We start from the raw sequence: 57,242 nt of genomic DNA on the forward strand, positions 1-57,242 counted from the left end.
CATCGGCGTTATGCAGCGTGACACGGCCGTCATCTCCCCAGGCATACCGCGTATCCATCTGGGAAAAACTGGCCCAATGCCGGACACATCGCGCAGCCTTGCCCGGCCGTTCCCATTCCCAAAAGAAACTCGCCCCACCGGCCAGTCCACGTTCAAGAATGACGTGCTGATCGTCGTAGCGATAAACCTCGCTTTCACCTACCGCATTGGTCGCCGAGACCAGTCGGCCAGCGTCGTCGTAGGCGTAGGAAACGACGTTCTGCTCCGTCACCCATTCGTAAGGCTCATACCCCTTGGCCCGCTGAACCTGATAATCCACAGCCACGATGCGACCGGACGAGTAACGCAAAAACAGCGCACCCCCCGCACCGTTATCCAGCCGCTCAATCCGCCCCAAATAATCCCGAGAAATCCGCAGCCGGTTGTCGTACGCGTCGCTGATCGAGACCAGCACACCGTCGCGAAAGTGATAAAATCGCGACGCCTGGGCCAACACCAACTCATCCGGTGACGTACCTAAATAGATCGCGGCTTCCGCGAGGCTATTGGTGATGGCGGGTCGAGCAACAGTCGGCAGTGGAAACCCAATCGAGCGATTCTCATGGTCCGTCCACACCACCGAATCGCCCGACACCGCAAGCCGATGCGCCAGCGAATGACTCCAGCCAAACCCCAACCCGACATCCACTTCCACCGCACTGGTGCGATATAACCGTGTCCACTCGAACGGCAAAATCCCATCCAACGTGCCATCGGTGAGGGTGAGCAATTCCTCGCCGGTCACCATCGACACCGGGCAGCCGTTGGTGACGGTCTTATCCGAAGATGCCGTCGCATCCCCGTTCGGATNGGCGCAACCGGTACAGCCTTGATCGCTGTCGCGGGGCCACCGAGCAGCAAAGGCTTCAGCGCTTCGGCATGCGGCTCCAACCCCGGCTTTACAAGCTGCTTGGCCAGCAACTCCAACAACTCCCGCGCGCGCTTGGATTTGATAGCGCTCAGCACTTGAGCCCCCAGCCGCGCCACCACCCCCATCGCACCCAATACACGAATCAACAGCAGATTGATCAGGACCTCGCCAGTGATCTCACCCCACAGTTCAGTCATCTGCGGCGGTGGCAGCAGGCGCATCCAACTGACCATCGCCGACAGGTAGATAAACAACAGCGGCTCATCGCTGAGCACCAGCAAACCATTGGCAATCGTGTCGTTGCCGAGCTTCAGCAGTTCATCAAGTTCGGCCTGGGAGAGGTAGGCCAACAGCTTTTCGCTGTTGGGCTTGAGATCCGCCAGCAGGTCATACAGCTGCGTAACGTTGTCCCACAAATTGAAGAGGGCTTTTCCAAGGCCGCTGAAAAACGCTGCTTCCAGCATTCGGCGCCGATCAAGGGGCTTGGCTTCGGCATAGTCTTTCCACTGATCCTGGAAAGTGCGGGTCCACTCTTCACGCAGGCGAGCCTCCAACCCCGCGATCACCGACTGATAAGACCCATACAGCGCCTTGACGTGATCCCTGGAAACGTTGGGGTAGAAACTGATTCGGTACGGCTGGTTGCGATCACACTCGGTGATTTCGAGGAGGCCGCTGGGGCCGATGGTCTTGTGGATCGGCTCGCCCAAGGGGCCGCCATTGGGATCGACGCGCTGCAGCATCACCGGCGTGTCGCCGATGGGCACGAAGCGCGTGCTTTGGAACATATGCACCAGCGTCAGGGTGCCATTGGCCGGGCACGTGGCGACGGTGCTGCTGGGGATGATTGAGCGATTGATCGGCGCAACCAGCGCCACCTCATCGCCGACCTTGAAGACCTGCTCGACCTCCAGCGCCGAGAAGCGCCAGAAGCTTTGCGCCCAGTCATCGAACGTATTCAGGCATTCGCGAAAGTCACGGAAGACGCTTTCAACGTCGACCGTCTTCACATCCATCGGGGCCAGGGCCAGCCTGCCGATGGCCGGGTTCAAGAGGCAGCCCCTTCAACCAGGGCTTTAACGAAAACCACCATCTGCAATCCCTCGCACTGTGTATTCAGGCGAGGGACTTTGCAGCGGTTTTCAGGCTGGGGCTGTAGAGCTTATCTTGCCGTTACGTGGGAGCTTTCAGCGGCTATCGTCCCTTTTGGGCGACGTATCAAAAAGCCTTCAGCGCTGCGCGAACGCCAGGTTCAACCCCAGCCCTGCAAACGCCGCCGCAAAACTGCGGCGCAGCCAGTTCTGCACCCGTGGCGACTCGATTACCGCGCGGCGAAACCCGTTGGCCAGCAGGCCGTAGATCACAAACACCGCAAATGTCATTGCCATGAACACCGCGCTCAGCACCAGCATTTGCACGGCGGCTGCCGTGCTGCCGGGCGTGATGAACTGTGGCAGGAAGGCCAGGAAGAAAATGGTCAGTTTGGGGTTGAGAATATTCAGCAGGAAACCGCGCAGCATCAAACTGCACGCGGTGGCGACTGCCGGTGCGTCATTCATGGCGAAGGCCGAGCGATCACGCCAGGTGGCGTATGCCAGATACAGTAGATAGGCGACGCCAGCGTATTTCAGGACTTCGAAAGCCAGCGCGCTGGTATGCAGCAGTGCGGAAAGGCCGAGCACGGATGCCAGCAAGTGCGGGAGGATACCGGCCGTACAACCCAGCGCGGCGAACACACTGGCGCGCTTGCCAGCGGTGAGGCCTGTGGACACGGTAAAGATCACGCCGGTGCCGGGGATCAGTACGACAATCAGGCAGGTGACGAGGAAGTTCAGGCTGAGCATGGCATTCAAACTCCGTGTACGAATGTGGAATGACAGATCCTGTCACGTTCGGCCGCGGCTGGCGAGAAGGCGAATCGTCGAACCCGCGTTAGACTTACCGGTCCATATCCGCAACGCCTGGCCCATCGTCCTCAAGGAAGCCCCATGTCCCCACGCTGCCTGATCCTCTGCCTCACCTCATTGGTGGTGCTGGCCGGCTGTTCCACGTCACGCGGTCCGCAGCAACCAGCGCGCAGCGAAGCCGAGGTGAAGGCCGAGATCGTGCGTTTGCTCCCGGCGAAGGTTCCAGACCGCAACGGCTGGGCCCAGGACATCTACACCGCCTTTGACACTCAAAAGATCTACCCCAGTACCGAGAATATCTGTGCCGTATTGGCGGTGACCGAGCAGGAATCCACCTATCAGGTCGACCCGCCCGTGCCCAACATGGGCAAGATCGCCCAGGATGAAATCCTGCGCCGTGCCGCCAAGGTGCATGTGCCCGCTTTTGTGGTGCGCAGCGCCCTGCAGCTGCGCTCGCCCACCGGCAAGTCCTATGCCGACCGTTTGAGTGCCGCGCGCACGGAGAAGGACCTGAGTGGCATCTTCGATGACTTCATCAGCGTGGTGCCCCTGGGCAACACCCTGTTTGGCGGTTTCAATCCGGTGCACACCGCCGGTCCCATGCAGGTCAGTATCGACTTCGCCCAGAAACAGGCGCGGGGTTATCCCTACACGTTGGATGGCACGATTCGTCGGGAAGTCTTCACCCGGCGCGGCGGCATGTACTTCGGTATCGCCCATTTGCTCGGCTATCCGGTGAGCTATGACCAGCCGTTGTATCGCTTTGCCGACTTCAATGCGGGTTGGTACGCCAGCCGGAATGCGGCGTTCCAGGCGGCGGTCAGCCGCGCGTCGGGCACTGAGTTGGCGCTGGACGGGGATTTGATTCGCTACGGCTCATTGCTGCCAGGCACCACCGAACTGGCGGTGCGCTCATTGGGCGCGAAGCTGGACATGCGCAATCCCAGCATTCGCAGCCAGCTGGAACAGGGCGAACAGTTGGATTTTGAAGACACCACCCTCTACAAGCGCGTGTTTGCCCTGGCCGACCAGGCTGCCGGCAAGCCGATGCCCCGTGCGATCCTGCCGGGCATCGTGCTCAAAAGCCCGAAGATCACCCGCAACCTGACCACGGCGTGGTTTGCCAAGCGCGTGGATGAGCGGTACCAGCGCTGCATGAAGCGCTGATCAGCTGCGGCGCCGGACAAATTTGCGCCACAGCCACACCCACAACCACACCACCGGAAACGCCAGGATCACGAACGGCAGCACATAGCTGGCGCGTTCCAGGGCGTCTGCGGTGCCGTCCACCAGGTTAGTGCCCAGGTTGCTGAACATCCGGCTGAAGCGTGACGGTTGGTTCGCGCCGTCGGCAGAGCGGAAGTTGAGGGTGACGCGGTTGGTATCCAGGCGACGTTGCTGGCCGGCGGCAACCTGGGCGAGTTCCTGCAGTTCGTTTTCAATGCCCGCCTGCTCCTTGCTCAGGGCAATCAGGTCGCTGACGCTGATGTCCTTGCGCTTGGCCAGTTCATCGAGGCGCTGTTGCTGGGCTTGCAGGCGATCCTGGCGGCGACGTATATCGGCGACCGCGTCGGCCAGGTCTTCGGCGGTGGTGATGCGCTGGCCGAGTTTGCCGCCCTCAGCGGCCAGGGTGACCATCGGTTCGACGCCGCTAGGTGCGATCCGCAGGATGATCTCGCCGCCGTTGCTGTCTTCGGTGATGCCAAGGATATTGCACGCGCCAAACCGCGCCGATTCACAGGCCTCACGGGTGGCCTGCATGCGCGGCGCGAGCAGGGCGCCGGGCAGGGCCAGGGTCAGTTCGTGCTCATAGGCCAGTTGCGCACCGGCCCGACCTTGTTCGCCATTGATCACCGTGGCGCGGGAGTGGTCCTTGGGTGAACAGCCGACCAGGGCCAGGCCGGCCAACAGGATCAACAGGGGCGCGCGAAGCGATTGAAGGGGGCCGTCCGGATGGCGCATTGCAGTTCCTTGAGATGTGGGGGGGACATTGGCGGCGATTAAAGCGGGTCCGGCGAATTAACGCAAAGTATCGTGCAGGATTTGCAAGGCTGATGGTGGTCGCGGAGTGGATTACCGTGCGCCTAAAGAAGAACGCGGTGTATCAGACACTCTGTAGAGGCTGGTTTTGGGGCTGCTTCGCAGCCCAACGCGGGACAAGCCCGCTCGCCACAACAGCCCTTTCTACCGGGGGAGGCAGCGTTTAGACAAAGTTGTGTAGATACCTATGCTCATCGGGGGCAAGCCCCCACACATTTGGACTGTGTTTGTTCAGGGAAACCGCATAAAGAAAAGGCCTGGCTTTTCGTGGAGCCGGGCCTTTTCCGTGTTGCTCGTTTATCAGTTGCGTTCGAGGGCCAGGGCTACGCCCTGGCCGCCACCGATGCACAGGGTCGCCAGACCTTTCCTGGCATCGCGCCTGATCATTTCGTGCAGCAGGGTGACCAGCACGCGGCAGCCTGAAGCGCCGATGGGGTGGCCGATGGCGATGGCGCCGCCGTTGACGTTGACCTTGTCCGCATCCCACTCCAGCTCTTTGCCTACCGCCAGGGATTGCGCGGCAAAGGCTTCGTTGGCTTCGATCAGGTCCAGGTCGCCCAAGCTCCAACCGGCTTTGTCCAGGCAGCGGCGGGTGGCCGAGACCGGGCCGATGCCCATGATCGCCGGGTCGACGCCCGCGTTGGCGTAACTGGCGATACGGGCCAATACCGGCAAGCCGAGGGCCTTGGCCTTGTCGGCACTCATCAGCAGCACCGCAGCGGCGCCGTCATTCAGGCTGGAAGCATTACCGGCGGTGACGCTGCCGTCTTTCTTGAACGCCGGCTTGAGCTTGGCCAGGGATTCGGCGGTGGTGCCGGCGCGAGGTTGCTCATCGACGGCGAAGGCAATCGGGTCGCCCTTGCGCTGGGGAATCAGGATCGGCGTGATCTCATCGACAAAACGCCCGGCCTCGATGGCGGCGGTGGCTTTCTGCTGGGACGCGGCGGCGAAAGCATCCTGGGCTTCACGGCTGATGCCGTATTTGTCCACGAGGTTCTCGGCGGTGATGCCCATGTGATAGTCGTTGAACGCATCCCAGAGGCCGTCGGTGATCATGCTGTCGATCATCTTGGCGTGGCCCATGCGCAAGCCCGTGCGCGCAGCAGGCAGTACGTAGGGTGCCAGGCTCATGTTCTCCATGCCGCCGGCGATGATGACCTCGGCGTCACCGCAACGGATGGCCTGGGCGCCCAGGTGCAGGGCCTTCAGGCCTGAGCCGCAGACCTTGTTCAGGGTCAGGCTCGGCACGGCGTGGGGCAGGCCGGCGAGGATCGAGGCCTGGCGTGCGGGGTTCTGGCCGGAACCCGCGGTGAGTACCTGGCCGAGGATGACTTCATCCACTTCGGCCGGGTCCAGGCCGGTCTGCTCCAGCAGGCGACGGATCACGGCGGCGCCCAGCTCCGGTGCCGGAATGGTGGCCAGCGAACCTTGAAAGCTGCCCACGGCGGTGCGGGTGGCAGCAACAATCACGACGTCTTGCATGGAATCTGTCCTCACTGGAAGTGCATTTCTGGAACGTGGTCCGGGACGATCAGTTTACCGGCGGTCTTGCTCACAATCTCTTCAACGCTGACGCCAGGTGCGCGTTCCTTGAGGACAAAAGCGCCATTTTCGATTTCCAGGTACGCCAGGTCCGTCAGTACGCGCTTGATGCAGTTGGCGCCGGTCAGCGGCAGGCTGCATTGGCTGAGCAACTTGGACTCACCGTCCTTGGAGGCGTGGGTCATGATCACGATGATGTTTTCCGCACCGGCCACCAGGTCCATGGCGCCGCCCATGCCCTTGACCAGTTTGCCGGGGATCATCCACGAGGCGATGTTGCCGTGTACGTCCACTTCAAAGGCGCCGAGCACGGTGAGGTCGACGTGGCCGCCGCGAATCATCGCGAAGGATTCGGCGGAGGAGAAGATCGAGGCGCCGATGCGCGCCGTCACGGTCTGTTTGCCGGCGTTGATCATGTCGGCATCGATGGTGTCTTCGGTAGGAAACGGACCCATGCCGAGCAGGCCGTTTTCCGACTGCAGCATGACTTCCATGCCTTCGGGGATGTAGTTGGCCACCAGGGTCGGAATGCCGATGCCCAGGTTGACGTAGAAACCGTCCTGCATTTCGCGGGCGACGCGTTGAGCCATTTGTTCGCGGGTAAGAGCCATTTTTATGAGTCCTTATTGTTCGGGCTGGAGGCGGATTATTTGCGCACGGTGCGCTGTTCGATGCGCTTCTCGAACGTGCCGCAGATGATCCGGTCGACGTAGATGCCAGGGGTGTGGATCTGCGCCGGGTCCAGCTCGCCCGGTTCGACGATTTCCTCGACTTCGACCACGGTGATCTTGCCAGCGGTGGCGGCCAGCGGGTTGAAGTTCTGGGCGGTGTGGCGATAGATGACGTTGCCGAAGTGGTCGGCTTTCCAGCCTTTGACGATGGCGAAGTCGCCGGTGATGGATTCTTCCATCAGGTACGGGCGACCGTTGAATTCGCGGGTTTCCTTGCCTTCGGCCACCGGAGTACCGACGCCGGTGGCGGTGAAGAAGGCGGGGATACCGGCGCCGCCTGCGCGCATTTTTTCCGCCAGGGTGCCTTGGGGGGTGAGGACCACTTCGATTTCGCCGCTGAGCAACTGCTTCTCGAACAGGGCGTTCTCACCGACGTAGGAAGCGATCACCTTGCTGATCTGCTTTTCTTCCAGCAGCACGCCCAGGCCAAAGCCGTCGACGCCGCAGTTATTGGAAACCACGGTGAGGTCACGGGTGCCTTTGCGCTTGATCTCATTGATGAGGTTTTCCGGAATGCCGCACAGACCGAAACCACCGGAGAGCACGGTCATGCCGTCTTCCAGGCCTGCCAGTGCTTCCTCGTAGGACGCCACGCGTTTATCGAAACCTGCCATATGCACCTCTTTTATTGTTTGTGGGCCAGCCAATGAATCGAGTGTTGCGCCGACGGATTGATTTGTTAAGTTGTTTTTTAAGGTTGATTGATTTAGAAAACAGCATAGTCAACCCGCCGCCCGGAGTAGCGTCATGACCGTTAAACAGATGCGTGCCTTTCTGGCCGTGGCCCAAAGCCTGAGTTTTGCCGCCGCCTGCGAGCGCCTGCACCTTTCTCAATCGGCGTTGAGCCTGACCATCAAGGGCTTGGAGGAAGGGCTGGGCGGGCGCTTGTTCAGCCGCAATACGCGCAACGTGGCCCTCACGCCCGAGGGCGAATCCCTGCTGCCCCTGGCCCGTCGGCTGATGGCCGATTGGGACAATGCCGAAGACGAACTACGTCAGCTGTTCACCCTGCAACGCGGGCGGGTGACCGTGGCGGCGATGCCGTCGTTTGCCGGCAACCTGCTGCCGCCGATCCTGAAGATATTCCGCGCCCGTTACCCTCAGGTGAACGTGACGGTGCATGACTTGATCAATGAGCAAGTGCTGGAGATGGTTCGCGACCGCCATGTGGAACTGGGCGTCGCGTTTGAACCCTCGGAAGGCTCGTCGCTGGCCTTTACGCCGTTGTACCTGGACCGCTTCATTGCGGTGGTGCCCGGTGATTCACTGCTGGCACAGTGTGCCGAGGTCGACTGGAAAACCTTGCTGGAGCACCCGTTCATCACGTTGCAGCGGCCTTCCACGGTGCGGGTGATGCTGGAGGAGCACCTGGGGGCCTTGAAGATGAAGCTGCCGGTGGCCTTGGAAAGCCATCAATTGGCAACCGTGGGCAAGATGGTCGCCAGCGGCCTGGGTGTCAGCGCCGTACCGGCCTTGTGTGCGCAGCAGATGCAGGAGGCGGGCGCGCATTGCATCACCTTGACCGATCCGGTGATCGAGCGGCCGATTGGCGTGCTGACCAAGCCTGGGCATGAACTGTCGGCGGCGGCGCAGGTGTTGTTTGATATTTTTCGCGATGAGGCGGGGAAGGGCAGGTTTCCGGCGGTGTTATAAAACAGCTATTAAAAAGCCCGCTCGAATAAACCAGCGGGCTTAAATTTAAAGTGGCACTGTTATCAGCAGTATCTATCAATCACTTTAACGTGCGATTGGCCTTTGAGGTTCTGCCATTCGGTATTAAGTGTGTGGAATACTTGCTCGATAAAGTTGCGATCGGCCGCGGCCTTCTTGCCGACATAACCCTGGCCACGGCGGTACATCTTCAGGCGCGCCGCCAGTTCACGGTTATTGCGGTCGAACTCGGCTTCTTCGGTGTGGGGCGCCAGGCAGTCGATTTGCACTTCGCCCGATTTGCCAATCCACAGGATATGGTCGTCGAGTGTGTCTTTCTGCGCTGCGAACATCTCAGCCAATTCATCGATAGTTGGTTGGTTGTTCAGATTCATGTGTAAGCCCCTTGACCAGTTGGCGATCTATCAGTTGATTCCGTTAAAACTGCTTAGTTGTCTCCGGCTTGGAAAACCGGGCGTCAGTGACGGTCTGCCGAATACGGGCAGGGTCTTGAACCTGATGCATGTAGTCTTGCTGATGAACTGCTACGCAATGGTTTCATAACGAAGACAAGCCGCATTTGAGCGCCTTGTACCGATCCTTTCGGGTCGGTCAGCTTCATCAATCTGCCTTGTGGGCAGTGCACATCCGGAAAAAACAGCTCGGCGGTCAGACGAGCTTGTTCAAAACGCTTGCTACCAACGCTCCCGATCCGGGAGACGTCTAGATCATGCAAGGACAAAAAGGTTACGTCAACGGTTATGTAGTGATTATTTTTGATCACTACATAATTCGTCGTGGCTATGGGGAGATACGGCAAATGCGTGACTCGAGCGTCATTTTTTGCGCTGGACGGTCGCTATGGCTGAGGAGGGGTTGACTGCAGGCGGTCTGCCAACAAGGGCAGAAGCTGTTCGCACGAGGTTTCGATCTTTACCTGCAACAACTCATCACCCCGGGTCTTGCCCAGGTTGATGGCGATCACCGGTTTGCCCTGTTCGACCATTGCCTTGCACAGGCGAAATGCGGAGTAAGCCATCAGCGATGAACCTACCACCAGCAGCCCCTCGGCATGGGCTACCGCCGCCATCGCCCTGGCTGCCGTCGCCGGTGCGACGTTCTCGCCAAAAAACACCACGTCCGGTTTCAGTCGCTCACCCTGGCAATGGGGGCAGCGGGGGACCTGGAAGCGCTCTTCAAACGCGGGATCAAGCAGGGTGTCACCATCAGGCGCCTGTACCGCATGGACTTGCGCCAGGTACGGGTTATCGATTTCCATCTGGCGCTGGATCAGGTCGCGCGTGCTGTGCAACTGGCAATCCAGGCACAGCACCCGGTGCAGGCTGCCGTGCAATTCAATCACGTCATGGCTACCGGCCTGGTCATGCAAAGTGTCGACGTTTTGCGTGATCAGGCCGCTGATGTGCTGGCGTTGTTGCAAGGTCGCCAGTGCCCGGTGAGCGTTGTTCGGCTGGGCGATACGTACCCTCGGCCACCCCAGCATCGCCCGTGCCCAATAGCGCCGCCGCGCCTGGGCAGTGGCGAGGAACTCCTGGTACATCATCGGCGCCTTGCCCCGGCGCACGCCTTCGCTGTCGCGGTAGTCGGGGATTCCCGACGACGTGCTGATGCCCGCACCGGTCAATACCAGGAAGCGCCGTTCGGCCATGGCGCGGTGCAGGGTGTCGAGGTGGTCCTGTTGATGTTCCAGGGTATCGAGCATGGGGTCCCCTATTCGCCGCGGATGTACTGCTCCAACTGCTTGATCAGGTCTGCCTGTTCGGCGATGGCTTCCTTGACCAGGTCACCGATGGAGAGCAGGCCCAGCAGTTTGCCGTCTTCGACCACCGGCAGGTGGCGCAGGTGACTGTCGGTCATGATGTTCATGCACGCTTCGACACTTTTATGGGTATCGACGGTTATCACCGGCGAGCTCATGACCTCATGGACCTTTGTAGTGACTGACGATAGGCCCTTGAGCATTATTTTGCGTGCGTAATCGCGTTCGCTGATGATCCCCACCACCGTGCCTTCCTTGACCACCGGCAAGGCGCCGACGTTTTTCTCCGACATCCGCACCAGCGCCTCAAACACAGTGTGGTCCCATTGGATGGTGTGGACGTCCTGGTTTTTCTGGTCCTTGGCTTTGAGCAATTGTGCGACGGTTTTCATGGCGGCCACTCCGGTGTTGTTGTTATCCCCTACAGAATCCTAGACGGCACTCGCCGGGGCAAGGTCCAATGCGGCGTTAAACCCGTCGAAAAACGTCATTCGCCGGTTTTTTTCGCCTTTCACCCGGTTTTTTTCGGTTTCCTGGCGCGCTCTGGGCCAGTGGCGGTCTTGCGAGGGGCCGCCTTGCGCTTCTTTTTCCACGGCGCAGCACCTCGGCCCTGCGGGCTGGCCGGCCCGCTGATGGTCATGCGCATGCCGTTGCAACGCGCCACTTGCTTGCTCATCCACGCCGCCTGCTTGGCGACGAATTCTTCCAGGCTCATCTCACCGCTTTGCACCATGTCCAGCGCCTGCTCCCAGATCGCGGTGGTGCCGGGGTCGGCAATGGCGCGGGGTACCGCGTCGATCAGGCTGAAGGCTGCCGGGGTGGCCGACAGCGCCTTGCCGTTCTTCACCAGGTAACCCCGGTCGAGCAACCCCTGGATAATCCCCGCGCGAGTGGCTTCGGTGCCGATGCCGGTGGTGTCCTTGAGCTTTTGCTTGAGCAGCGGGTCTTCCACCAGCTTGGCGACGTTTTTCATCGCCTTGATCAGGTCACCTTCGGTAAAGGGCTTGGGTGGTTGGGTCCACAGGTCCTTGAGGTTGACCTTGGCTACCGCGTAATCCTGACCCTGCACCAGTGTCGGCAAGGCCTGGGGGGCCGGTGCTTCACGGCCCTTTGCCGGTGCCAGGGCTTCGGGCAAGGCACGTTTCCAGCCCGGTTCGATCACCACTTTGCCCACCGCACGCAACGCCTGGCCCGCACAGTCGAAATCCGCCTGGGTGCGATCGTATTCATGGTTGGGCAGGAACTGCGCCAGGTAGCGCGCGCGAATCAAGGTGTAGACCGCACGGTGCTTGCCGGTGAGTTGGCCGACGTCCTTGCCGGCGCCGGTGGGAATGATGCCGTGGTGCGCACTGACCTTGGCATCGTTCCACGCCCGTGAGCGGCGCTGGGGATCGATATGCGGCATCAGCTCATTGACTGCTGCATCCGCACGGCCCAATGCGGCGAGAATCTTCGGCGCCTCGCTGTGCTGGCTCAATGGTAGGTAACCACAGTCACTGCGGGGGTAGGTGATGACCTTGTGGGTTTCGTAGAGGGATTGGGCGATATCCAGGGTTTCCTGGGCACCGAGGCCGAGCTTCTTCGAGCAAATTTCCTGCAGGGTGCCGAGGTCGAAGGGCAGGGGGGCCACCTCGCGCATGCGTTCGGTGCGCAGCTTGATCAGGCGTGCGCTGGCGGCGTTGCTCATGGCGTCGGCAGCGTCCCGGGCCAACTGCGGGTCAAGGCAGCGGCCCTGGTCGTCACAGGCATCCTCGGTCGCGCGCCATTGTGCGGTAAACGTGATGGATTGGTGGCGCAGGTCCACATCAATGGCCCAGTACGCCACGGGCACGAAGTCGGCGATGCTGCGGTCGCGGTCCACCACCAGGCGCAAGGTCGGTGTTTGCACCCGGCCCACCGGCAGCACGCCCTGATAGCCGGACTGACGCCCCAGCAGGGTAAACAGGCGACTCATGTTCATGCCGATCAGCCAGTCGGCGCGGGAGCGGCCCAGGGCCGAGTGGTACAGGCTGAAGGTTTCGGCGCCGGGCTTGAGCGCCGCCAGGGCCTTGCGGATGGAGGCATCGTCCAGTGCCGACAGCCATAACCGCTGGATCGGCCCGCGATAGCGGCAATGCTCGACCAGTTCGCGGGCGATCATCTCGCCTTCACGGTCGGCGTCGGTGGCGATCACCAGTTCCTGGGCTTCCCCCAGCAGGCGCTTGACGGCCTTGAACTGGCTGGCGGTCTTGGGCTTGACCAGCATCTTCCATTTTTCCGGGACGATCGGCAGGTCGGCCAGCACCCAGCGTTTGTATTTGGCGTCGTAGGCGTCGGGCGGGGCGGTTTCCAGCAGGTGGCCGATGCACCAGGTGACGGTGACCCCATTGCCCAACCAGCAACCGTCGCCACGGCGACTGGCGCCGAGCACGGCCGCGATGTCCTTGGCCTGGGAGGGTTTTTCACAGAGGTACAGCCGCATGGTCATCACATCAGATCGGGTTGATGCTTTGCAGGATGCTCAGTCAGAGGAATTTGAGCAACTATTATCTGTATGGATGTACAGCAATTCGTGTAAGCGTTGCGGAAATAAATGTGGGAGGGGGCTTGCTCCCGATAGCGCCATATCAGTCAACGCAACTGTGACTGAACCACCGCTATCGGGAGCAAGCCCCCTCCCACAAGGGATCTCCTGTGTTCAGGCGATCGGTTTAATTGTTGTCGAGATCCACATGCCGCGTTTCTTTAAGGCAAAACAATCCGACAATTAGGCTCACCCCCGTCACCACCACCGGGTACCACAAGCCATAGAAGATATCCCCGGTGTACACCACCAGCGCAAACGACACGGTCGGCAGGAAGCCGCCAAACCAGCCGTTACCGATGTGGTAGGGCAGGGACATCGAGGTGTAGCGGATACGTGTCGGAAACAGCTCCACCATCAGCGCCGCCAGCGGGCCGTAGCACATGGCGGCGATCAGGATCAGCACCACGATCAGCACCACCACCATCACCTTGTTGACCTGCGCCACATCCGCAGAAGTCGGGTAGCCGGCCAGGGCCACTGCACCGCGCAGCGCTGCCTCGTCGAAGCCGTCGATGCGCACTTCACCCACGCTGACCTGCACCGGGCTGCCGGCCGGGGCGGCGGCACTGCTGTACGGCAGGCCTTGTTTGACCAGGAAGGTCTTGACCTTGTCGCACGGGCTGTCAAATTTCGCCTTGCCTACCGGATCGAACTGGAAGGTACAGGTGGCCGGGTCGGCCAGCACGGTGATCGGTGCCTGGCGGCTGGCCTGGTCCATCGCCGGGTTGGTGTAGTGCGCCAGGCCCTTGAAGATCGGGAAGTACAGCGCGGTGGCCAGCAGCAGGCCGAGCATCAGCACCGGCTTGCGCCCGACCTTGTCCGACAGCCAGCCAAAGAAGACGAAGAACGGCGCGCCAATCACCACGCTGATGATCAGCAGCATATTGGCCAGGGCCGGGTCCATCTTCAGGAACTGCGTGAGGAAAAACAGCACATAGAACTGCGACGCGTAGAACGTTACCGCTTGCCCACCGTTGATGCTGAACAGCGCGATCAGCACCACCTTGAGGTTTTCCCATTTACCGAAGGACTCACGGATCGGCGCCTTGCTGGCCTTGCCTTCCTCTTTCATTTTCAGGAATGCCGGCGACTCGTGCAGGCTCATGCGGATCCAGGTGGAAATACCCAGCAGCACAATGGAAAACAGGAACGGAATACGCCAGCCCCAGACTTCGAACTGATCGCCGGTGAAGTACCGGCATGCCAGCACCACCAGCAACGACAGCAGCAAACCGAGGGTCGCGGTGGATTGAATCCAGCTGGTGTTGAGGCCGCGTTTGCCGGCCGGCGCATGCTCGGCCACATAGGTGGCCGCACCGCCGTACTCGCCGCCCAATGCCAGGCCTTGCAGCATGCGCAGCACGATCAGGATGATCGGCGCCGCGATGCCGATGCTGGCGTAGGTTGGCAGCAGGCCGACGCAGAAGGTCGCCATGCCCATCAGGATGATGGTCACCAGGAACGTGTACTTGCGCCCGATCATGTCGCCCAGGCGGCCGAACACCAGCGCGCCGAACGGGCGCACCACAAAGCCGGCCGCGAAGGCCATCAAGGCAAAGATAAACGCCGTGGTGTCGTTGACCCCGGCAAAGAACTGCTTGCTGATCACCGCCGCCAGGGCGCCGTAGAGGAAAAAGTCATACCACTCGAACACCGTCCCCAGGGACGAGGCGAAGATGACTTTTCTTGATTCGTTACCGGTGCTCGCGTTGGTGGCCGAGCCCAGGGTTTGAGCATGTTCTGACATCGGGAAGCCCTCACAGTGATTATTTATTGTTGTTCCACTGTCGGCGCCAGGCTCAGCGCCGCTATTTCTCAGTTCCTTGCAGGAGCGAGCTTGCTCGCGAACGTTGTCAACAATTACGCGGGAAACCCGGAGGGCAGCGGCGCTTTTGCGTTTTTCGCGAGCAAGCTCGCTCCTACAGTGTTCGGCGAAAGGATCAGCTGCGCGGCTTTTTCCGCGATCATCAGCGTCGGTGAACAGGTATTGCCGGAGGTAATGCGCGGCATGACCGAGGCATCGGCGATACGCAGGCCGGGCACACCATGTACGCGCAACTGGGCGTCGACCACCGCGTCTTTATCGCTGCCCATGCGACAGGTGCCGACTGGATGGAAGATCGTCGTGCCGATACGCGCGGCCGCTTCGTGCAGTTGCTCTTCGGTTTGCAGCGCGTCGCCGGGCAGGTATTCCACCGGCTTGAACTGGCTCAGGGCCGGTGCGGCGACGATGCGTCGGGTCAGGCGAATCGCGTCGGCGGCCACCCGCAGGTCCTCCGGGTGGCTGAGGTAGTTGGGCCGGATCAGCGGCGCATCCGCCGGGTTGGCCGAGCGGATATCGATGCGGCCACGGCTTTGCGGGCGCAGGTCGCAGACCGAGGCGGTAAACGCCGGGAACCCATGCAGCGGTTCGCCAAAGCGCTCCAGGGACAGCGGCTGTACGTGGTATTCAAGGTTGGCCGAGGTCTGTTCCGGGCCCGAGCGGGCAAACGCGCCGAGCTGGCTGGGCGCCATCGACAGCGGGCCGCTGCGGTCATACAGGTAGCGCAGGCCCATGCCCATCTTGCCCCATACGGTACCGGCGATCTGGTTCAGGGTGCGGGCGTTTTCCAGCTTGTAGATCAGCCGCAGCTGCAGGTGATCCTGCAGGTTGCCGCCGACGCCCGGCAGTTCATGCCGCACATCGATGCCCAGCGGCTTGAGCACGCTGGACGGGCCGATCCCCGAGCGTTGCAGGATGCCCGGCGAGCCCACGGAGCCGGCGCACAGCACGATTTCCTTGCGGGCCTTCCAGCTCACTGGCTGGCCGTTTTGACGCCCGATCACCGCCGAGGCACGGCCGTTTTCCAGGACCACGCGGTCTACCTCGACCTCGGTCAGCACGGTGAGATTGGGCCGCTGGCGGATCGGCTTGAGAAACGCCTTGGCCGCGTTCCAGCGTACCCCGGCCTTCTGGTTGACCTGGAAGTAGCCGCAGCCTTCGTTATCGCCCTGGTTGAAGTCGCTGATCGTGGCAATGCCGCTTTGCGCCGCGGCGTCCCGAAAGGCGTCCAGGATCGGCCAATGCAGCCGCTGCTGTTCGACTCGCCACTCGCCGCCGTCACTGTGGAATTCCGAGCTGCCGGCAAAATGGTTTTCGCTCTGCTTGAACAGTGGCAGCACGTCTTTCCAGGCCCAGCCGTCGTTGCCTGCCGCCGCCCAGCCGTCGTAGTCCTGGGCCTGGCCGCGCATGTAGATCATGCCGTTGATGGACGAGCAGCCGCCGAGCACCTTGCCCCGTGGGTAGCTCAGCGCACGGCCTTGCAGGCCTTCCTGTGCTTCGGTCTTGAAGCACCAGTCGGTGCGCGGGTTACCGATGCAGAACAGGTAGCCGACGGGGATATGGATCCAGGGGTAGTTGTCGCGGCCACCGGCTTCAAGCAGCAGCACGCGGTGGGCGGGGTTGGCGGACAGTCGATTGGCGAGCAGGCAGCCTGCGGGGCCGGCACCTACTACCACATAATCGTATTGCGCAGCTGCAATGGGCATCTGAGGTCTCGCTTGTTTTTCTTATTGGCTCCATCCTAGTTGTTAGTTTTCGTCTTAAAAATGTTAGTTTTTACCCAGCTGCTGTGCGTTTTTAAACAGCGCTATCCAGGCCATGCAATGGAGGCGACATGTTCGACTGGAATGACCTGCGGTATTTTCTGGAGTTGCAGCGCAGCGGCCGCCTGCTCACCGCCGCGCAGCGCCTGAAAACCACGCACGCCACGGTGGCCCGGCATATCGAGGCCATCGAGAAGAGCCTCGGCACCGCGCTGTTCGTGCAGCACGCCCAGGGCTACGAACTGACCCCCGCCGGCGAAGCCCTGCTCAAACACGCCGAAGCCATGGAAAACGTCGCGCTGTTGGCCGAGGACGAATTGACCCACTCCGCTGCGCCCCTGGGCAAGATCCGCCTCGGGGTGGCCGAAGGGTTGGGGGTGATGTTCCTCGCCGGCCGCATGGGCGGGCTGTTCGAACGTTATCCCGGCCTGGAAGTGGAACTGCTCGCCGTGCCGCGTTTCGTCAGCATCCTCAACCGCGAGGCGGAAATCAGCATCCACCTCGAACGCCCCAGCGTCGATCAATTGGTCACACGCAAACTCACCGATTACCGCCTGGCGCTCTATGCCAGCCGCGCCTACCTGTCGCGCACCCCACCGATTGAAAAGCGCGAAGACCTCGCTGCCCATTCATGGATCGATTACGTCGACGACCTGCTGTTCAGCCAGGAATTGAAGTTCCTCAGCAGCTTCTGCCGCAATCCCAAGGTAGTGTTCCACAGCACCAGCGTCATCGCCCAACACCAGGCCGCACGCTCCGGTTTGGGGATTGCGGTGCTGCCGTGCTTCATGGCGTCGGGCGACCCGGAACTGGTGCCGTTGCTGCCGGGGGAGGGGATCCAGCGCAGCTACTGGATCAGCTCGCGGCGGGAACTGCACAAGTCGGTGCGGCTGCGGGTGTTGTGGGACTACGTGGTGGAATTGTGCGCGCGGGAGCAGCCACTGTTGCTCGGCGAATCCAGCTGAAGAAACCCTCCCGCATTGATCTGTGGTGTTGGTTGAATCGGATTAATCCCTCAATTCGAATTCGGCACTGCCCAATCGCTCTCCATTCACCAGCACATGCACCGCATGCCTGCCGGGATAGTGCTTGCGCGTGGTCAACGCGCGAATATGCTGCTCGCGGCGGATGCTCTGCCGCTCACCCGCGCCCAGCGTAAACGCCTTGAGCTTGAACACCTTGGTCGCGCTGTGCCCGGCGCTTTTGACGTAGTCGATGGCATAGTCCACCACCAGTTTCTGTGCAGTGGCAGCGGTGGATTCCAGGCTGAATGACAGGTTGATCCGCTCGCCCAGGGTGATCACCGCCGGCGTCACGCTCAGGTGATGGAGCTTCACTTCGGCCTTGGCGCCTGCGCCCATGATCGTCAGCGCGCGGGTGTTGCCCTGCTTGATCAGGCTGCGCAGCGCATGGCGGGCGATCCAGGCGGTGTGCGGGTTATCCAGGTTCCAGCCTTCGATCAGGCTGAGCACCCAATCCGGGTGGTCCTTGGTGATGTCGTTGAGGTGGTTGGCCACGGATTTGCGTACGTAGAGGCTGTTGTCGGCCTTGAGGTTATCGAGGATCGGCGCGCACAGCTCGGGGTTGGCCTGCACCTTGGCCAGGCGAAACGACCACGGCAGGCGCGGGCGCGAGCCTTCGCTGGCGAGGCGGCGCACGTGATCGTTGTCATCCCGCGACCAGGTTTGCATGACCGCCAAGGTGCGTTCGAAGTCGTGGAGCAAGAAGGGTCTTATGGCGAACTCAGCCGAGCCAAAGGGGGTGAAGTATTTGAGCGCGGCCATGGAGCGTTTGAAGTCATCCAGGCCGTAGCTCGCCACGTAGTGCGGCAGGCACAGGCTGACAAACCCGCTGTTCAGGCGCGGGGCCAGGGCGTAGAGCAGCTTGAGGGTCTGGGCATAGTCCAGCGGGATCACCGCGTGCAGGCTTTCGCTGACCCGCGCCATACGCTGCATCACCGATAACTCGGCGAGCCCGGCCTTGGCATGCTTGAGAAACCCCTTGGCGTCGAACGCCGGGTACACCGCGGTCATCTCGCTGGCGATGTGTTGCAGGCGTTCGAGGTTGAAGATTTCCTTGAGGGCCGGGGCGCTTTGGTCGGTCATCGGTTATTCCGTCGTTAGAGAAACCAGCGGTATTCCCGCGCATGGATTTCTTGTTGAAAGGCCAGGTGATCCTGGCGTTTGTTCTCGCAGTACACGTCGACAAATTCGGCGCCCAGCTTATCGCGCAATACCGGCTGATGCTGCATGGCGCGCACGGCATCGAGCATTTCCACGGGGAAGTCGGTGCCGCTGCTGCGGTCCTCGTTCAGTGGCGCGATAGGTTCTCGCCCGGCTGCAAGGCCATGTTCAAGGCCGACCAGGATCGCCGCCAGCACCAGGTACGGGTTGGCGTCGGCACTGGCCAGGCGATGTTCGATCCTCAGGTTGCGCGGGTCGGAGTCGGGGATGCGCACGCACGCATCGCGGTCTTCAAACCCCCAGCAGGCGCGGGTGGCCGCGTTGACCGTACCGCCCAGGCGGCGGAAGGCATTGTGGTTGGGCGAGAAGATCGGCATGCAGTGGGGCAGCAATTCCAGGCAACCGGCCACGGCATGGCGCAGGGGTTGCTGCTGGTGCGTCGCGAGCACATTGTTGCCCGCACCGTCGTACAGGCTGACATGCACATGCATGCCGCTGCCGGGAAATTGCAGGTAAGGCTTGGCCATGAAACTGGCGCGGTAGCCGTGTTTCAGCGCCACGCCGCGGGTGCTGCGACAGAACAGGGCTGCCCAGTCGGCGGCGCGCAGGCCGTCGTCGAGGTGGCCGAAATTGATCTCGAACTGGCCGGGGCCGAGTTCGGCGGTGATCACCGTGATGTCGATGCCCTGGTCCTTGGCGGTCTGCGCCATGTCGTCCAGCACCTCGCTGAAGCGCGACAGCCGTTCGATATGCAGGTTGGGCTGGTCGTCGGTGTCATCGCTGAGCGGGTCGCGGGCGAATTGCGGCAGGCCGTTGTCGAGTTTTTTGTCGAACAGGTAGAACTCCAGTTCGAAGGCCACCACCGGGTGAATGCCTTTGTGGTGCAGGCGCTCCAGCACCTTGGCCAGGACTTCGCGAGGTTCGAATTCGATCGGCGCCTCGGTTCCGTCCGAGGTTATCAACATCTGTCCCAGCGGCTGCGACTCCCAGCTCACCGGCTTGAGCGTGCCCGGTACCAGGCGGCGGTTGGCGTCCGGGTCGCCATCGTGGAAGCAGTAGTCGCCGATCTTGAACAGCCCGCCCTGAACCCCCAGCAGCACGGCGTTCTGCGGCAGCTTCAAGGGGCTGCCGGCGGCGACCTTTTCCAGCATCTCGATGGGGTAGCGCTTGCCGTAGAAATGCCCGGGGATGTCCAGGGCGATCAGGTCGACATAGCGCACGTCGGGATGGTTCTGGCGAAAGGTCCGTACTTCGGCCAGTAACGTGGAGGCTTGGCTTTTCACGGGTGTTGCTCCTAGTTGTAAACCCACAGCACGCGGGCGGGCAGGTCGGTGAGGTTGGCGTAGCGGCAGTGGGCGAAACTGGCCAGGTGGAAGCTGTCACCGGGGCCGAGGGTGACCGAATCGGCCTCGCCCTCTACCCACAGCGTCAATTCGCCTTCCAGTACAAATCCGGCCTGCTCGGCGCGGTCGCTCATGGTCTGTTCACCGCTGTTGGCGCCGGGTGCCAGCAGGCTGTCGAGCATCGAGAAGGCGCCATTCATGCTGGGGGACACCAGGATGTCGGTGATGCCGTTGGCGTAGTACACCGTACGACGTTCGTTGGGGCGGGTGACCCAGCTCACGGCCTTGGGTTTGGACAGGCTGTAGAAATAGGTGGTGGGCACGTCGAGGGCATGGCTGATGGCGGTGAGATCCGCCACGGTCGGACGCGACAAACCCCGTTCCACCTGGGACAGGAAGCCCACCGAACGCTCGATCTTCTGTGCGAGTTGGGCGAGGGTAAGCTTCTTGTACTTGCGCAGGTCGTGGATCAGGATCGCCAGGGCGTCGAGTTCTTCTTGCTGGTTCATGAAATTTATATCTAATAATTTCATGAAAAATTACAGGATTAATTTCATAAGGGCAATGGGGGCACGCGTAAGCCCGCTCACCACAGGGAGATTTGTCAGGGTCTGAAAAGTTGTGTAGATACCTATGCTCATCACAGGGGATCAAGGTTCAACAGGCTGAATGATTTCATGCGCCTGCGGTCGGAACCTGGGTACGCATCATTCATTGAAGGAGCACCCATGAAGTCCAAAACCCTCGCTGCCTGTGCCCTGGTCGCCGCCAGCCTGTCCACCGCCAGCTTTGTCGTGCAGGCCGGCGACACTCCCCAGGAAACCGTGCAGCCTTCGAACATCAATACCCGTGATTTGAAAGAAGGCGACCGTGCCCCGGACATCCTGATGCGCAAGGAGTCGGCGGTCAGCGACTGGAAGAAACGCGGTCTCAAGCAGCCTGAAGCCGACAGCCAGTGGGCCCGTGTGGGCGACAGGTTCGTGCTGCTCAAAACCACCAACGGCACCATCCTGGAGATCACGCCCGTCAAGAAATGACCCGCGTTTTTTCCTCGCTCTTGCGTTAAGGTAACCGGCCATCAAGACCGCGTTACCTTAGACGAAAGAGAGCAGGATGCTTGCCACAATAAGAAACTACCCCCGCGCCGTGAACCTGCTGTTGTCCGCCACGTTGCTGCTGACGCTGGCCAAGGCGATTACCTTTCCCTACCTGGTGATCTACCTCACCCGCCAATTTGCCCTCGATATCACCCAGGTTGGGCTGGTGATCGGCAGCTCGTTGATCCTTGGCTCGCTGCTCAGCGTATATGGCGGTTTTCTGGTCGACCGCATCAACAGTTATCGACTGTTGCTGGGGTTGAGCGTGCTGTTTGGGCTGGGTTTTATCGGTACGGTGCTGGCGCAGAACATCTGGGCGTTCTACAGCTGCCTGATCCTGATCAACCTGGCCTACGCGGTCATCGATATTGCGGTAAAGGCCGGTTTTGCCAGCTTGTTGCCGGAAGATGCGCGCAGCGAAGTGTTTTCCATCAAGTACACGCTGACCAATATCGGCTATGCCGCGGGGCCGTTCTTTGGGGCGATGGTGGCCAAGCTGGACATCAGCCTGCCGTTCATCCTGTCGGCGTTGTTGGGGGCGGGTTTTTTCCTGCTGTACTGGCGCTGGGGCGATCGCACCCTGGCGACCATCGATGTGACGCAAAAGCCGGTGCCGTTCCTGGCCGTCGGCCGCGTGCTGCTGCGTGACCATCGCCTGGTGTGCTTCACCCTTGGGGGTGTGCTCAGCGCCGTGGTGTTCGGCCAGTTCACCGCCTACCTCTCGCAGTACCTGGTCACCACCACCAGTGCTGAATACACCTACACCGTCATCAGTGCCGTGCTCACCACCAACGCCGTGCTGGTGATCGCCTTGCAGTACGTGATTGGTCGACGTATTTCCCACCGTTACCTCAGCCAATGGCTGATCGCCGGCCTGGGCATGTTCATGCTGGGCTTGATTGGTTTTGCGCTGTCCACCAGCGTGCTGTGGTGGGTGCTGGCGATGGCAGTATTTACCGTGGGGGAAATCATCGTGTTCCCGGCCGAATACATGTTTATCGACCGGATCGCCCCGGACCACCTGCGGGGCATGTACTACGGCGCACAGAACCTGTCCAACCTGGGGGCGGCGCTGGGGCCGGTGTTGTGCGGGCTGGTGCTGGCCAGCCTGCCGGCCCACTACATGTTCTACATGCTGGGGGCATTCATCGTCGCGGGCGGGGTGTTCTATTTCATTGGTTCGTCGTTGAAGGCGCGTCTTCCAGCGTGACCTTGCCCATGTTGTTGCTTTGCAGTTCGTAGCGCAGTTCTTCCACCATCTTTTCCACGTCTTGCGGGGTCTGCAGCCGGTTGGTGCTGATCCCCGTCACCACCAGGTCCACCCGGCCGGTGTCGGCGTCGTAGACTTTGAGGGTCAGCGACGCATCCCGGCACAGGGTGAACTCGCATGTCAGCGGCGCGAGGCCTTCTTCGATGCAATTTCGCAGTTGAGAGAGCGTAAACATGTGGGTTCCTTCAGGGTGTCGTTTTACGACGGCACAGGTTGAAAGCCCTGTACTCACACCCTGAAGGTTAGGGATTGGGACTGCGCGGGATAAGGCGAATTCGCACTAGCCGCACTAGTGCATTTGCACTTTTATCGGGTTTTCTTGACCCGCAGTTCACCGGCAAACAGCCCGCGTTCACGGGCCCAGACAATCGCTGCACTACGGCTATGCACCCCCAGTTTCGAGTACACCGTGGCCACATGGTTACGCACCGTGTTGGGCGCCAATTTCAGGCGTGAGGCGATCTCCTTGTCGGCCAGGCCCTCGCAGATCAGGCCGAGTACATCGCGCTCGCGGGCGGTCAGGTCGGTAAAGGCCACGTTCGGCAGGTTGGGGCTGTTGACGCTCTTGGCATTGGCCAGTTTCTCGATCAGGGTCTGGCTGAACCAGGACGCGTCCTGCATCACTTCCTCGATGGCCGCCACCAACTCCAGTTCCGAGCGCTTGCGTTCGGTGATGTTCATCATCACCAGCAGGTAGCAGGGGACATCCTGAATGGTCACCGTGTCCGCCGAGACCACGCAGTCGATGACCTCGTTGCCTTTCTTGCGCACCTTGAGGTCCTGGCCATCGAGGTTGCCGGCTTTCTCCAGGGTGGCGAACAACTGGGCGGCTGCCTCCTGGCTGTCGATGAAGTTGATGTCTTCGATGGATTTACCGATCAGCTCTTCGCTGGTGTACCCGGTAATGGTCATGAACGCTTCGTTGACATCCACCACCTGCCGGTTGGCGGCGTTGCACACCAAGGTGGGCACCGGCGTCAGGCGAAACGACTTGGCGAAGCGCTCTTCACTCTGGCGCAGGGCGATCTCGGCCTTGCGGCGTGGCTCCAGGTCGGTGAAGGAAAACAGCATGCAGTCTTCCTCGTTCATGTCCAGCGGCTGGCCGGCGACGATCACCAGTTTGCTGCCGCCTCCGGGCAGTTTCAGCTCGGCCTGCATCTGCGGGATGGTCGCGCCTTCCCCCAGGCGCTGAACGGCCAGCTCCCTGCGTTCGGCATGCTCCAGCACGTCCAGTTCATACACTGAGCGGCCGATCACCTGGTCGCGGGTGTAGCCGGTCATCTCCAGGAAGCCCTGGTTCACTTTGATATAGCGCAGGTCGCTGAGGCGGCAGATCACCGCCGGCGCCGGGTTGGCGTTGAAGGTTTTTTCGAAGCGCTGTTCGGCGCTGGCCCATTCGGTGGCGTCGCTGAGGATCAGCACCAGCAATTCAGGCGTGCCATGGGAATCGCTGATGACCAGGCTGCGCAGGCGGTGCACCCAGGTTTTTTCTTCGTCGGCGGTGGGCATGACCTCCACTACCACGTCACTGAATTCATCGCCTGCCGCCGCGCGGGCGAGGGGGTAGTTCTCCAGGGGCAAGGGATGATTATTGCGATAGCGCAGGGCGAAGCGTTCGGCGTATTCCCGGGCATTGCTGCCCAGTGCCGCGACGTCATCCACCCCGTGCATGGTCAGCGCGGCTTCATTGGCCCAGAGGATGGTCTGGTCCACCTCTACAAGGATGATCCCATCGGACAGCCCGGAGATGATCTGCTGCAGCTGGCGGCGGTTGGTTTCTTTGGCGAGGACATCCTGGGTCATGGTTTCTCCGGGTTTTAGACGCATGAAAGTACGACAGCCCGGTGTCAGGATAGTGCAGGGCAATTGCGCGGCGTGGGGTGCGAATGCACCAGGTGGCCTGGTGCCTTTGCGCGAGGATGAGCAGTTGAAGCAACAGGCCGAGCAGAAAAACCGTGAAGTGACGCCCAAGCAGCTGTCCCGTGCGGCGTTGAGTTTCTTTGTGGGGCGAATGGCGCAGACGATGCGTCGGATACCGTTGGCTTGATTGATTGTTGTGTTCAAAGGTGGTTAGGGGGTTCCCCTAACCACACCTTTCAAGTTGCCAGCCAACCTACGATCGGCACAATCATCAACGTACTCAAGGCCATTGAAACTACATTGCCAATGTACGGATGAAAATGGGCAGGCAGTCTCGCCGCAATTGCACAGGCCAACGGCGGTGCGATCAGTGCGCCCAGCAATGCACTTGAAGTCACCACCATCCAACTGCCACCGTGGGTCAACACTGCTGCCGGCACCACTGATACCAACGGTACATAGGTGGGATACCAACCCCGCTTTATCCATTGATGGCGCCAGATCACTACGCCAAAAGCCGACGTCAGTGCCTGCGCTCCCACCATGTGCAAAAGCAGGCCAGAGCCATAAGCCGGGCTCATGGGGTTGAGGGCATAGGCAAGCAACACGCCTGCCAACAGTCCGAGACTGGCGAGCTCATTTCCAAAAAAGGGTGCTTCGGAAAAGTCCGCCAGCACTCGGCGCAGGCTCCAGAACACTCCGTAACTGGGCGGGGTAACAGGTATCGGTCGGTCTGGAGCGATAGAGTCCGAACGCACCAGCGAGGGCACCCGACGACACAGTGCAAATGCGATGACGCTTCCGATAGCCATGCCCAGCACATTACCGACCACGGCTGGTAAACCCAGTGGCACACACCCCAGATTGACGATCAACAAGCACAGTGGAGTAACCAGTAAAGCTCCCAGCACTGCACCATTGAGGGCGACCTTCCAACCGCTGCCAAACATAAGCACCATCGCTGCTGGCAATGAAACAAACGCCGCAAACGTAGGCTGCCAGGTTTCGGCGGTAACGCTCCAACCCCACAGCAGGTTGCTCAGCAACAGCCCGATCAACGAACTGGTCACCACCCAAGGCCACAATCCGGTGCCATAGCAAATGGAAAAACCCTGCCAGGCTTTGCCACGTTTGTTTGCCCACCATGCCAGATAGGCACCACTCAATAGGCCCAATGACGCGAGTTCATGCTTGTAAAAGGCAACTTCGCTTATATCCCCCACTACCCACCGTAACCACGCTACGGGTTGGGGGAGGGCCGTCACCATCTCGTTGTATCCTGGCCATGAACCTTGATGACTGGATACAACCCATACCGCGAGCAAGGTAGCGACGAGTCCCAGTACAACAACTGTGATATCCGCTCGTGAGCGGGTTGGTGTTTTCCTGGCAAACAACGGTTCCATAGGTTGCCCTCCTCTCAGCGAGGCAGGGCAGGGTGCTGGGAATACCCGAGCATCTGATCATAAAGATCATTGCGACGGTCCCGTTGCAGATCATTGAGGCTGTTCCAGATCGGCGCGCTGCGGGCGCTGGTGATGTCAATGTCGGCGAACAGGATCTCCTGGCGATTGGCCGAAGCCACGGCGCCGATTGGCCAGCCATTTGTCCCTGCAATCAAGGAGCATCCGAGATAGCGGGCATCCCGCTCTTCACCAATGCGGCTTGCGGCCGCGATAAATACGTTGTTCACATGTGCAGCGGTCATCGTCAGGTACGACGCCATGCACTTTCCTGCCTCATCGAACAACGGTGGGGGTGTCCACACCCAATTGTTCAAGCTGCAAATGATATCGGCGCCTTGCTGGCTCAAAATGCGCGGTACCTCCGGAAACCAGATGTCCCAGCAGATCAGCAGGCCGATACGACCGATCGGCGTTTCAAACACTGGAAAGCCAGAATTCCCCGGGGTGAACCAAAGCTTTTCCAGGTTCCATAAATGGGCTTTGCGGTATTTGCCTATGAACCCGTCGGGCCCCAGCAATACGGCTGTGTTGAACAGCTGCATACCATCGATTTCGCTAAGACCGGCGACCAGATACACCTGGTGCTTGCAGGCAAAATCGATCCATTCCCGCACACTCGGTCCGTTCGGCACTGCCTCTGCATGATCAAACGCGTCCTGGCGGCTGCTGAAGAAATAGCCGCAGTTGGAAAGCTCCGGCAGCACGATCAGATTGGCGCCGCCGTTTACTGCTTCAGTCGCCAGTAGAAGACTTTGACGCAGGTTGTCGCTTTGGTTGGCTATACCGACCTGTGGGTTGAACTGAATGACGGCGACGCGGGCAGGGCTTGTTGGTTCGTTCATGGGGGTGACCTCTTATTGTTATGCAACCAGGGTTGGTTGGGTGTTTATAAGAGGTGACGAAATGTTCGAGGAGAAGTCGGACGGTTCCTGCTGCGTTGTAGTTAAATTCTCTAACGCTGCTTTAGCTGTTTGTGCTGAAACACCATGCCGAGCAGTGAGGCCCTAAGGTTAGAGAGGTCGTTGCTAAGCAATGGGCTGCTGCGCAGCCCAACGGGAGCAAGCTCCCTCGCCACAGAAACCGACTATGCGTTTAGTGCGGCCGCACGCACTCCAGTGCCCGGTCCACCATCACACTGGCCATGTCCACCAAGTGCATGACCGAAAGCACCAGCGTGCGCGAAGGACCGTCCAGTTGATCACCTGCCGTCTGTGCGGCAACGGCGGCGCAACGCAGCACACTGCTGGCGTGGGCCAGGGCGTCTTCGAAGCTGAGGTCTGGGGTGGTGGTGAAGAGTTGCAGTTCTGGGGCGGGTGGGGCGGGGACGAGTTTGTCCATGGGTTCAACTCCTAATCTAAATTGGAATGTCACCACCATCGCTACCAAACGATTCTTAGGGTGGTGACCGTACGCAGATTGGTAGACCGGTGATTAGGACCCGGTGCACCCGAAGGTGCCCTGCGCACGGCCACCATAACGCAGGGCCGAAAAAAAGCGCCTTGCAGAAGGGGGCGCTTAGCGCCTAATCACTCGTGGTCTACCAAACCCCGAGTCACTGAATTGGCAGTGACCGCCGAAGACTAGCCACGTGATTTGAGCGACGCAAGCGCTTGGGATTCTCTCGGAAACGTCCTGCAAGTTAAAGGGAAATGTCACGGCTGCGACTGTTCCTGCACTTGCCAAACCCCACCGATTCTGGGAAAACCCCAGCCTTTACGCCTTCAACGAGAACCCCATGAGCCCCGACGAACTCCAGATCACCGACACCCGACCAGGCACCGGCAAAGCCGTGGTCAAGGGCGCACTGATCACCACCCAGTACACCGGCACCCTGGAAGACGGTACGGTCTTCGATTCGTCCTGGGAGCGGGGCAAGCCGTTCCAGTGTGTGATCGGCACCGGGCGGGTGATCAAGGGCTGGGACCAGGGTTTGATGGGCATGCAGGTCGGCGGGGTGCGCAGGTTGTTTGTGCCGGCGCACCTTGCCTATGGCGAACGGTCGATGGGCGCGCATATCAAGCCCAACAGCAATCTGCGCTTTGAGATTGAGTTGTTGGAAGTGCTGACGCGGGACGATTAATTTCGCAAAAACCTGGTCCACCACCTCGTACGTAGCAGCTGCCGAGCGCAAGCGAGGCTGCGTTCGCGGTGTGTCAGACGAACCGCTGACGCAGCCTCGCTTGCGCTCGGCAGCTGCTACGGGATCTGGCGAACCTGCCACCTCACATTCAAGCATCGGCGGCTTCAGGATGGGTGTTCCTGAACCCTCCCTGAAGAATCCTCTTATTCACCATATGGAAACTTTCCTACGGTTTACTCTCCTTAAATCGGGGCGTAAGCTTCGCGCGTTTTCATCAATAGCGGAGACCCTCAGTGGGTACTTGTTCGAGTGACAGTTGTCGGCCGGTCTCGGTAACCGGCACATACTTGGCAAGATAACGCGCATTTTTTCGATGCCGTTGTCTCGCCACCTAGCGAGAAGCGGCATCCCGACAGCGGCCAGTCCTGGCCCCTGTGCGATCCCTCTCATCGACGCTGACCAGCACCCGGTTAACCTCGGGATGCTACGGACGCGCCTGCCTTTTACGGCAGGCGGGCCGGGCTGACTGTGCCTATGAAGCGGGCGCGGTGGGACAGGCAGTACCTGCACGAAGGTTTTTTCCTCGCGCAGGAGTAACACACCATGAACCTCACTCTGTTGAAAGAGTTCTTCGCCGGCTTCCTGCGGACCCGGCATATCGCCCGGCATTTCCGCCGCCTGGCGATGCTCGAAACCGTCACCGATGCCAGCGTCAGCCGCGAAGTGCCGCCCACCCTGGCGCAAACCCTGGTGGTCGCGGCCAACAGCAGTGCCGTGCAATTGCTCGGTACGTTGGGCAGCCATGCCGAGGGCTTGAGCAGCCTGGAAGCCGACGCCCTGCGCGTGCAATACGGCCTCAATGAAGTCGAGCACGAGCAGCCGCTGCCGTGGTGGGTGCACCTGTGGCATTGCTACAAGAACCCGTTCAACCTGCTGCTGACCTTGCTGGCGGTGATCTCCTGGCTGACCGAAGACATGAAGGCCGCCACGGTGATTTTCTCCATGGTGGTGCTCTCGACGCTGCTGCGGTTCTGGCAGGAGGCCAAGTCCAACAAGGCAGCCGATGCGTTGAAAGCCATGGTGAGCAACACCGCCACGGTGCTGCGCCGGGATGATGCCAAGCGCATTGAATTGCCCATCAAGCAGTTGGTGCCAGGCGATCTGATCGTGCTCTCGGCCGGGGACATGATCCCCGCCGACTGCCGCGTGCTCAACGCCAAGGATCTGTTCGTCAGCCAGGCGGCGATGACCGGTGAATCGATGCCGGTGGAGAAGTTCGCCCAGCAGCACGACACCAACACCCGCAACCCGCTGGACCTGGAGAACATCCTGTTCATGGGCACCAACGTGGTGTCCGGCGCCGCGACGGCGGTGATTCTGACCACCGGCAACAGCACCTATTTCGGTGCGCTGGCCCAACGCGTGACCGCCACCGACCGTGCGACCACCTCGTTTCAGCACGGCGTTAACAAGGTCAGCTGGCTGTTGATCCGCTTTATGTTCGTGATGGCGCCGCTGGTGTTGTTCATCAACGGTTTCACCAAGGGTGACTGGACCGAAGCGCTGCTGTTCGCGCTGTCGATTGCCGTGGGCCTGACCCCGGAAATGCTGCCGATGATCGTCACGTCCACCCTGGCCAAGGGCGCGGTGTTCCTGTCGCGCAAGAAGGTCATCGTCAAGCGCCTGGATGCGATCCAGAACTTTGGCGCGATGGATGTGCTGTGCACCGATAAGACCGGCACCCTGACCCAGGACCGGATTTTCCTGGCGCGTCATGTGGACGTGTGGGGCGAGGAGTCCGACGACGTGCTGGAGATGGCTTACCTCAACAGCTACTACCAGACCGGCCTGAAAAACCTGCTGGACGTGGCGGTGCTCGAGCACGTGGAGGTGCATCGCGAACTGAAGGTCGGCACCGCGTTCCAGAAGGTGGATGAAATCCCGTTCGACTTCAACCGCCGCCGCATGTCGGTGGTGGTGGCCGAACAGGGCCGGCCGCATCTGCTGATCTGCAAAGGTGCGGTGGAGGAGATCCTCTCGGTGTGCAACAGCGTGCGCCATGGCGAGGTCAACGAAGCGCTGACCGACGACCTGCTGGCGCGCATTCGCCAGGTCACTGCCGCGTTCAACGAAGAGGGCCTGCGGGTGGTGGCCGTGGCTGCGCAACCGATGGCCCCGGGGCGCGACACTTACAGCCTGGCGGATGAAAACAACCTCACGCTGATCGGCTACGTCGCATTTCTCGACCCGCCCAAGGAAAGCACTGCGCCCGCTCTCAAGGCGCTGAAAGCCCATGGTGTGGCGGTCAAAGTGCTGACCGGCGATAACGAGCTGGTCACCGCCAAGATCTGCCGTGAAGTGGGCCTGGAGCAACAAGGCCTGTTGATGGGCAACGACATCGAGGACATGACCGACGCCCAGTTGGCCAAGGCCGTGGAAACCACCAATGTGTTCGCCCGCCTGACGCCCAGCCACAAGGAACGCATCGTGCGCCTGCTCAAGGCCAACGGGCATGTGGTGGGCTTTATGGGCGACGGCATCAACGATGCACCGGCGCTGCGTACAGCAGACATTGGTATCTCTGTGGACAGCGCGGTGGATATCGCCAAGGAAGCCGCCGACATCATCCTGCTGGAAAAGAGCCTGATGATCCTGGAGGAGGGCGTGCTGGAGGGTCGGCGCACCTTCGCCAATATGCTCAAGTACATCAAGATGACCGCCAGCTCCAACTTCGGCAACGTGTTCTCGGTGCTGGTGGCCAGTGCGTTTATCCCGTTCCTGCCGATGCTGCCGATGCACCTGCTGGTGCAAAACCTGCTGTATGACATCTCGCAGATCGCGATCCCGTTCGATAACGTCGACGAGGACATGCTCGCCAAACCACAACGCTGGCAGCCGGGGGACGTGGGGCGGTTCATGCTGTTTTTCGGGCCGATCAGTTCGATTTTCGACATCACCACGTTCGCACTCATGTGGTATGTGTTCGATGCCAACACCCCTGACCACCAGACGCTGTTCCAGTCCGGCTGGTTCGTGGTGGGGCTGCTGACCCAGACGCTGATCGTGCACATGATCCGCACCCCGAAAATCCCGTTCCTGCAAAGCCGCGCGGCGATGCCGTTGATGGTGATGACCGCGGTGATCATGGCCGTGGGGATCTTCCTGCCGATGGGGCCGCTGGCGCATTACTTCAAATTGCAGGCGCTGCCGTCGCTGTACTTTGTGTTCCTGCCGGTGATCCTGCTGGCGTATATGGCGCTGACCCAGGCGGTGAAGGGCTACTACATCCGTAAGTTTGGCTGGCAGTGAACAGGGACGGTTTCCCATGCAAGCAATCGACAACATCAACCTCAACTCCCTGGTCGATACCCTGGTCAGCCTCACCGCCGCGTTTATCCTCGGTGGCCTGATCGGCTTCGAGCGCCAGTACCGCCAACGCACGGCGGGCCTGCGCACCAACGTACTGGTGGCGGTGGGTGCGGCGATTTTCGTCGACATGGCCAACCGTCTCGGCGGTGCGGAAGGCGCCGTGCGGGTGGTGGCGTATGTGGTGTCGGGCATCGGCTTTCTGGGGGCCGGCGTGATCATGCGCGAAGAAGGCAATGTGCGCGGTCTCAACACCGCCGCCACGCTCTGGGCGTCGGCAGCGGTGGGGGCGTGCGCCGGTGCCGACCTGGTCCTCGAAGCGTTGTTAGGCACGCTGTTTGTGCTGGCGGCCAATACGCTGCTGCGGCCCATCGTCAATAACATCAACCGCCAACCGCTGGATGTGGTGTCGGCGGAGGTCACCAACATCCTCTATGTGATTGCCCGGCGCACCCAGCAAACCGCGGTATTGGCGTTGCTGGAAGCCGAACTGGCGCGCTGTAACTACCCGGCCAGCGATGTCGATGTGCGGCCGTTCGGCACTGAGGAAGTTGAAATCGAAGCCACACTGGCGGTGACCTCGGTAGACGGTGACGAGTTGGACGCCCTGGTGGCGCGAATTTCCAGGTCGACCCTGGTGGTGCAGGCCTTCTGGAGCCCCAGCACCACCGAGTAGCTTTGGAGAGTTCTGAGGAAAAGTCCTACATTTAGTCGAGATTATCCCTTCATTGGCAAAAACACGCGGTTGCTAAGGTTGCGCGCTTGCGCCTGTTCAGGAATCAAGGCGTGGCTTCACATGTTTACTGTGTTTTTCAAAAGGAGGGGCCTGTACTGCCTGAGGTGTTTGACTGAGTAATCAGTGCCGCTTGTCGGAACTGTTACTTTTCACAGGTAGTGGGGTCTCGCGTGATATGTAAGCGTACTGATCTTCCCAGGGGAGTCTTATGAGCAACAAAGCTTTAATCGTGGATGATCACCCTTTTATACGCGCTACCGTGAAGTATCTGTTGAGGCAGGAAGGTTTCGATACTATCTACGAAGCGGGTAATGGCGCTGATGCCATGCAGATTGCTCGCGAAGAACGTCCGGACCTGGTCATTCTCGACCTGGCGATGCCCAAGCTCGGTGGGTTGGAGGTGATCAGCCGGATCAAGGCGCTGGAGTTGCCCTGCCGGATCCTGGTGCTGACCTCGTATCTGGCGGTGTTTTTTTCCACTCGCTGCATGCGCGCCGGAGCGATGGGTTTTGTTGCCAAGACCGGTGAACTGGATGAGCTGCAAAAGGCGATCAGGGCGATCAGGTCCGGCTACAGTTGCTTCCCCAGCCTGCCCACCAGTTCGGTGCGTCGCGACGACCTGCAATCGACCGAGCAGGAGTTGGTGGAGGCGTTATCCGATCGCGAATTGACCGTGCTGCAGAAGCTGGCCCTGGGCCTGGGCAACAAGGATATTGCCGAGGATATGCTGTTGAGCCACAAGACTATCAGTACGTACAAGACGCGGCTCAAGGAGAAGTTGCGTATGTCGTCGGTGGTGCATCTGTCCAAGTTCGCCCAGCGCAATCATCTGATCTGAAATGCTCACCTCCCGGCGGGTGAAACGCGCGGCCATCCTGCTGATGGGGCTGTTGCCCTGGGCGGTGATGGCCTTGGAGGAATCCCACGATCTGAAACTGCTGGGTCACTCCACTCTTGAAAATCCCTCGGTGGTGTTGGACGAAGCCGACTGGCGCTGGCTACGCGAGCGCCGCACGCTCCTGATGGGGGTGTCGGCCCCCGACTACGCGCCCTTTGACTTGAGCAACAATGACGAGCTCGAGGGCATCACGGCCGATTTTGCGGCACTGGTTGCCCAGGCGCTGAATATCACCATCGACGTGAAGCGCTACGACACCCGTGATGAGGTGATCGAAGCCCTGAAGACCGGGGCCGTGGATTTTGTGGGATCGGCCAACGGGTTCGAGGCGGCCGACCCGGAGCTGGTGCTGTCCCGATCCTACGCCAATGACCAACCCGCGCTGGTGACGCGTGCGGGAGAAAACCAGGCGCTGAAGGCTGACCTTGCCGGCAAGCGCCTGGCGATGCTCTACCATTACATGCAGCCCGAGGCCGTCCAGGCCTTTTACCCCGATGCGCGATTGCTCTTGTTTGCCTCGACCTTCGAAGCCATTGGCGCCGTTGCGTTCGGCCAGGCGGATGTGTACCTGGGTGACGCCATCAGCACCCGCTACCTGATCAACAAGAACCACCTTAATAACGTGCGCATGGCGGATTTCTCCGCATTGGAGGTCAACCCTTTCGGGTTCGCATTCGCCAAGGACAATACCCGCCTGTTGGGCATCATCAATAGCGCACTGGCCGCCGTTCCGGCCAACCAGCAGATGGAAATCCTGCGCCGTTGGAGTGCCGGCGGCAGCGGGTTCCTGGAGGCGGAGCAACTGCGCTTGAGCGCAAGTGAACAGCGCTGGCTGGAGAAGCACCCGCGGGTGAAAGTGGCGGTGCTCGATAAATTCGTGCCGTTGTCTTTTTTCAACGAACAAGAGCAATTCGAGGGATTGAGCTCCGAGGTCCTCTCGCGTATCAGTCTGCGTACAGGCTTGAGGTTTGATGTGGAACGGGGCAGTTCGCTGCCGCGGCAAATTGAACAGGCCAGTGCCGGTCGCGTGGACATGCTGGCGGTCGTCACCCCCAGTGTCGAGCGGTCCGAAAAGATCCGCTTTACTCGCCCTTATCTGTCCAGTCCCTATGTATTGGTGGTGCGCACCCACGACGAGCATCTGGTGACCCTGGAAGATATGCCTGGCAAACGCATGGCGCTTATTCGCGGCAACAGCCTGGCCGGGCAAATCAGCCGGGACTACCCAGGCATCGGGTTTGTCGACGTGGAGAACCCGGAGCAGGCCATGGAATTGGTGGTCAACGGCAGTGTCGATGCGACTGCGGTTTCACTGATGAGCGCGCGCTACATGATCGCCCGCAATTACCGCAAGCGGCTGCGCATCACCAGCACTGTCGGGAGTGAGCCTGCACGCATTGCCTTTGGGGTCAACCGCAGCCAACTGGAGCTGTACTCGATCCTCGACAAGGCGTTATTGAGCATTACTCCAGAAGAAATGGACGAGCTGACCAACCATTGGCGCAGCGAGATCATCATCGAAGACAACTACTGGATACGTCACCGCAACATCATCCTCCAGGGGTTTGGCTTGGCCGCGCTGCTGCTGCTGGTCACCCTGGGATGGGTGTTCTACCTGCGCAGCCTGATTCGCAAGCGCACCCAGGCCGAGCGTGCGTTGAGCGACCAGATGCGGTTCATGAGTGTGTTAATCGACGGCACGCCGCACCCGATCTATGTGCGCGATCGCCTGGGGCGCCTGATGGCCTGCAACAATGCCTACCTCGATGTGTTCGGCTTCAAGTTGGAAGACGTCATCGGTAAGACCGTGGTGGAAACCGACACGGGGAACCCGCCCCAGGCCCAGTCGTTCCATGCCGACTATTTGCGTTTGATGGCGTTGGGCGAGCCGCAGGTTCATGACCGCGTGCTCAAGGTGCCCGGCGGCGAGGTGTTGACCATCTACCAATGGATGCTCCCGTACCGTGACAGCAATGGCAGCGTGGTGGGCATGATCGCCGGTTGGGTGGATGTCAGCGAGCGCCAGCGCTTGCTGGGGCAGTTGCAGGAAGCCAAGGAGGAGGCCGACGCCGCAAACCGTGCCAAGACCACCTTCCTGGCGACCATGAGCCATGAGATCCGTACCCCTATGAATGCCGTGATCGGCATGATCGAACTGGCCCTGAAAAACGCCGAGCAGGGCGTGGCTGACCGCGATGCGCTGGAGGTTGCGTCGGTGGCGTCCCGGAGCATGCTGGAGTTGATCGGCGATATTCTCGACATTGCGCGAATCGAATCCGGCCACCTGTCCCTGAGCCTGGAACCGGACAATCTGCACGAACTGCTGGCCTCAGTGGCGCGGGTGTTCGAGGGGCTGGCGCGGGACAAGGGCCTGGTGCTGCAGGTGGAACTCGACCCGTTGATCGACCGGCCGGTGCTGGTTGACCCGCTGCGCTTCAAGCAGGTGGTGTCCAATGTGTTGGGTAACGCGATCAAGTTCACCGCCTCCGGCCAGGTGCGCCTGGGCGCCCAGGGTGCACCGGTATTGACCGACGACCAGTTGCACCTGCGGTTGTGGGTGGAGGACACGGGTATTGGCATCAGTGCCGAAGATCAGCAGCGCTTGTTCAACCCCTTTATCCAGGGCAGCAACAACGAACAGCCGGCGCGAAGCGGATCGGGCCTGGGGTTGGTGATCAGTCGCAACCTGTGCGAGATGATGGGCGGTCAATTGCACTTGAGCAGTGTGCTGGGCAAGGGCACGCGGGTGGATGTGACGTTGACGCTGGCGCTGACCTCGGCCGTGCCTGCCAATGTACCGGTCCCCCACGTTCCGCCAGCGCGCGGGTTGAATATCCTGGTGGTGGATGACTACCCGGCCAACCGCTTGTTGCTGGCTCGACAGCTGAGTTTCCTGGGGCATCGCATCACCTTGGCCGAGGACGGCGCCCAAGGATTTTCACTGTGGCAGGCCGGGCATTTTGACGGCGTGATCACCGATTGCAATATGCCCTTCAAGGACGGTTACGCGTTGGCGCGTGATATTCGTGCACAGGAACGCCAGCGTGGGCTGGCGCCGTGCCTGATCCTCGGGTTCACCGCCAATGCCTTGCCGCAGGAAGCCGAACGCTGCCGGCAAGCAGGCATGGACGGTTGCCTGTTCAAGCCGACCGGGCTTGAGGACTTGCGCCTGGCCTTGGCATCACGGACCGCTGGCGCGCTAACGGATGAAGTGGAAGTGGCGTTTGATTTAAGTTCACTGATCATGCTGACGCAGGGTGATAAGGATGCTCTCAACGAGCTGCTGACGCCGTTGCTCAATAGCCTCGAGGAGGACCGTGCGCTGTTGCCGTCCCTGAAATCGCCGGCTGATTTCGCCAAGCTCCATGACTTGGCTCACCGCGTTAAAGGGGGCGCGCGCATGGTCAAGGCTCAGGTGTTGATCACGTGCTGCGAGACATTGGAGAGCGTGTGTGAGCGGCATGACAACGATGCATCGGACGCTGCGGTAGAGGCGGTAGCTTCGGCCATCGAACAGTTGCATCACAGCTTGAGCCGGTATGGCAATCAGGCTTGACTGCGGGAGCTGGCCATTCGGTTGATTTGGGAGAACTCCTACAAGAAGGGGGAACATGCCTGATTTTGTCTTCGGGATATGTCTGGAAAATGGGCCTCGCTCACTGACGAGCGCTGCCTGCCCAGGGGTTTGCCATGCCGAACAAAGCACTGACCATCCTGATTGCCGATGAACAACACCTGCAACGGTTGTACATCGAAAAAATGCTCAATCAGTTGGGGTACCACCGGATCGTGCCGGTACAAACCTTCGAGGAAGTCCAGATACTCACGGCCATCCCGGCCGAACCCTTCGACGTGCTGATCATCAATGCGGGGCTGACGGCCCAGGCCTGTGGGCCCCAGCCCCAGGTGCGCCATGTATTGGTCTACGATCACCTGGATGTGGGGGCACACCCCGGCGTAACGCCGGCGGTGCTGGTGCGGCTGCCCGGCGTGCCGGACAACGTCAATCTCGAACACTTCATGGACATCATCGACCCACCCGAGGCCACTGCCGGCCTGCGGGTGTTGCCATGGCTGCGCGAGTTATCCCGCACACCGGTGGCCGGGGTTTAGTCCCACTTCGGCGCGATGCCCTTGGGGCTGGTCAAGCGCTGGCCCCGTTCCAGCCCGTCAATGTGCGCCATGTCAGCAGCGCTCAAGGTCAGTTGCAGAGCCTTGAGGTTGCTTTGCAGGTTGGCACGCTTGGTTGAGGACGGGATGACCGCATAACCTGATTGCATGGCCCAGGCCAGGGTCACCTGCGCCGCTGTGGCCTGATGGCGCTCGGCAATCTGCTGGATCACCGGATCCTTGAGTACTTCACCGTAGGCCAGGGTCATGTACGAGGTGATCTGGATACCGTTGGCGGTTGCGAAATCCACAACCTGCCGGTTTTGCAGATAAGGGTGCAATTCGATCTGGTTGGTGGCGATGTGCTCGGCACCCACGGCTGCGATGGCCTGCTTCATCAGGGCGATGGTGAAGTTGGAAATGCCGATCTGGCGCGTCAGGCCCAGGCGTTTGGCTTCCAGCAACTGCCCCATGAATTCGGTGACGGGCACCTGGTTCTCTGGCGATGGCCAGTGGATCAGGGTCAGGTCCAGGTAATCGGTCTTGAGCTTGCGCAGGCTTTCCTTGAGGCTTGGGATCAATTGGCCTTCAGCGAAGTTGGCGATCCAGATCTTGCTGGTGATAAACAGCTCGTCCCGCGGGATGCCGCTGTCGGCGATGGCTCGGCCAACGTCCGCTTCATTCTCGTAGATCTGCGCGGTGTCGATGACACGGTAGCCCAGTTCCAGGCCGGTGCTGACGGAATCGATCACCACCTGGCCTTGCAGGCGAAAGGTGCCGAGGCCGAAGGCAGGGACTTTTGGCGTGAGGGTAGACATCGGTAACTCCAATAGGGCCGTAGGCAATGGCGTTGAGTATCCCCTCGTCGTTGCGTCGGAAACACCGTCGACGCCGAAAAGGACTCTTGCCTGCACGTCACGAATGGCCTGTGTGCCGCAGGTTCTCATGAGGCGCTGTACCTGCGGCAGCAGCGCCTCGATCCATCAGCCTTAAGCGCGCAGGCGCTCGGCAGCCGCACGCAGCAACTGCTCGGTGGCGGTCCAGCCCAGGCAGCCATCGGTCACCGAGACCCCGTATTTCATCGGCGGGCTCAATGGTTGGCAGCCTTCGAACAAATGGCTTTCGAGCATCATGCCGATCAGCGAGGTATCACCCTGCAAGCGCTGCTCCAACACATCGTTGAACACGGCCGGTTGGCGCAGCGGGTCCTTGTTGCTGTTGGCATGGCTGCAATCGACCATGATCCGCGGGGTGACCTTGGACTTGGCCAGGTCGTGTCTTACCCGCGCCACGCTCTGCACATCGTAGTTCGGCCCGTGATGCCCGCCGCGCAGCACCAGGTGGGTGTCGGGGTTGCCCGGGGTCTGGATGATCGCCGGATGGCCTTGGCTGTCGACGCCGAAGTGGCGGTGCGGGTGAGACGCCGAGCGCATGGCGTCACAGGCAATCGCGACGCCGCCATCGGTGCCGTTCTTGAAGCCCACGGGCATGCCCAGGCCGCTGGCCATCTCGCGGTGGATCTGCGACTCGGTGGTACGCGCGCCAATCGCCACCCAACTGAGCAGGTCATCGAAGTAACCGGCAGCCATGGGTTGCAGCAACTCGGTGGCGACCGGCAGGCCCAGGCGCAGCATTTCGCGCATCAGCTCGCGGGACAGGGTCAGGCCGGCGGCCATGTCATCGCTGCCATCCAGGCGAGGGTCGTAGGCCAGGCCTTTCCAGCCGATCGTCGTGCGGGGTTTTTCGACGTAGGCGCGGATCACCAGCAGCATCTGGTCGCCGACGTCGAGGGCCAGCTTCTTCAGGTTGCGGGCGTATTCCATCGCCGATTCCGGGTCATGGATCGAGCACGGACCGACGATGACCAGCAAGCGTGAATCTTCGCCATTGAGGATGGCGCGCACGGCTTGGCGGTGGGCGTGGATCTGTTCGTTGAGGAACGGGCTGAGGGGCAACTGGTGCTTGAGCTCAAGCGAGCTGGGCAGGCGCTGGGTCAGGGCTTCATTGGCACTGTTCAAGGCAGAGAGGGGCAGAGCGGCGACGGAGGAGTTCATATTCAAGGCTTCCTGGGCAAGCGGCGGGCTATTCCCGCGCGCTCGGCCTACTGGGGTGTTCGACAATTCGCCGTATCGGCGACGTGTGTTGGTTTGCCACCGATAGGTGACCGATCGGAGGCGGCAGGCTGTCCCGAGCGGAGCTGGCTAAATCGCCATGCAGTGCACATGTCGTAGCGGTAATAGGTGGCGTAGTTCATGTCGGGATTCCTTTAAGTGTTCTTGATCAAGTTGAAAAGTTTATGGGGACCTGAAAAAACAAAACCCCCGGTCGGGGAGCCGACCGGGGGTTAGATTTCTCTGGTAGGCGACCCCTTGGTGAGTGGGCGCCGATTTCAGGTATCAGGCGCGCCAGTGGCTAAACCAATACCCAAAATAAAAGCTGACCAGTGCACTCGAACCGTTCACACGGGTAGCCGACACCGAGCGCTGGGCGCTGGCAGCAGGGCAAACCTGAGTGTGGGTGAGTTGCAACATGGTGTGTCTCCAAATGTATGGGGGAGCTTACTCGAGGCACGCAGGCAGATTCAATCAGTAATTTCTATTGCAGTGGGGGACTTACGGCTATGGGGGGAGTGCCGATATGCTGTTTGCACTTTGATACTGATTGCTTGGACGCGACCATGACTGCCTTCACTCTTGCTGCTGCTCAATCCATTTCCATCGCGGGCGATGTCCCGGCCAATATTGAACGGCACCTCGCATTTATGCGCGCGGCGGCGGAACAGGGTGTGCAATTACTGGTGTTCCCAGAGTTGTCGTTGACGGGGTATGAGCCGTCGCTGGCCGCTGAATTGGCGATTGCGCCGGGGGATAAGGTGCTGGCGCCCCTGCGCGAGATGGCGCGTGAGCTGCGACTGACGGCGGTGGTGGGGATGCCGATCCGACTGACGCCAGAGGCGGGCGTGCTGATCGGTGCGTTGGTGCTGGGAGCGGATGGCTCCCTGGCGGTCTACACCAAGCAGCATCTGCATGCCGGCGAAGAGGCTGTGTTTGTCCCAGGGCAGGGCGGTGCGGTACTTGAGCGAGGGAATGAGCGGATTGCGCTGGCGGTGTGCGCAGATTTTTCCCATGCCAGCCATCCCCGTACCGCCGCGCGAGCGGGCGCCACGGTGTATGCCGCCGGGGTGTTGATCAGTGAGGGCGGCTACGCCACGGACAGTGCGCTGCTCCAAGGCTATGCCGCTGAACATGGCCTGCTGGTGTTGATGGCCAATCATGGCGGCCCGTCGGGTGGCTGGGCCTGCGCCGGTCGCAGTGCGATCTGGGCCGCCAATGGCCGTTTGCTTGCTGCTGTACCTGGCGTGGGGGATGCGTTGCTGATTGCCCGTCGCGATGGCGGGGGGTGGGTCAGCCACGTGATGGCTCTCTAATGGCTTTTCACCTGCGCGCTGCAACGGACCAGGACCTTCCCTTTGCGCGGAAGTTGACCCACGAGGCCATGGCCCGCTACTACGTGCAGTACGGATTGTGGTGGTCCAACGAAGGCTTTGATACTGCCTGGGCCGGTCGGGAAAACTGGCTGATTTGCCGGGACGACAGGGTCTTGGGTTTTATCAGCCTGAGCCGCGACAGCCGGGCCCTCTATATTCGCGAGTTGCATCTGCTCGAGGCGTATCGCGGGTTGGGCGCGGGTGGCTGGGTGTTGGAGCAGATGGCGCTCAAGGCGCAAACGTTGGGACTGTTGCGTTTGACCGTATTCAAGACCAACCCGGCCAGGAGGCTCTATCAGCGCATGGGGCTCAGCATCGTAGGTGAAGAAGACTGCTTCTGGCGTATGGAGCGTGTTTGTCGCTCAAGCTAAAACGTGCACCCACTCCTTATAAGCGCATACTGGCCTCAGGCGCCGACTTCCTGATCGTTGTTCAGGTCTCCCGTCTCAGCAAGGATGATCCCTTCTTTCATACCCAAAAGGACCGCTACCTTATGGGCTTCCCCACGCCGTCCCTTTTTGCGCCCAGCGAGCACTTGATAGGTGGTTGCCGGATCTACGCCATGTTCACGGGCGAACGCTTGAACTGACTTTCCTTGATGTTCCAGCCAGGCCTTGGCTTGTGCAGCGGTACGGATTCCGGGCATAGTTCAAAACCGTTCAAGTTTGTTTAATAAGAGATGAATGTGTCACCTCTTGGGGTGTGCCAAATAGGATCATACATCCAAATGAGTGGAATCGGTTCGCGTTTACGGCAAGAAAGGGAGCGGCTTGGCCTGTCGCAAAAAGTGTTTGGTGAAATCGGCGGCGTTGAAGCCAACGCACAAGGTAAATATGAAAGTGGAGGGCGTGCGCCTAAAGCGGATTACCTGTCTCGTGTCGCCCAAAGAGGCGTGGATGTACTTTACGTGTTGACCGGTGCAGCCACGCCGATTCAATTGGAGAATCTGAGCCAGATTGAAGAGAAAGTCCTCGGGGACTATCGCGCAATGTTCAAGGAAGACCAGGCTGCGATCCGTCGCCTGACCTCGACGTTGGCCGAGCATTCGATTGCGATGAATGGAAAACCCAAGCCCCAGCCCCAGGATTCCTGACCCTTCGCCCAGCAAATTGAGCCATCCGCCGCCCGGCGGATGGCTGTCGCCCAATCAATCTCTCTCTATATGACGCGTGCTATTAGGTCTGTGCCTTGGTTTTTTGCTAAGGTGTTCAGCAACCTATAAGACCATTTCGCGAGGTGTCTGCTTGATTAGGGTGCTAGTAGTCGATGACCATGATCTCGTTCGTACAGGCATTACACGAATGCTGGCTGACATCGATGGCCTGCAAGTAGTCGGTCAGGCCGAGTCAGGCGAGGAATCCCTGATCAAGGCCCGGGAGTTGAAACCCGATGTGGTGTTGATGGACGTCAAGATGCCTGGCATCGGCGGTCTTGGCGCGACGACCAAATTGCTGCGCAGCCATCCGGACATCAAGGTCGTGGTGGTGACTGTGTGCGAGGAAGACCCGTTTCCGACACGCCTGCTGCAGGCTGGCGCTGCCGGCTACCTCACCAAAGGTGCGGGCCTGGCGGAAATGGTCCAGGCCATTCGCCTGGTGTTTGCCGGCCAGCGCTATATCAGCCCGCAGATCGCCCAGCAATTGGCTATCAAGTCCTTCCAGCCCACCAGCGACTCGCCGTTTGATGCGCTGTCGGAGCGGGAAATCCAGATTGCCCTTATGATCGTCGGTTGCCAGAAGGTACAGACGATCTCCGACAAGCTGTGCCTGTCGCCCAAGACCGTCAACACCTACCGCTATCGCATCTTCGAGAAGCTCGCCATCAGCAGTGATGTTGAATTGACCCTGCTCGCGGTGCGCCACGGCATGGTGGACGCCAGCGCCTGACATGACCACACCGTTTGATCCGAGTGCCTTTCTCTCAACCTGCAGTGGCCGCCCTGGCGTGTACCGCATGTTCGACAGCGAGGCGCGCCTGCTGTATGTCGGCAAAGCCAAAAACCTCAAGAATCGTCTGGCGAGCTACTTTCGCAAGACCGGTCTCGCGCCGAAAACCGCGGCCCTCGTGGCGCGTATCGCCCAGGTCGAAACCACCATCACCGCCAACGAAACCGAAGCGCTGCTGCTTGAGCAGACGCTGATCAAGGAATGGCGGCCGCCCTACAACATTCTGCTGCGTGACGATAAATCCTATCCCTATGTGTTTTTATCCGATGGCAACTTCCCACGCCTGAGCATTCACCGTGGGGCGAAGAGGGCGAAGGGCAAGTACTTCGGGCCTTATCCCAGCGCCGGGGCCATTCGGGAAAGCCTGAGCCTGCTGCAAAAAACCTTTTTTGTACGCCAGTGCGAAGACAGCTTCTATAAGAACCGCACCCGGCCCTGTCTCCAGTACCAGATCAAGCGCTGCAAGGCGCCCTGTGTGGGGTTGGTTGAGCCGGCCGAATACGCCGAGGATGTGCGCCATTCGGTGATGTTCCTCGAAGGGCGCAGCAATGCCCTCACCGATGAGCTTTCCACCGCCATGGAGCAGGCGGCCAGCACCCTGGATTTCGAACGGGCCGCCGAGCTGCGCGACCAGATTTCGCTGCTGCGCCGTGTCCAGGACCAGCAAAGCATGGAAGGTGGCACCGGCGACGTCGACGTGATCGCGGCCTTCGTCAATCCGGGCGGTGCCTGTGTGCACCTGATCAGCGTGCGCGGTGGGCGAGTGCTGGGCAGCAAGAACTTCTTTCCGCAGACCGGTATTGATGAGGAGGTCGCCGAAGTCATGGCCGCTTTCCTGGGCCAATACTACGTGAGCAGCCCCGAGCGCGACCTGCCGTCGGAGTTGATCGTCAATGTGGTGCACGAAGACTTCCCCGCGTTGATCGAAGCCATCCACGAACTGCGCGGCCGCGAGCTGGACATCAGCCACCGCGTGCGTGGCACCCGCGCACGCTGGCAGCAACTGGCGGTGACTAACGCCGAGCAAGCCCTGAGCGCGCGCCTGGCCAACCGACAGCACGTCGCCGCACGCTTTGACGCCCTGGCTGAAGTCCTTAACCTGGAAGAGCCGCCCCAGCGCCTGGAGTGCTACGACATCAGCCACTCCAGTGGCGAGGCCACGGTGGCATCCTGCGTGGTGTTCGGGCCGGAAGGGCCGATCAAGTCCGATTACCGGCGCTACAACATCGAAGGCGTCACTGCCGGCGATGACTACGCCGCCATGCACCAGGCCCTCACGCGCCGCTTCAGTAAGTTGAAGGATGGCGAGGGCAAGTTGCCGGATATCCTCCTGGTCGACGGCGGCAAGGGCCAGCTGTCCATGGCCCGCGACGTGCTCAATGAGCTGGCGGTGCCTGACCTGATCCTGTTGGGCGTGGCCAAGGGAACGACGCGCAAGGCGGGTTTCGAGACGTTGTACTTGAATGATGCCGCCCATGAGTTCACTTTGAAGGGCGACTCACCCGCGTTGCATTTGATTCAACAGATTCGCGACGAAGCCCACCGTTTCGCCATTACCGGCCACCGCGCCCGCCGTGGCAAAACCCGGCGAACCTCAACCCTGGAAGGGGTGGCAGGGGTTGGCCCGACGCGGCGTCGCGACTTGCTTAAACATTTTGGTGGCTTGCAGGAGCTGTCCCGTGCCAGCATTGACGAGATAGCCAAAGCACCCGGTATCAGTAAAAAGCTCGCTGAGCTGATTTATGCGAATCTGCATAGCGAATAGAATGCCTTTCCACCTCGTAGCCAGTTGTGCCGATGAATATCCCTAATCTGATCACCGTTCTACGCGTCCTGCTCATCCCAATTTTCATTTTGTTGTTCTATTTGCCGTACGAATGGAGTTATCTGGCTTCCAGTTCAGTGTTTGCCTTTGCCGCCGCCACCGACTGGCTCGACGGCTACCTGGCGCGTCGCCTGGAACAGAGCACGCCCTTCGGCGCGTTCCTCGACCCGGTGGCCGACAAGCTCATGGTGGCCGTCGCTTTGGTCCTGCTGGTGCAGGAACACGGCAACCTGTGGCTGACCCTGCCGGCAGCGGTCATCATCGGCCGCGAAATCGTCGTCTCGGCCCTGCGCGAATGGATGGCTGAAATCGGCGCCCGCGCCCACGTGGCCGTGTCCAACATGGGCAAATGGAAAACCGCCGCGCAAATGCTCGCGCTGGTTATCCTGCTGGCCAACCCGTCGGACTTCTCGTTCTGGGTCCTCACGGGTTATGCCTTGCTGCTGATCGCAGCGGGCCTGACCCTGTGGTCGATGCTCCAATATCTGCGCGCCGCCTGGCCGCATCTGCGCACCACCGTTGAAAAGAAATAAAACTTTTTTGAATCAAGGGGTTGACGGGTGCTGAGGATTCTATAGAATGCGCATCACCAAGCGGGAATAGCTCAGTTGGTAGAGCACGACCTTGCCAAGGTCGGGGTCGCGAGTTCGAGTCTCGTTTCCCGCTCCAAGATTCAGAAAAAGCCACTCAAATGAGTGGCTTTTTTTGTGCCTGAGAAATACCCGCACTCATTTCGATAGGATGCTTTTGGCCAAAAACGGACCCTGTCTTGGACGTTCAGTTTCCAAGAAGGACACCCTCAAGCGCTGGAGTTCGATTGAGGTCAAGGCGCCTGTAGTTAGCGGTTCATTTATGAAGTGTCTTTTGCTGAGCAGTAATTGTTTCTACGCTCGGCTCGGAAATATTCGTTTCTTTAAGTGGGACTTCGCCTACCGAAAGCGCACGCTCGATGAGTAACTCGCTGCCTTTGTCTTTCAATAAGTCCTGCAGTCGCTGGAATTCGCCGCACCAGATGGTTTCAATGTCGCGATCCCGTGTCCTATCGCGATCGCTGCTGAGGGCTACAGAGCGAACCTGCAGGCGGCCATTGTCGGCTTTTCCACCCACTTCCACTCCATAACCGGGGGTAGCGGCTTTGCGCAGTACGACCTTGCCGGTTTCTGCCCAGGCAGTCGCCATGCCTTCGCGCACTTCGTAGCCGAGGCTGGCCAAGCCGCTGAGCACGGCTTCGCGGCGGGCGAGGGCGGCCTGGTCCTGTAAGTGGGAAGCGATAAGCGCTTTACACTGCTCGATCAATCCGGTGGTTATCGAAAGCTCGGTGTCGGTTGTAAAAGCGCCAATATGATCGAGCAGGGTCGCGTGTTCGATGCCTGTGTAGGTTTTGACTTCGCTGGCCAGATCCTGAAGTTGTTCGAGACACTCGCGTTGGCGTCGGAAGTTTCGGGTGGACGCGGCGAGGTCGAGTACTAGGCTGTCAAGCAGCAGGTTGCGTCGCTTAGCATCGGTTTGCGTTTCAGCTCTTTCCAGTGCCAAGAGGAACGTCGCGGCACATTCAGCGCCTTGCAACAGTTGCAGCTCCACGATGTGGCGGTCAATGCGTAGCAGCCGTGCGTCGCGCGTTGCATCCGGTTCCCGGGCCGCAATCCATTCGCGCAGGGAAACCTCGGGTTCGTCGACCTTGAGTTGCTGCGCCAGGGCGCGTTGGGTATCGCTCAGAGTTGGCTCCTCGCTTGCCTTGCTCAAGTGGGCGAAACCCTCGGCTAGCAGACGTTCGGCATCTTCCCGACTGGCACCGCTGGCCAGTCGTAAGAGAGACTCCAGCAAGGCCTTATCGACGTTTTCGGGGTTGGCTTGCAAAGCGTCAAGCAGGGTTTTTGCGTTTTCCTGGACGCGTCGGTCGCGTTGGCGTCGCTCGGCGGCACGAATTATCGCGCGTTCTTCGCGGTCCTCCAGGTCACGGCGCAGGTGCTCGATTTCCACTGGTACGGCCTTCTGCAGTTCCGCCAATCGGTCTTCTGCCAGCAGAGTGCGAAGGCGAGTGTGTCGCTCCAGGAAGGCGGAGCGCTCCTGTTCACTAAGTTCGCCAAGCCTTGTGGCCTGTATCTGCCAGCGGTCCACGGCGCGTTCCAGGCGTTGCATGTGGCCCTCACAAATGGCGATGATTTCTTCGCGGGTAACAATGCGAACGACCTTGGGACCACTCATTGGCAGATTTCCGTATCAACTGAAGTAGGGCTGGGTTGCAGCGGCTGCTCGACTTGCATGGCGTGTTCGATTGCTTCACGCAGTCGTGAGCGTTCGCTGTCGCCGCTGTGATACCAGGCTTGCGACGACACACGATGGATGTGCGGGATGGCGCGGTGCAGCACGGACGGGCGCCAAATTTCCCGGGCGCGGGCACGTTCCAGCAGGTTGTGGCAAGGCGCATCGCACTCGATGCCTATTGCGTACAGGCCCGTGCCTGGATTCTCGATGGCGAAATCGAGACCGAAAGCGTCGCCTTCACTGGCGGGAGCGGCCCGCCATCCCAAGGAGAGAATGAACTCACCGACCAGCCTGACAAACCCATCACTTTGCTGACCTTGCTCACGATGCTGGCTGCTGCGGTCGGTCTGCAGGCGCTCCAGCAACTTGGTGCTGTAGCTGAACTCGCCCGAGGAAAGGGCGCGAGCATATTCCAGATAGCCTTGCAGATAGTCTCGCGGGCTGTTGGGAGCACGGTGCGTGTTGAGCATGTCGGAGATATCGGCGATTGGCATCGACGTGATCATCACCACCTTGCGACGCGCGCGGGTCACCGCCACGTTCAGGCGTCGTTCGCCCCCCGTCTGCCCCAGTACGCCGAAGCTACGGCGGAATGTGCCTTGGCTGTTGCGCCCAAAGGTGGAGGAGAAGACGATGATGTCGCGTTCATCCCCCTGCACGTTCTCCACGTTCTTGACGAACACCGACATGTCCTCGCCGTCTTCGCTGCGCTCGCGCTCCTGGGCGTAGGCGGCGCGGAACAGTTCATCCTGCTCTGCACGCTGCTCCAAGTGCTCCTCGATGAGGTCAGCCTGCTTGCGGTTGAAGGTGACGACACCCACCGAAGGGCGCTGGTCGTAGGGCTTCTGCCACAGTTCGCTCAGGTACTCGACGACTCGTTCGGCTTCCTGGGCGTTACTCTGGTTCTGATACAGCCCGCCGACCTGGATCAGCTCCAGCGGCTTAATGCGTTGGATGTTCGCCTGCGGGTGACGGACCGGAACGTTCAGGCGATTGCCATAGAACGAAGCGTTGGAAAAGCCGATCAGTTCACGGTAGGCCGAACGGTAGTGGATCTGCAATGTGGTGCTGGGCAGGGCGTTGCGCGCCAGCTGCAGCAGGTCGGGGCAATCCTTGATCTCACGACGGTTCCAAGTGTCTTCGAACGCTTCGCGCTGTTCCTCATCCGCGTCGTCCTCAGGTTCGTCGCCGTCAAACACTTCGGCTTCGTCGCTTTCGATGCGACTGGAAAAGAATGCCGTCGGCGGCATTTGCTTTTCATCGCCGCTGACAACAGTGACCTGACCGCGGAACAGGGTCGGCAGGGCGAACTCAACCGGCATCTGCGAGGCTTCGTCATAGATGACAGTATCGAACAGGCCTGCCTTGAGCGGCAGTACACGACTGGCGACGTCCGGGTTCATCAGCCACACCGGACGCAGGCTCATCAAACCGAGGTTACTACCCAGTTCGATGAATTCACGCAGGCGCCGCGAGCGTTTGCCAGTCAGGCGGGTAACATCCTCCCATTGTTTGCGATTGCCCAGGTTATCGAGGTTGATGCCTTTGGCCAGCAGCTCACGATTGAGCCGCCGCATCTGTGCGTCGGCTTGCGCGAGGCTGCCGACTTTGGCGCGGGCTTCGTCCTGGCTGAGCAGCAGTTCGGGATTGGTTTGCTCTACGCGGTGTTTCCAGCCCAGTCGGGCTTCGCGGTTGAGCAGGCGCCGCACTTCGGCTTCAAGTTGCTCGGGCGCAATGTTGTCCAACTGTTCCTGGCGTTGGCGCAGCAATGCGAGCAGCTCCAGGTCGGCTGCTGTCAACTGAGCGGCGCGCCCGCGGAATGCCTGGTAGGCGGCCAGGAAGGGCAGCGCTTCATGCAGCCGATCAAGAGACAGTTGATTGCTCAGATTGTGCTCGATGGCGTGCTGCAGTTGCTGCACCAGTTCTTCGCCCAGCCAGTCGCCGAGTATCTTGAGTTGCTCGAGGCTGGATTGGCGAACGCCATGGCGCATCAGCGAAGCATCGAGATCGCTGAGCAGCGCCTCGAGATGTTGTTTGTCGCCGGCGAGGGCGGCCTCGTCGGCCTGCCGAGCGCGAGGCGATTGCGCCAGCGCCATGGCCAGCGCCTGGATTTCCAGCAGGTGGCGGATGTCGCTCTTCACGAAGCTGATCAATTCCAGGCAGGCTTGCTGACTCACAGCTTCCAGTTCCAACGCCTGATGCAGCGTACTCAACTCGGCGCGCAATGGTCGCCACTGGCTTTCAAGGCGGATGGCTGCCTGTAGGGTTGGTAGTGCTTCAATAACACGGCTTTCCCCCTGGCCCTGAACGAAGTTGCGCAGTCGGTTGCGCCGCAACAGATGCATCGGGTTGATGTTCGCCAACCAGGACCGGGCTGCCATGACCTTGGTGCAGTCTTGATCCAGATGCCTGAGGGCCTTGTTTTCGAGCAGGCAGAGGGCCGGTGACAAGGCGGGGGCGTAGTGGTCCTGATCCAGTTGGCCGAGTTGCTGGTCCAGTTGCTGTAGTTCACCGAGAATCGACTCTCCCCGTGGAGGTTGGCCCGCTTCGCGGCTGCGGAAAAGCGGTAGCCACCGCGCAAGGCGCAGACGTTGCTCTTGCTTCAGGTCGAGCAGGGCTGCGACATGGGCCGCTATCCAGTTACGGTACGGCACCGGGTCGTCGATTTCGAAGCTGGCCGGGTGTGCTTGCAGCGTGGCCTGACGGTTGTGTTCGGCTTGGGTGAAGCTGTGCAGATTGTCGGTGAAAGCCTGCAAGGTCGCCCGGTCGGCGGCGAACGACTGCAACTGGGCCAATGGACTGCCTTCGTAGCGCGCGGGCAACCACAGGCGAATCAGAGGGGCGCAGCTTTCCTCCAAACGGGTCAGGCTAGCGAGGTCCAGGGAGGCCAGGCGTTGGCGCAGGGCCGGAAACTCGAGCGGGGCCGGGCCGGATTCCAATTCAATCAACTCGCCGAGCAGCCTGCGATAACTGAGGCCGGTATTCTCATCCAGGCGATGCAGACTCTGGTGGAAGCGGTCGAGCTCGCCCTCCAGGGCCTCGATGCGGGCCGCGACCTGTTCGCGCTGGCGCTGCCAGCCCTGCGCCTGGCTGCCGTTCGTGAACAGGCTTTCCAGTTGTTCGCGAATATTGCGGATGACGGGCTCGCGGTCGCGGTTGACGTCATTGAGCATGACGACGCGTTGACCAAGGCCTTCGGCAACCAGGCGTTTGTACACCACCTCAAGCGCCGCATGCTTCTGGCAGACGATAAGCAAGCTGCGCTGGCGGCCGATGGCGTCGGCGACCATGTTGACGATGGTCTGGCTCTTGCCGGTTCCAGGCGGCCCCTCGACCAGCAGTCCCGGGCTTTGTCGGGCCTGGATCACGGCCGCTTCCTGGGAGGGGTCGCTGGCCACGGTGAAATAGCGTTGCAGCTCGCCTGGAGGTGTCTCGTGCGTGGTTTCATCGGCGGTCTTGAGGCGCAACGCCGTTTCCAGGCCGGTACCGGCGGGCGACAGGGTTTTCAGTTGGCGCAGGTCTTCACCGATGGCTTGCCCCATGAAGGTCACGTGAAACAGCACCGCCGCGCAGTCCAGCTCGTCTTGGTAGGGCGCGATCTCCACGCTGCTGGCGGGCAGGTTGCCAAGGGCGCGTGAGCGAATGGTGGCGAGCATGCCGAAGGCGTCCATCACATCCGTCGCACGAATTGACGAGCGGCCCAGCAGTTCATCGACGGTCTTGCGCCAACGTTTGCAGGTTTCGGCGCCGAGCACGCTTTCCAACGCGGGGTTGAGCCGCACTTCCTCGCGCTCACTGTCAAACGCCAAGGCGGCGTGACCACGAGAACCCAGTTCCAGCAGCAGCTTCACTGGCCATAGCAGCAGCGGGATAATCCGTGTGCGCGTGGTGCCGCGAGGGTCGCGATTGAGCAGGAAAGGGAAGCCCAGGTACAGGCCGTCGATGCCGGTGTCGCGTTTGTACAGCGCGCTTTGCCGGTACAGGGCATGCAGGCGCGATTCCAGCTGGCCGTTGAGCTGAAAACTCTCTGGGTCGAGGCTCACTGCCCGGGCATTACGTTGCAGCAGGTGATCTAGCAAAGCCCCGGCCGGACTGCGCTCGCTGTTCAGTTCACTGATGTCGACCCGTGCGGTGGTCTTGCCGATGCTCATACGCACCAGTGGCCCGCGCATCACTGCGGTCACCACCTTCTTCTCGAAGAAGTCGAGGATCTGTGAGACGTACTGCTGTTTCTGTGGTTCCAGCCAATGACTGGACGGGATGGCCAGCAACACCAGTGCCTGGGCCAACGGCATACGTCGCTCCAGGCGGAACTGCTCGGCCCACTCGTCCACTGCCGGCACGCCACACCGGGCAAAGCCTTGGATGCGTTCATCGACACTGCGGTACAGCTCAAGTCGCGAATGCAACAGCAGTTGGGTTGCCGCTTCGGAGTCGAACCAACCGACATCGGCAGCCCTGGCCAGCTCGGCGGCGGCCTCTACGATTGAGGCCCCCGAACGGAACTGACTGATCGCCGCGCTGAGCAGCACGATCAGGTCCTCTTCGGCGATCACCCGGCGCTCCGACAGAGAGCTCAGTCCCGGATGGTCGGTGTCTGGAAACAGGCGTTGGCGCTCTTGCCATTGCGTGGACAGCTTGGCTCGCGAGGTCGATAGCAGGAATATCCGCAGTTGCTCTTCGACCAACTCGATGTGTTGGTGCAGGGCACGCTGACGCACGTTTTCGGCGCGGGATTTGAGACGCGACAGCCAGTTGTCGGTCTGCAATTGCTCAAGCAGGTCCGGGACCGACCCGCTGATCAGACGATAGCCTTCCAGTGGGTGCTCCAGTAGCCATCCTGGTGTGACGATGTCGCCACGATGAATCAACGGGATTTCCGGATTGAGGATTCTCAGCGCCAGCATTAGACGGAAATCGTCCTCAATCCCTTCGTGCTGAACGACCTGACGCAAGCCGGCGACTAGAGAGGGGGCGAGACTGACCTGCTCGGCCCAGGTCACGATCACACCGCGCAGCAAATGGTCCAGAGCCTGTTGCCAGTTATCCGCCTGGGCTGCCCCCAGGGCGAATACGCCGGGCTTGTGGAAGCGGCGCTCGCCCAGCAGCAGGGTCGCACCTTCACCTTCGTCCGTTTGCTGGACGGAAGAGGCCGGAGCCTCGACCGTAATACCGTTGAGCCAGCCTTCGACCTGTGGCCATTGCCAGCGTTGATGACGGTCGCGCGCCAACAGACCTCGCAGCAGCAGGTGCAGGCGCGGGTCGAGGTCGTCGGGGATCGGTACTCCGTTGGCCAGCACGTGAATAAGAAATGCATTGGCATTGATGCCGTCGAAGCAGGCGCCCTGGGTCAGTTGCTCAAGCAGGATCATGCCCAGGCTCCACCAGTCCGAGGCAGCCGCAACGCCGCCTGCGATGGCTTCGGGCGCCATATAGCGGCTGGTTTCCAGTGGCGATACGATGTCCAGGTCGAACTCGGACAGGCGTGCCGAGCCGAAGCCGCTGATGACCAGGTCCAGCGGTTCGCGGGAACGTACCAGCAGGCTGGCTGGGCGCAGGTCACGATGGCGCAGGCCAGCCTCGTTGAAAGCGTGCAGCGCCAGGCCCAGTTCGTTGACCACATGGTGCACGCTGTCGCTGTCGCGGATCACGCTGCCAAGTTCTGCCAGGCTCCCGCCGGTGAGTTCTTCAATGACCTCATAGGCACGGTCATCCCAGCGGCCAGTGGCAATGATTTCGGGGACGTGCTCGCGTGGCAGTCGGCGGATCACATCATAGATCGCCGGGTCCGGTTCGGCGCCGGGTCGATACAGGGTCAGGACCGCCTGTTGTGCGGTTTCCTCGTGCTCGGCGAGGTATCGTTCTCGCACACCGTCGGTGCTGCTGATCTGACGGATCAGGCGCCAGCCATCGATCAGGGTCTGGGTGGGGGGCTCTGGTTTGCTGCTGTCTGGCTGGACGTCGTAGGACGTTGCTTGCGCAGGTGAGCTCCCACACTCAAGGCACATCAGGTCGCCATCGACCATCGGGTGACCATTTTTGCAGAGCAGATCAGGGGCATTCCCCTGAGTCGGGCTGACCTGCGGGAGGGGCTCCTCAGTGAAGACGGCTTGCGGCCGCCAGCCGGCGGCACGAATGGGTTCGCCAGCGAGGTCCCAGCCGCAGGGTTGTTCCTGAATGAGCCCTTCGCAGAACATTTCTTGGAGGGCGCGCTCGGTTTTGCAGTTAGGGCAGAAACGTATCATGGGGTGTGCTCCACTCAGCGGCGTCGCGACGCGTGTGCGCTGATCTGTAAATGATGGCCTTGTTCATGCAGCAGATCGCGTAAGCGCAATAGATCGTCACGTCGTGGGATGCCGGCCATCCAGACGCTGCCACTTTCGTCAAACATCAGGTCGAGCGCCTTGTCGGTGGGTTCGAGCGGTCGTTCGTAATGACCCAGGCGTGCCCGGCCCAGTGGCGTGAGCAGGCTCAGGCGTTGATTGTCACTGCCGCGCAAAGCCATGGTCTGACTGAGTGCTTCGATATAGGGGTCGCTAATCAAGGCATCTATCAAGCCCTTGGTCTGGAGCAACGGCTCTTTGAGTTGCTCCAGGGAGTAGCCACTGTAGACCAGGATGTCGAGCTCGCTGAGTCGACGCAGGCCTTTGAGCAGCGATCGCAGGGCGTCGAACTGGTCGAACGGTTCCCCTCCGGAAATGGTGATTCCTTCGGCCTCGTGCAGCCAGGGGGGTATCTGTTCAAGCAGTTGCTCAAGCGACAAGCGTCGGTGCCCGGGGGCCCAAGTATCGGCAGAGATGCAGCCTGGACAGCGGATGCTGCAGCCCTGGAACCAGATACCAATACGCCGCCCCGGGCCGAGGGTAGTGACCGGAAAATGCATGCGCGACAGGCTAAGGTCCATGTTCAGCGACGTTCCATCTTCAGTCCGGAGATGTCCAACTCGGTGATCGTGAAGTGCTCGCCCGGTTGCGCGTCCTGATCGAACAGTGCCCGCGACAGGGGATTGAGCAGGCGTGCCTCTAACTGGTTGCGGATGCCCCGGCCACCGTTGGACAGGTCCTGCAGACAGAGGTTGTGCAGTGTCTGGCGTGCCTGGGGGGCCAATTCAATAAACAGGTCATGTCCCTGCAGGTCGTCGAAGGTGGCGTTGACCATTTGTTCGAAGATCTGCACTGCAACGCCTTCGCGAATGAAGTCGAAAACGATGATGTTCTCGCCGATTCGATTGAGGATTTCCGGCCGGTTGAGCACGAGTTTGAAATATCGGTCGATCTCGCTGTGCACCTTGTCCTGGACTTGCTCGAAGGCTTCGCCCGGCAGGACGTTGGCAACGCGTTCGCCATTGTCACCCTGGCGATAGATCCCCAGGTTGGAAGTGAACACGATCAGGGCCTCCGAAAAGTACACCCGATCACCGCGGCCTGAAGTCAGCACTCCGTCGTCGAGGATCTGCAGAAACTTGTCGAGAATCCGTGGGTGGGCTTTTTCGATTTCATCGAATAACACCACGCTGAACGGTTTCTCGCGGATAGCATTGGTCAGCTCACCGCCGACGTCATAGCCGACGTAGCCGGGCGGTGCGCCGATAAGGCGTTGATCGGCATGCTCGGCGCTGAATTCCGACATGTCGAAGCGGATATATGCACTTTCGTCGCCGAACAGCAGGCTGGTAATCGTTTTGGCGAGTTCGGTCTTGCCCACGCCGGTCGGCCCCGCGAGAAAGGCTACGCCCCGTGGACGGTTGCCCTTGCGACTGGCGCCGACGCCTGTCATCGCACGCTTGACGATGTCGAGCATGTGCGTCACGGCATGCTCCTGGCCTTTGACCCGCTGGTGGACGAGCGCGTCCGCATGCCGGATACGCTGACGGTCGATCTTCAGCCACGGGTCCTCGGTGACACCGATCTTGTAGCGGCGCACCGCATCGGCAATCTGCTCCATGGCTACCCCCTCGACCCGCGCCAGTTGCGCAATGGCGCTGAGATCGAGCAGCAGCAATCCCTCGGTGTTCTGGACGAAGGCTTCCACAGCCTGACGCATGACCACTTCGCTGGCGCCCTGGCTGCCACTGAGCCCTTTGAGCAACGCCGGTGCCAATGCACGGCGGGACAATTGATCGGGCTTGGACACGGGAATGTGGCGCAAGCGCGGGTTGTCGACCAGCAACCAGTCGGGCAAATCACCTTCTTTTTCCACCAGCCATAGCAGGGTATTGAAAAACGGTTTGCGCAGCTCTGTGGCCGGACGGCTGCGAGCCTGATGGGATTGCACCAGGGCCTGGGTGAAGAGCTGGTGTTCAGCGGCGCTGAGGGAGTCGTTGCGAACCACCAGGCGTGAGGCAAAATCGATGATCAACGCGATAGGTTCGCCAGCACGACCGACCAGTCGTGGCAGGGTGGCGCCCAGCAGATCGATACCTGCGGGTGCTGCGCCATTTATTGGAGTCAGGCCAAGTTCCTGAAGCAACGTCTGGCCGGCTTCAGGGGCGCAGCCGGGTTTGTCGACTACCCGAAAACCGGACACGGGATCCCAAGCGATGACCTGGGCGTAGCCAGCATCGAGTAGGGCATTAGAGAGGGTTTGGTTGAAGCTCTGCGCTGTCACCGTGCCGGGCGTCACTTCACTGGCCTGCAGGTCCCGGATGTTACCGGACAGGACGAATTGGCTCTTCAGCGGCAAGAAGCGGAGAAGATCTCGTAGCCAACGTGGGCTTTCAAATATGGCAATCCCTGACATGTTTCAGCTCGTAACGTTGGGGCGGTACGAGCAGGGTATTGCTCAATGCGCCCATTTGCCAGTGCGCTGCTACGAAAAGTTGTTTTGAGAGAGTGCTTCTGAGGGGGAGGGTTATCAGGTGGCGGCCTATTGGCCGCCCCTGATCCGAAAGTGCAGAAGCGTTGAGTCTTAATAACAAGCTCACGCAACCTATGAAGCCTCAATCTTCAATGTTGCCCATTGCTGTAGTATTGAAGCCGCCATCGACATACAGTATTTCGCCGCTAATTCCGGACGCCAGCTCCGAACACAAGAATGCGCCAGCGTTGCCAACTTCTTCGATAGTAACGTTGCGGCGCAGTGGAGTCTGCGCCTCGTTAGCCGCGAGCATCTTGCGGAAGTTCTTGATACCTGATGCGGCCAGCGTGCGTATCGGGCCAGCCGAGACGGCATTGACGCGAGTGCCTTGCGGGCCTAGTGAGCCGGCAAGATAACGTACACTGGCTTCGAGAGAGGCTTTTGCCATGCCCATGACGTTATAGTTAGGCATGGTGCGTTCCGCGCCCAGGTACGAAAGTGTCAAAAGGCTGCCATTACGGCCTGCCATCATTTTGCGCCCTGCCTTGGCCAGCGCGACGAAGCTATAAGCGCTGATATCGTGGGCAATCCGAAAACCTTCACGGGTGGTCGATTCGGTGAAGTCGCCCTCAAGTTGGTCACTGGGGGCGAAGCCGACAGAGTGCACAATGCAGTCTAGGCTGTCCCAATGAGCGCCCAAGGCTTGAAACACCTGTGCGATTTCCTCGTCGCTCGCAACATCACAAGGAAAGCACAACTCTGGCTTTGAGCCCCAACTCGCCGCAAAATCTTCCACTCGAGCCTTAAGTTTTTCATTTTGGTAGGTAAACGCAAGCTCTGCACCTTCCCGATGCATGGCTGCTGCGATGCCGGAGGCAATAGACAATTTGCTGGCTACACCTACGATCAATACGCGCTTACCGGTGAGGAAACCCATGTGTTGCTCCTTTCAAGCTGATAGTCAGTGTCCGTGGCAATTGCGCCGGACGGTCACTGTTTCCTTAGAGGGGGGAGCCAATACCTTTTTCTCCCCCTTATGATCCTGTCGATATCCGTCAATTAGCGGCTAGCGAGCTCGAATTCTACACCGAACTATAAGCGGTATGCTTGTTTGGAGGTGTAAATTGAGAAACTTCGCTTCGATACGTGAGCCTGTGATACTTGGTAGCAATCTGGCCGAAGACTGTAGGGGATCGGAGTTCGCTGAGATAGTGAGCGCTCACCAGTTAGTACGTATGTGCCAACTCCCATGCTTAAAAGGCAGCGATCGAGTGATGCCTGTTAAGTTCGGGATTGGATAGAACAGTATACTTTTTGAAAGCGGGAACTTGTTTTTTGGTTTTCAACTTGTTAAGGTGCGTCCCGAGTTTTACCTGCAAGAGGAAAGCTCGCAAGGAAGAAAAAAGTAAAGCACGGAGTGGCTTATGAAAATTGCTGAAAAAACCTCTTATTCAAAAGCTTTGAGCTTTCTGGCTTTAAGCTTTTCGCTCTATCCTGCCGTCTCCTGTTTTAACTATTTATTGATGTGCCACTGATTTCAGAATTCCTGAACTTTTCTTGAAGGGCGCGTTGCTTCGTCTAAGATTTGGTCGCGACTTAACATTAATCATACTTGTGCACATTAAGCATAGGCAAACGCAGGGTCGCTCATAGAATGCCTGCCTGCATCATTTATGTGCTCTGAATTTTTATTATTTAATGGCGTTGGAATGTCCATTGCTATGGAGTGCTCAGTGCAGGCGAATAAGCTGCCGGCTATAGGCAGCCGCGTTGCGCGTGTAATTGCGCGTCACGCTAATCTGT

Annotated in this window: 46 protein-coding genes, 1 tRNA gene and 1 pseudogene; 19 read left to right on the top strand and 29 right to left on the bottom strand. The window is 60.4% G+C overall.

All coding sequences use genetic code 11. From position 1 onward, the window contains the following. The 3 genes and pseudogenes from PspCFBP13509_RS31880 to PspCFBP13509_RS28775 form a co-directional block, all read right to left on the bottom strand. The coding region (locus PspCFBP13509_RS31880; RefSeq protein WP_242001110.1) for an RHS repeat domain-containing protein at positions 1 to 849 on the bottom strand (849 nt) is incomplete at both ends. A 1-nt stretch (position 850) separates the two neighbouring features. Further along, positions 851 to 1,962: pseudogene (locus tag PspCFBP13509_RS31885) on the bottom strand (type IV secretion protein Rhs); the annotation flags it as partial. A gap of 177 nt (positions 1,963 to 2,139) precedes the next feature. Further along, positions 2,140 to 2,754: a LysE family translocator gene (locus PspCFBP13509_RS28775; RefSeq protein ID WP_137213021.1), complete on the bottom strand. Its 615-nt coding sequence runs from the start codon at positions 2,752 to 2,754 to the stop codon at positions 2,140 to 2,142. Positions 2,755 to 2,898: 144 nt separating this feature from the next. On the opposite strand from PspCFBP13509_RS28775, the gene PspCFBP13509_RS28780 reads away from it, so the two are divergent. After that, entirely contained in the window at positions 2,899 to 3,984 is a 1,086-nt protein-coding gene (locus PspCFBP13509_RS28780; protein ID WP_137213022.1) for a DUF1615 domain-containing protein, read from the top strand. Here PspCFBP13509_RS28780 and PspCFBP13509_RS28785 read toward each other — a convergent pair whose 3' ends face one another. The 4 genes from PspCFBP13509_RS28785 to PspCFBP13509_RS28800 all read right to left on the bottom strand — a co-directional run bounded on the left by PspCFBP13509_RS28785 (position 3,985) and on the right by PspCFBP13509_RS28800 (position 7,744). After that, positions 3,985 to 4,779, bottom strand: coding sequence for a DUF4349 domain-containing protein (locus PspCFBP13509_RS28785; RefSeq protein WP_065927818.1), 795 nt, complete (start codon positions 4,777 to 4,779; stop codon positions 3,985 to 3,987). A gap of 378 nt (positions 4,780 to 5,157) precedes the next feature. Beyond that, on the bottom strand, positions 5,158 to 6,339 hold the full coding sequence (locus PspCFBP13509_RS28790) for an acetyl-CoA C-acetyltransferase (RefSeq protein ID WP_137213023.1): 1,182 nt from the start codon (positions 6,337 to 6,339) through the stop codon (positions 5,158 to 5,160). Positions 6,340 to 6,350: 11 nt separating this feature from the next. Next, entirely contained in the window at positions 6,351 to 7,010 is a 660-nt protein-coding gene (locus PspCFBP13509_RS28795; RefSeq protein WP_027603173.1) for a CoA transferase subunit B, read from the bottom strand. A gap of 35 nt (positions 7,011 to 7,045) precedes the next feature. Continuing rightward, complete coding sequence (locus tag PspCFBP13509_RS28800) at positions 7,046 to 7,744, bottom strand: CoA transferase subunit A (RefSeq protein WP_032886653.1); 699 nt, start codon at positions 7,742 to 7,744, stop codon at positions 7,046 to 7,048. A 133-nt stretch (positions 7,745 to 7,877) separates the two neighbouring features. Here PspCFBP13509_RS28800 and PspCFBP13509_RS28805 point away from each other — a divergent pair, with 133 nt between their 5' ends. After that, positions 7,878 to 8,783, top strand: a complete 906-nt coding sequence (locus tag PspCFBP13509_RS28805) for a LysR family transcriptional regulator (protein ID WP_027603175.1) — start codon at positions 7,878 to 7,880, stop codon at positions 8,781 to 8,783. A gap of 62 nt (positions 8,784 to 8,845) precedes the next feature. On the opposite strand, the gene PspCFBP13509_RS28810 is transcribed toward PspCFBP13509_RS28805, so the two are convergent. The 6 genes from PspCFBP13509_RS28810 to PspCFBP13509_RS28835 form a co-directional block, all read right to left on the bottom strand. Continuing rightward, positions 8,846 to 9,175, bottom strand: coding sequence for a hypothetical protein (locus tag PspCFBP13509_RS28810; protein ID WP_016977362.1), 330 nt, complete (start codon positions 9,173 to 9,175; stop codon positions 8,846 to 8,848). Positions 9,176 to 9,639: 464 nt separating this feature from the next. Then, entirely contained in the window at positions 9,640 to 10,503 is an 864-nt protein-coding gene (locus PspCFBP13509_RS28815) for an NAD-dependent protein deacetylase (RefSeq protein WP_065927813.1), read from the bottom strand. A gap of 8 nt (positions 10,504 to 10,511) precedes the next feature. Next, on the bottom strand, positions 10,512 to 10,952 hold the full coding sequence (locus PspCFBP13509_RS28820; RefSeq protein ID WP_027603177.1) for a CBS domain-containing protein: 441 nt from the start codon (positions 10,950 to 10,952) through the stop codon (positions 10,512 to 10,514). Positions 10,953 to 11,071: 119 nt separating this feature from the next. Continuing rightward, complete coding sequence (locus PspCFBP13509_RS28825; protein WP_137213039.1) at positions 11,072 to 13,021, bottom strand: DNA topoisomerase III; 1,950 nt, start codon at positions 13,019 to 13,021, stop codon at positions 11,072 to 11,074. Positions 13,022 to 13,250: 229 nt separating this feature from the next. Next, entirely contained in the window at positions 13,251 to 14,873 is a 1,623-nt protein-coding gene (locus PspCFBP13509_RS28830) for an MFS transporter (RefSeq protein ID WP_137213024.1), read from the bottom strand. A gap of 113 nt (positions 14,874 to 14,986) precedes the next feature. Beyond that, complete coding sequence (locus PspCFBP13509_RS28835; RefSeq protein ID WP_137213025.1) at positions 14,987 to 16,654, bottom strand: GMC family oxidoreductase; 1,668 nt, start codon at positions 16,652 to 16,654, stop codon at positions 14,987 to 14,989. 128 nt (positions 16,655 to 16,782) lie between these two features. Between PspCFBP13509_RS28835 and PspCFBP13509_RS28840 the strand changes: the two genes are divergently transcribed. Then, positions 16,783 to 17,676, top strand: coding sequence for a LysR family transcriptional regulator (locus tag PspCFBP13509_RS28840; RefSeq protein WP_137213026.1), 894 nt, complete (start codon positions 16,783 to 16,785; stop codon positions 17,674 to 17,676). 42 nt (positions 17,677 to 17,718) lie between these two features. Here the strand turns inward: PspCFBP13509_RS28840 and PspCFBP13509_RS28845 are convergent, their stop codons facing one another. Genes PspCFBP13509_RS28845 through PspCFBP13509_RS28855 form a run of 3 tightly spaced genes read right to left on the bottom strand, consistent with a single transcriptional unit; the run spans position 17,719 to position 20,746 of the window. Further along, complete coding sequence (locus tag PspCFBP13509_RS28845) at positions 17,719 to 18,816, bottom strand: DNA alkylation repair protein (protein ID WP_137213027.1); 1,098 nt, start codon at positions 18,814 to 18,816, stop codon at positions 17,719 to 17,721. 14 nt (positions 18,817 to 18,830) lie between these two features. Continuing rightward, a complete protein-coding gene (locus tag PspCFBP13509_RS28850; protein ID WP_137213028.1) occupies positions 18,831 to 20,177 on the bottom strand; it encodes a glutamine synthetase family protein in 1,347 nt (448 codons plus the stop codon). 11 nt (positions 20,178 to 20,188) lie between these two features. Beyond that, entirely contained in the window at positions 20,189 to 20,746 is a 558-nt protein-coding gene (locus PspCFBP13509_RS28855; protein WP_027603184.1) for a helix-turn-helix domain-containing protein, read from the bottom strand. 219 nt (positions 20,747 to 20,965) lie between these two features. On the opposite strand from PspCFBP13509_RS28855, the gene PspCFBP13509_RS28860 reads away from it, so the two are divergent. Beyond that, positions 20,966 to 21,274, top strand: coding sequence for an RcnB family protein (locus PspCFBP13509_RS28860; RefSeq protein ID WP_065927807.1), 309 nt, complete (start codon positions 20,966 to 20,968; stop codon positions 21,272 to 21,274). 76 nt (positions 21,275 to 21,350) lie between these two features. Beyond that, complete coding sequence (locus PspCFBP13509_RS28865) at positions 21,351 to 22,544, top strand: MFS transporter (RefSeq protein WP_027603186.1); 1,194 nt, start codon at positions 21,351 to 21,353, stop codon at positions 22,542 to 22,544. Here the strand turns inward: PspCFBP13509_RS28865 and PspCFBP13509_RS28870 are convergent. Both PspCFBP13509_RS28870 and PspCFBP13509_RS28875 read right to left on the bottom strand, forming a co-directional pair. Further along, a complete protein-coding gene (locus PspCFBP13509_RS28870) occupies positions 22,507 to 22,779 on the bottom strand; it encodes a DUF1652 domain-containing protein (protein WP_027603187.1) in 273 nt (90 codons plus the stop codon). The two genes, PspCFBP13509_RS28865 and PspCFBP13509_RS28870, sit on opposite strands and share 38 nt — an antisense overlap. A 131-nt stretch (positions 22,780 to 22,910) precedes the next feature. Continuing rightward, the gene (locus tag PspCFBP13509_RS28875) at positions 22,911 to 24,407 is read right to left on the bottom strand and encodes a PAS domain S-box protein (protein WP_065947543.1); all 1,497 of its coding nucleotides are present in this window, start codon (positions 24,405 to 24,407) and stop codon (positions 22,911 to 22,913) included. A 22-nt stretch (positions 24,408 to 24,429) separates the two neighbouring features. On the opposite strand from PspCFBP13509_RS28875, the gene PspCFBP13509_RS31450 reads away from it, so the two are divergent. Further along, positions 24,430 to 24,651 carry a hypothetical protein gene (locus tag PspCFBP13509_RS31450; protein ID WP_137213029.1) on the top strand — a complete coding sequence of 74 codons (222 nt, stop codon included), beginning with the start codon at positions 24,430 to 24,432 and terminating at the stop codon, positions 24,649 to 24,651. A 49-nt stretch (positions 24,652 to 24,700) separates the two neighbouring features. Here PspCFBP13509_RS31450 and PspCFBP13509_RS28885 read toward each other — a convergent pair whose 3' ends face one another. The 3 genes from PspCFBP13509_RS28885 to PspCFBP13509_RS28895 form a co-directional block, all read right to left on the bottom strand. After that, a complete protein-coding gene (locus PspCFBP13509_RS28885; protein WP_178084563.1) occupies positions 24,701 to 25,870 on the bottom strand; it encodes a hypothetical protein in 1,170 nt (389 codons plus the stop codon). Positions 25,871 to 25,884: 14 nt separating this feature from the next. Beyond that, positions 25,885 to 26,772: a nitrilase family protein gene (locus PspCFBP13509_RS28890; protein WP_065927803.1), complete on the bottom strand. Its 888-nt coding sequence runs from the start codon at positions 26,770 to 26,772 to the stop codon at positions 25,885 to 25,887. A gap of 250 nt (positions 26,773 to 27,022) precedes the next feature. Continuing rightward, positions 27,023 to 27,268 carry a DUF6124 family protein gene (locus PspCFBP13509_RS28895; RefSeq protein WP_137213030.1) on the bottom strand — a complete coding sequence of 82 codons (246 nt, stop codon included), beginning with the start codon at positions 27,266 to 27,268 and terminating at the stop codon, positions 27,023 to 27,025. Positions 27,269 to 27,665: 397 nt separating this feature from the next. Here PspCFBP13509_RS28895 and PspCFBP13509_RS28900 point away from each other — a divergent pair, with 397 nt between their 5' ends. From PspCFBP13509_RS28900 to PspCFBP13509_RS28925, 6 genes are all read left to right on the top strand, one after another. Then, a complete protein-coding gene (locus PspCFBP13509_RS28900; protein ID WP_065926228.1) occupies positions 27,666 to 28,010 on the top strand; it encodes an FKBP-type peptidyl-prolyl cis-trans isomerase in 345 nt (114 codons plus the stop codon). Between the two features lie 603 nt (positions 28,011 to 28,613). After that, a complete protein-coding gene (mgtA, locus tag PspCFBP13509_RS28905) occupies positions 28,614 to 31,319 on the top strand; it encodes a magnesium-translocating P-type ATPase (RefSeq protein WP_065947539.1) in 2,706 nt (901 codons plus the stop codon). Between the two features lie 16 nt (positions 31,320 to 31,335). After that, positions 31,336 to 32,052: an MgtC/SapB family protein gene (locus PspCFBP13509_RS28910; protein WP_065926226.1), complete on the top strand. Its 717-nt coding sequence runs from the start codon at positions 31,336 to 31,338 to the stop codon at positions 32,050 to 32,052. 268 nt (positions 32,053 to 32,320) lie between these two features. Further along, the gene (locus PspCFBP13509_RS28915) at positions 32,321 to 32,950 is read left to right on the top strand and encodes a response regulator transcription factor (protein WP_027603197.1); all 630 of its coding nucleotides are present in this window, start codon (positions 32,321 to 32,323) and stop codon (positions 32,948 to 32,950) included. A 1-nt stretch (position 32,951) separates the two neighbouring features. After that, entirely contained in the window at positions 32,952 to 36,566 is a 3,615-nt protein-coding gene (locus PspCFBP13509_RS28920) for a transporter substrate-binding domain-containing protein (protein ID WP_065926225.1), read from the top strand. 134 nt (positions 36,567 to 36,700) lie between these two features. Continuing rightward, positions 36,701 to 37,123: a chemotaxis protein CheY gene (locus PspCFBP13509_RS28925; protein WP_065926224.1), complete on the top strand. Its 423-nt coding sequence runs from the start codon at positions 36,701 to 36,703 to the stop codon at positions 37,121 to 37,123. Here the strand turns inward: PspCFBP13509_RS28925 and dkgB are convergent. Both dkgB and PspCFBP13509_RS28935 read right to left on the bottom strand, forming a co-directional pair. After that, positions 37,120 to 37,938: a 2,5-didehydrogluconate reductase DkgB gene (dkgB, locus tag PspCFBP13509_RS28930; protein WP_065947537.1), complete on the bottom strand. Its 819-nt coding sequence runs from the start codon at positions 37,936 to 37,938 to the stop codon at positions 37,120 to 37,122. The two genes, PspCFBP13509_RS28925 and dkgB, sit on opposite strands and share 4 nt — an antisense overlap. Before the next feature lie 171 nt (positions 37,939 to 38,109). Further along, the gene (locus PspCFBP13509_RS28935) at positions 38,110 to 39,174 is read right to left on the bottom strand and encodes a 3-deoxy-7-phosphoheptulonate synthase (RefSeq protein ID WP_065926222.1); all 1,065 of its coding nucleotides are present in this window, start codon (positions 39,172 to 39,174) and stop codon (positions 38,110 to 38,112) included. Between the two features lie 623 nt (positions 39,175 to 39,797). On the opposite strand from PspCFBP13509_RS28935, the gene PspCFBP13509_RS28940 reads away from it, so the two are divergent. Further along, positions 39,798 to 40,547, top strand: coding sequence for a carbon-nitrogen hydrolase family protein (locus tag PspCFBP13509_RS28940; RefSeq protein ID WP_065926221.1), 750 nt, complete (start codon positions 39,798 to 39,800; stop codon positions 40,545 to 40,547). Then, positions 40,547 to 40,978: a GNAT family N-acetyltransferase gene (locus PspCFBP13509_RS28945; protein ID WP_074845356.1), complete on the top strand. Its 432-nt coding sequence runs from the start codon at positions 40,547 to 40,549 to the stop codon at positions 40,976 to 40,978. The genes PspCFBP13509_RS28940 and PspCFBP13509_RS28945 overlap by 1 nt, the downstream gene beginning before the upstream one ends. Positions 40,979 to 41,013: 35 nt before the next feature. On the opposite strand, the gene PspCFBP13509_RS28950 is transcribed toward PspCFBP13509_RS28945, so the two are convergent. Continuing rightward, positions 41,014 to 41,253, bottom strand: a complete 240-nt coding sequence (locus PspCFBP13509_RS28950; RefSeq protein ID WP_065947535.1) for a DNA-binding protein — start codon at positions 41,251 to 41,253, stop codon at positions 41,014 to 41,016. An 81-nt stretch (positions 41,254 to 41,334) separates the two neighbouring features. On the opposite strand from PspCFBP13509_RS28950, the gene PspCFBP13509_RS28955 reads away from it, so the two are divergent. The 5 genes from PspCFBP13509_RS28955 (at position 41,335) to PspCFBP13509_RS28975 (ending at position 45,047) form a co-directional block, all read left to right on the top strand. Continuing rightward, positions 41,335 to 41,700 (top strand): helix-turn-helix domain-containing protein, encoded by a 366-nt coding sequence (locus PspCFBP13509_RS28955; RefSeq protein ID WP_065947534.1) that lies wholly within the window; start codon positions 41,335 to 41,337, stop codon positions 41,698 to 41,700. Positions 41,701 to 41,851: 151 nt separating this feature from the next. Continuing rightward, positions 41,852 to 42,493, top strand: a complete 642-nt coding sequence (gene gacA / locus PspCFBP13509_RS28960; protein ID WP_003190387.1) for a response regulator transcription factor GacA — start codon at positions 41,852 to 41,854, stop codon at positions 42,491 to 42,493. A gap of 1 nt (position 42,494) precedes the next feature. After that, a complete protein-coding gene (gene uvrC, locus PspCFBP13509_RS28965; protein WP_137213031.1) occupies positions 42,495 to 44,318 on the top strand; it encodes an excinuclease ABC subunit UvrC in 1,824 nt (607 codons plus the stop codon). A gap of 32 nt (positions 44,319 to 44,350) precedes the next feature. Then, positions 44,351 to 44,911 carry a CDP-diacylglycerol--glycerol-3-phosphate 3-phosphatidyltransferase gene (pgsA, locus tag PspCFBP13509_RS28970; protein ID WP_027603207.1) on the top strand — a complete coding sequence of 187 codons (561 nt, stop codon included), beginning with the start codon at positions 44,351 to 44,353 and terminating at the stop codon, positions 44,909 to 44,911. Between the two features lie 60 nt (positions 44,912 to 44,971). Further along, positions 44,972 to 45,047 (top strand) — tRNA-Gly (locus PspCFBP13509_RS28975). Positions 45,048 to 45,224: 177 nt separating this feature from the next. On the opposite strand, the gene PspCFBP13509_RS28980 is transcribed toward PspCFBP13509_RS28975, so the two are convergent. The 5 genes from PspCFBP13509_RS28980 to fabI form a co-directional block, all read right to left on the bottom strand. Then, the gene (locus PspCFBP13509_RS28980) at positions 45,225 to 46,583 is read right to left on the bottom strand and encodes a hypothetical protein (protein WP_242001109.1); all 1,359 of its coding nucleotides are present in this window, start codon (positions 46,581 to 46,583) and stop codon (positions 45,225 to 45,227) included. Next, on the bottom strand, positions 46,580 to 52,888 hold the full coding sequence (locus PspCFBP13509_RS28985; RefSeq protein ID WP_137213032.1) for an AAA domain-containing protein: 6,309 nt from the start codon (positions 52,886 to 52,888) through the stop codon (positions 46,580 to 46,582). The genes PspCFBP13509_RS28980 and PspCFBP13509_RS28985 overlap by 4 nt, the downstream gene beginning before the upstream one ends. Positions 52,889 to 52,902: 14 nt before the next feature. After that, positions 52,903 to 53,547, bottom strand: coding sequence for a 4Fe-4S single cluster domain-containing protein (locus PspCFBP13509_RS28990; protein WP_137213033.1), 645 nt, complete (start codon positions 53,545 to 53,547; stop codon positions 52,903 to 52,905). 2 nt (positions 53,548 to 53,549) lie between these two features. After that, positions 53,550 to 55,382, bottom strand: a complete 1,833-nt coding sequence (locus tag PspCFBP13509_RS28995; RefSeq protein WP_137213034.1) for an AAA family ATPase — start codon at positions 55,380 to 55,382, stop codon at positions 53,550 to 53,552. Positions 55,383 to 55,581: 199 nt separating this feature from the next. Beyond that, positions 55,582 to 56,376 carry an enoyl-ACP reductase FabI gene (fabI, locus tag PspCFBP13509_RS29000; protein ID WP_065926218.1) on the bottom strand — a complete coding sequence of 265 codons (795 nt, stop codon included), beginning with the start codon at positions 56,374 to 56,376 and terminating at the stop codon, positions 55,582 to 55,584. Positions 56,377 to 57,242: the final 866 nt, after the last annotated feature.

Origin of the sequence: Pseudomonas sp. CFBP13509 (assembly GCF_005233485.1) — a bacterium.
Lineage (GTDB): Bacteria > Pseudomonadota > Gammaproteobacteria > Pseudomonadales > Pseudomonadaceae > Aquipseudomonas > Aquipseudomonas marginalis.

What these genes read in the sequence shown, in the direction of transcription:
- PspCFBP13509_RS28775 (WP_137213021.1), bottom strand. Translation starts at nt 2,754, where the DNA reads ATGCTCAGCCTGAACTTCCTCGTCACCTGCCTGATTGTCGTACTGATC.
- PspCFBP13509_RS28780 (WP_137213022.1), top strand. Translation starts at nt 2,899, where the DNA reads ATGTCCCCACGCTGCCTGATCCTCTGCCTCACCTCATTGGTGGTGCTG.
- PspCFBP13509_RS28785 (WP_065927818.1), bottom strand. Translation starts at nt 4,779, where the DNA reads ATGCGCCATCCGGACGGCCCCCTTCAATCGCTTCGCGCGCCCCTGTTG.
- PspCFBP13509_RS28790 (WP_137213023.1), bottom strand. Translation starts at nt 6,339, where the DNA reads ATGCAAGACGTCGTGATTGTTGCTGCCACCCGCACCGCCGTGGGCAGC.
- PspCFBP13509_RS28795 (WP_027603173.1), bottom strand. Translation starts at nt 7,010, where the DNA reads ATGGCTCTTACCCGCGAACAAATGGCTCAACGCGTCGCCCGCGAAATG.
- PspCFBP13509_RS28800 (WP_032886653.1), bottom strand. Translation starts at nt 7,744, where the DNA reads ATGGCAGGTTTCGATAAACGCGTGGCGTCCTACGAGGAAGCACTGGCA.
- PspCFBP13509_RS28805 (WP_027603175.1), top strand. Translation starts at nt 7,878, where the DNA reads ATGACCGTTAAACAGATGCGTGCCTTTCTGGCCGTGGCCCAAAGCCTG.
- PspCFBP13509_RS28810 (WP_016977362.1), bottom strand. Translation starts at nt 9,175, where the DNA reads ATGAATCTGAACAACCAACCAACTATCGATGAATTGGCTGAGATGTTC.
- PspCFBP13509_RS28815 (WP_065927813.1), bottom strand. Translation starts at nt 10,503, where the DNA reads ATGCTCGATACCCTGGAACATCAACAGGACCACCTCGACACCCTGCAC.
- PspCFBP13509_RS28820 (WP_027603177.1), bottom strand. Translation starts at nt 10,952, where the DNA reads ATGAAAACCGTCGCACAATTGCTCAAAGCCAAGGACCAGAAAAACCAG.
- PspCFBP13509_RS28825 (WP_137213039.1), bottom strand. Translation starts at nt 13,021, where the DNA reads ATGCGGCTGTACCTCTGTGAAAAACCCTCCCAGGCCAAGGACATCGCG.
- PspCFBP13509_RS28830 (WP_137213024.1), bottom strand. Translation starts at nt 14,873, where the DNA reads ATGTCAGAACATGCTCAAACCCTGGGCTCGGCCACCAACGCGAGCACC.
- PspCFBP13509_RS28835 (WP_137213025.1), bottom strand. Translation starts at nt 16,654, where the DNA reads ATGCCCATTGCAGCTGCGCAATACGATTATGTGGTAGTAGGTGCCGGC.
- PspCFBP13509_RS28840 (WP_137213026.1), top strand. Translation starts at nt 16,783, where the DNA reads ATGTTCGACTGGAATGACCTGCGGTATTTTCTGGAGTTGCAGCGCAGC.
- PspCFBP13509_RS28845 (WP_137213027.1), bottom strand. Translation starts at nt 18,816, where the DNA reads ATGACCGACCAAAGCGCCCCGGCCCTCAAGGAAATCTTCAACCTCGAA.
- PspCFBP13509_RS28855 (WP_027603184.1), bottom strand. Translation starts at nt 20,746, where the DNA reads ATGAACCAGCAAGAAGAACTCGACGCCCTGGCGATCCTGATCCACGAC.
- PspCFBP13509_RS28860 (WP_065927807.1), top strand. Translation starts at nt 20,966, where the DNA reads ATGAAGTCCAAAACCCTCGCTGCCTGTGCCCTGGTCGCCGCCAGCCTG.
- PspCFBP13509_RS28865 (WP_027603186.1), top strand. Translation starts at nt 21,351, where the DNA reads ATGCTTGCCACAATAAGAAACTACCCCCGCGCCGTGAACCTGCTGTTG.
- PspCFBP13509_RS28870 (WP_027603187.1), bottom strand. Translation starts at nt 22,779, where the DNA reads ATGTTTACGCTCTCTCAACTGCGAAATTGCATCGAAGAAGGCCTCGCG.
- PspCFBP13509_RS28875 (WP_065947543.1), bottom strand. Translation starts at nt 24,407, where the DNA reads ATGACCCAGGATGTCCTCGCCAAAGAAACCAACCGCCGCCAGCTGCAG.
- PspCFBP13509_RS31450 (WP_137213029.1), top strand. Translation starts at nt 24,430, where the DNA reads ATGAAAGTACGACAGCCCGGTGTCAGGATAGTGCAGGGCAATTGCGCG.
- PspCFBP13509_RS28885 (WP_178084563.1), bottom strand. Translation starts at nt 25,870, where the DNA reads ATGGAACCGTTGTTTGCCAGGAAAACACCAACCCGCTCACGAGCGGAT.
- PspCFBP13509_RS28890 (WP_065927803.1), bottom strand. Translation starts at nt 26,772, where the DNA reads ATGAACGAACCAACAAGCCCTGCCCGCGTCGCCGTCATTCAGTTCAAC.
- PspCFBP13509_RS28895 (WP_137213030.1), bottom strand. Translation starts at nt 27,268, where the DNA reads ATGGACAAACTCGTCCCCGCCCCACCCGCCCCAGAACTGCAACTCTTC.
- PspCFBP13509_RS28900 (WP_065926228.1), top strand. Translation starts at nt 27,666, where the DNA reads ATGAGCCCCGACGAACTCCAGATCACCGACACCCGACCAGGCACCGGC.
- mgtA (WP_065947539.1), top strand. Translation starts at nt 28,614, where the DNA reads ATGAACCTCACTCTGTTGAAAGAGTTCTTCGCCGGCTTCCTGCGGACC.
- PspCFBP13509_RS28910 (WP_065926226.1), top strand. Translation starts at nt 31,336, where the DNA reads ATGCAAGCAATCGACAACATCAACCTCAACTCCCTGGTCGATACCCTG.
- PspCFBP13509_RS28915 (WP_027603197.1), top strand. Translation starts at nt 32,321, where the DNA reads ATGAGCAACAAAGCTTTAATCGTGGATGATCACCCTTTTATACGCGCT.
- PspCFBP13509_RS28920 (WP_065926225.1), top strand. Translation starts at nt 32,952, where the DNA reads ATGCTCACCTCCCGGCGGGTGAAACGCGCGGCCATCCTGCTGATGGGG.
- PspCFBP13509_RS28925 (WP_065926224.1), top strand. Translation starts at nt 36,701, where the DNA reads ATGCCGAACAAAGCACTGACCATCCTGATTGCCGATGAACAACACCTG.
- dkgB (WP_065947537.1), bottom strand. Translation starts at nt 37,938, where the DNA reads ATGTCTACCCTCACGCCAAAAGTCCCTGCCTTCGGCCTCGGCACCTTT.
- PspCFBP13509_RS28935 (WP_065926222.1), bottom strand. Translation starts at nt 39,174, where the DNA reads ATGAACTCCTCCGTCGCCGCTCTGCCCCTCTCTGCCTTGAACAGTGCC.
- PspCFBP13509_RS28940 (WP_065926221.1), top strand. Translation starts at nt 39,798, where the DNA reads ATGACTGCCTTCACTCTTGCTGCTGCTCAATCCATTTCCATCGCGGGC.
- PspCFBP13509_RS28945 (WP_074845356.1), top strand. Translation starts at nt 40,547, where the DNA reads ATGGCTTTTCACCTGCGCGCTGCAACGGACCAGGACCTTCCCTTTGCG.
- PspCFBP13509_RS28950 (WP_065947535.1), bottom strand. Translation starts at nt 41,253, where the DNA reads ATGCCCGGAATCCGTACCGCTGCACAAGCCAAGGCCTGGCTGGAACAT.
- PspCFBP13509_RS28955 (WP_065947534.1), top strand. Translation starts at nt 41,335, where the DNA reads ATGAGTGGAATCGGTTCGCGTTTACGGCAAGAAAGGGAGCGGCTTGGC.
- uvrC (WP_137213031.1), top strand. Translation starts at nt 42,495, where the DNA reads ATGACCACACCGTTTGATCCGAGTGCCTTTCTCTCAACCTGCAGTGGC.
- pgsA (WP_027603207.1), top strand. Translation starts at nt 44,351, where the DNA reads ATGAATATCCCTAATCTGATCACCGTTCTACGCGTCCTGCTCATCCCA.
- PspCFBP13509_RS28980 (WP_242001109.1), bottom strand. Translation starts at nt 46,583, where the DNA reads ATGAGTGGTCCCAAGGTCGTTCGCATTGTTACCCGCGAAGAAATCATC.
- PspCFBP13509_RS28985 (WP_137213032.1), bottom strand. Translation starts at nt 52,888, where the DNA reads ATGATACGTTTCTGCCCTAACTGCAAAACCGAGCGCGCCCTCCAAGAA.
- PspCFBP13509_RS28990 (WP_137213033.1), bottom strand. Translation starts at nt 53,547, where the DNA reads ATGGACCTTAGCCTGTCGCGCATGCATTTTCCGGTCACTACCCTCGGC.
- PspCFBP13509_RS28995 (WP_137213034.1), bottom strand. Translation starts at nt 55,382, where the DNA reads ATGTCAGGGATTGCCATATTTGAAAGCCCACGTTGGCTACGAGATCTT.
- fabI (WP_065926218.1), bottom strand. Translation starts at nt 56,376, where the DNA reads ATGGGTTTCCTCACCGGTAAGCGCGTATTGATCGTAGGTGTAGCCAGC.